50 protein-coding genes are annotated in these 48,415 nt (G+C 54.0%); 24 read left to right on the top strand and 26 right to left on the bottom strand.

Features of this window, described 5'->3' with window-relative positions; all coding sequences use genetic code 11:
* Window positions 1-997: 997 nt before the first annotated feature.
* The 16 genes from Q4551_RS06230 to Q4551_RS06155 form a co-directional block, all read right to left on the bottom strand.
* Window positions 998-1,924 (bottom strand): p-hydroxyphenylacetate 3-hydroxylase reductase component, encoded by a 927-nt coding sequence (locus Q4551_RS06230; RefSeq protein WP_303432554.1) that lies wholly within the window; start codon window positions 1,922-1,924, stop codon window positions 998-1,000.
* Window positions 1,925-2,040: 116 nt separating this feature from the next.
* Window positions 2,041-3,207 (bottom strand): p-hydroxyphenylacetate 3-hydroxylase oxygenase component, encoded by a 1,167-nt coding sequence (locus Q4551_RS06225; RefSeq protein WP_303432553.1) that lies wholly within the window; start codon window positions 3,205-3,207, stop codon window positions 2,041-2,043.
* Window positions 3,208-3,589: 382 nt separating this feature from the next.
* Window positions 3,590-4,516, bottom strand: coding sequence for a 3,4-dihydroxyphenylacetate 2,3-dioxygenase (gene hpaD / locus Q4551_RS06220; protein WP_303432552.1), 927 nt, complete (start codon window positions 4,514-4,516; stop codon window positions 3,590-3,592).
* Window positions 4,517-4,580: 64 nt separating this feature from the next.
* Window positions 4,581-5,792 carry a multidrug effflux MFS transporter gene (locus Q4551_RS06215; RefSeq protein WP_303432551.1) on the bottom strand — a complete coding sequence of 404 codons (1,212 nt, stop codon included), beginning with the start codon at window positions 5,790-5,792 and terminating at the stop codon, window positions 4,581-4,583.
* 68 nt (window positions 5,793-5,860) lie between these two features.
* On the bottom strand, window positions 5,861-7,294 hold the full coding sequence (locus Q4551_RS06210) for an aldehyde dehydrogenase family protein (RefSeq protein ID WP_303432550.1): 1,434 nt from the start codon (window positions 7,292-7,294) through the stop codon (window positions 5,861-5,863).
* A 253-nt stretch (window positions 7,295-7,547) separates the two neighbouring features.
* A complete protein-coding gene (gene hpaR, locus Q4551_RS06205; protein WP_303432549.1) occupies window positions 7,548-7,970 on the bottom strand; it encodes a homoprotocatechuate degradation operon regulator HpaR in 423 nt (140 codons plus the stop codon).
* 174 nt (window positions 7,971-8,144) lie between these two features.
* On the bottom strand, window positions 8,145-9,077 hold the full coding sequence (gene hpaA, locus Q4551_RS06200; protein ID WP_303432548.1) for a 4-hydroxyphenylacetate catabolism regulatory protein HpaA: 933 nt from the start codon (window positions 9,075-9,077) through the stop codon (window positions 8,145-8,147).
* Between the two features lie 72 nt (window positions 9,078-9,149).
* Entirely contained in the window at window positions 9,150-9,959 is an 810-nt protein-coding gene (gene hpaI, locus Q4551_RS06195; RefSeq protein ID WP_303432547.1) for a 4-hydroxy-2-oxoheptanedioate aldolase, read from the bottom strand.
* Window positions 9,960-10,043: 84 nt separating this feature from the next.
* Window positions 10,044-10,847, bottom strand: coding sequence for a 2-oxo-hept-4-ene-1,7-dioate hydratase (hpaH, locus tag Q4551_RS06190; RefSeq protein WP_303432546.1), 804 nt, complete (start codon window positions 10,845-10,847; stop codon window positions 10,044-10,046).
* Window positions 10,848-10,850: 3 nt separating this feature from the next.
* Window positions 10,851-11,624 carry a fumarylacetoacetate hydrolase family protein gene (locus Q4551_RS06185; protein ID WP_303432545.1) on the bottom strand — a complete coding sequence of 258 codons (774 nt, stop codon included), beginning with the start codon at window positions 11,622-11,624 and terminating at the stop codon, window positions 10,851-10,853.
* An 11-nt stretch (window positions 11,625-11,635) separates the two neighbouring features.
* On the bottom strand, window positions 11,636-12,400 hold the full coding sequence (locus Q4551_RS06180) for a fumarylacetoacetate hydrolase family protein (RefSeq protein WP_303432543.1): 765 nt from the start codon (window positions 12,398-12,400) through the stop codon (window positions 11,636-11,638).
* A 269-nt stretch (window positions 12,401-12,669) separates the two neighbouring features.
* Window positions 12,670-15,405 carry a HEAT repeat domain-containing protein gene (locus Q4551_RS06175; protein ID WP_303432541.1) on the bottom strand — a complete coding sequence of 912 codons (2,736 nt, stop codon included), beginning with the start codon at window positions 15,403-15,405 and terminating at the stop codon, window positions 12,670-12,672.
* 16 nt (window positions 15,406-15,421) lie between these two features.
* Complete coding sequence (locus Q4551_RS06170; RefSeq protein WP_303432540.1) at window positions 15,422-16,858, bottom strand: HEAT repeat domain-containing protein; 1,437 nt, start codon at window positions 16,856-16,858, stop codon at window positions 15,422-15,424.
* A 207-nt stretch (window positions 16,859-17,065) separates the two neighbouring features.
* Window positions 17,066-18,013, bottom strand: coding sequence for a hypothetical protein (locus Q4551_RS06165; RefSeq protein ID WP_303432539.1), 948 nt, complete (start codon window positions 18,011-18,013; stop codon window positions 17,066-17,068).
* A 4-nt stretch (window positions 18,014-18,017) separates the two neighbouring features.
* Complete coding sequence (locus Q4551_RS06160; RefSeq protein WP_303432538.1) at window positions 18,018-19,337, bottom strand: VWA-like domain-containing protein; 1,320 nt, start codon at window positions 19,335-19,337, stop codon at window positions 18,018-18,020.
* Window positions 19,338-19,365: 28 nt separating this feature from the next.
* Entirely contained in the window at window positions 19,366-20,370 is a 1,005-nt protein-coding gene (locus Q4551_RS06155) for an AAA family ATPase (protein WP_303432536.1), read from the bottom strand.
* Between the two features lie 286 nt (window positions 20,371-20,656).
* On the opposite strand from Q4551_RS06155, the gene hpaE reads away from it, so the two are divergent.
* From hpaE to Q4551_RS06120, 7 genes are all read left to right on the top strand, one after another.
* Complete coding sequence (gene hpaE, locus Q4551_RS06150) at window positions 20,657-22,120, top strand: 5-carboxymethyl-2-hydroxymuconate semialdehyde dehydrogenase (RefSeq protein ID WP_303432535.1); 1,464 nt, start codon at window positions 20,657-20,659, stop codon at window positions 22,118-22,120.
* A 2-nt stretch (window positions 22,121-22,122) separates the two neighbouring features.
* Complete coding sequence (locus tag Q4551_RS06145; RefSeq protein ID WP_303432534.1) at window positions 22,123-22,503, top strand: 5-carboxymethyl-2-hydroxymuconate Delta-isomerase; 381 nt, start codon at window positions 22,123-22,125, stop codon at window positions 22,501-22,503.
* Window positions 22,504-22,739: 236 nt separating this feature from the next.
* The gene (locus Q4551_RS06140) at window positions 22,740-23,807 is read left to right on the top strand and encodes a TRAP transporter substrate-binding protein (RefSeq protein WP_303432533.1); all 1,068 of its coding nucleotides are present in this window, start codon (window positions 22,740-22,742) and stop codon (window positions 23,805-23,807) included.
* Between the two features lie 7 nt (window positions 23,808-23,814).
* On the top strand, window positions 23,815-24,333 hold the full coding sequence (locus tag Q4551_RS06135) for a TRAP transporter small permease (RefSeq protein ID WP_303432532.1): 519 nt from the start codon (window positions 23,815-23,817) through the stop codon (window positions 24,331-24,333).
* 68 nt (window positions 24,334-24,401) lie between these two features.
* A complete protein-coding gene (locus tag Q4551_RS06130) occupies window positions 24,402-25,730 on the top strand; it encodes a TRAP transporter large permease (RefSeq protein ID WP_303432531.1) in 1,329 nt (442 codons plus the stop codon).
* A 26-nt stretch (window positions 25,731-25,756) separates the two neighbouring features.
* Window positions 25,757-26,242 carry a universal stress protein gene (locus Q4551_RS06125; RefSeq protein WP_303432530.1) on the top strand — a complete coding sequence of 162 codons (486 nt, stop codon included), beginning with the start codon at window positions 25,757-25,759 and terminating at the stop codon, window positions 26,240-26,242.
* A gap of 3 nt (window positions 26,243-26,245) precedes the next feature.
* Entirely contained in the window at window positions 26,246-27,175 is a 930-nt protein-coding gene (locus tag Q4551_RS06120; RefSeq protein ID WP_303432528.1) for a helix-turn-helix domain-containing protein, read from the top strand.
* A 109-nt stretch (window positions 27,176-27,284) separates the two neighbouring features.
* Here Q4551_RS06120 and Q4551_RS06115 read toward each other — a convergent pair whose 3' ends face one another.
* Window positions 27,285-27,854, bottom strand: a complete 570-nt coding sequence (locus Q4551_RS06115) for a hypothetical protein (protein ID WP_303432527.1) — start codon at window positions 27,852-27,854, stop codon at window positions 27,285-27,287.
* A gap of 142 nt (window positions 27,855-27,996) precedes the next feature.
* Between Q4551_RS06115 and dtd the strand changes: the two genes are divergently transcribed.
* From dtd to Q4551_RS06065, 10 genes are all read left to right on the top strand, one after another.
* Window positions 27,997-28,431, top strand: coding sequence for a D-aminoacyl-tRNA deacylase (dtd, locus tag Q4551_RS06110; RefSeq protein WP_303432525.1), 435 nt, complete (start codon window positions 27,997-27,999; stop codon window positions 28,429-28,431).
* Window positions 28,432-28,454: 23 nt separating this feature from the next.
* Window positions 28,455-28,823: a SirB2 family protein gene (locus tag Q4551_RS06105; RefSeq protein ID WP_303432523.1), complete on the top strand. Its 369-nt coding sequence runs from the start codon at window positions 28,455-28,457 to the stop codon at window positions 28,821-28,823.
* A 156-nt stretch (window positions 28,824-28,979) separates the two neighbouring features.
* On the top strand, window positions 28,980-31,196 hold the full coding sequence (locus tag Q4551_RS06100; RefSeq protein ID WP_303432521.1) for an FdhF/YdeP family oxidoreductase: 2,217 nt from the start codon (window positions 28,980-28,982) through the stop codon (window positions 31,194-31,196).
* 375 nt (window positions 31,197-31,571) lie between these two features.
* A complete protein-coding gene (locus Q4551_RS06095) occupies window positions 31,572-32,279 on the top strand; it encodes a hypothetical protein (RefSeq protein WP_303432520.1) in 708 nt (235 codons plus the stop codon).
* Window positions 32,280-32,409: 130 nt separating this feature from the next.
* Window positions 32,410-33,102: a MotA/TolQ/ExbB proton channel family protein gene (locus Q4551_RS06090; RefSeq protein ID WP_303432519.1), complete on the top strand. Its 693-nt coding sequence runs from the start codon at window positions 32,410-32,412 to the stop codon at window positions 33,100-33,102.
* Window positions 33,102-33,737 carry a hypothetical protein gene (locus Q4551_RS06085; protein WP_303432518.1) on the top strand — a complete coding sequence of 212 codons (636 nt, stop codon included), beginning with the start codon at window positions 33,102-33,104 and terminating at the stop codon, window positions 33,735-33,737. The genes Q4551_RS06090 and Q4551_RS06085 overlap by 1 nt, the downstream gene beginning before the upstream one ends.
* The gene (locus Q4551_RS06080) at window positions 33,734-34,249 is read left to right on the top strand and encodes a hypothetical protein (RefSeq protein WP_303432517.1); all 516 of its coding nucleotides are present in this window, start codon (window positions 33,734-33,736) and stop codon (window positions 34,247-34,249) included. The genes Q4551_RS06085 and Q4551_RS06080 overlap by 4 nt, the downstream gene beginning before the upstream one ends.
* 8 nt (window positions 34,250-34,257) lie before the next feature.
* The gene (locus Q4551_RS06075) at window positions 34,258-35,052 is read left to right on the top strand and encodes a hypothetical protein (RefSeq protein WP_303432516.1); all 795 of its coding nucleotides are present in this window, start codon (window positions 34,258-34,260) and stop codon (window positions 35,050-35,052) included.
* A gap of 115 nt (window positions 35,053-35,167) precedes the next feature.
* Window positions 35,168-35,839, top strand: coding sequence for a TetR/AcrR family transcriptional regulator (locus Q4551_RS06070; RefSeq protein WP_303432514.1), 672 nt, complete (start codon window positions 35,168-35,170; stop codon window positions 35,837-35,839).
* Window positions 35,840-36,003: 164 nt separating this feature from the next.
* Window positions 36,004-36,984 carry an MDR family oxidoreductase gene (locus Q4551_RS06065; RefSeq protein WP_303432513.1) on the top strand — a complete coding sequence of 327 codons (981 nt, stop codon included), beginning with the start codon at window positions 36,004-36,006 and terminating at the stop codon, window positions 36,982-36,984.
* 108 nt (window positions 36,985-37,092) lie between these two features.
* Here the strand turns inward: Q4551_RS06065 and Q4551_RS06060 are convergent, their stop codons facing one another.
* Window positions 37,093-37,734, bottom strand: coding sequence for a 2OG-Fe(II) oxygenase (locus tag Q4551_RS06060; protein WP_303432511.1), 642 nt, complete (start codon window positions 37,732-37,734; stop codon window positions 37,093-37,095).
* Window positions 37,735-37,941: 207 nt separating this feature from the next.
* Between Q4551_RS06060 and Q4551_RS06055 the strand changes: the two genes are divergently transcribed.
* A complete protein-coding gene (locus Q4551_RS06055; RefSeq protein WP_303432510.1) occupies window positions 37,942-38,118 on the top strand; it encodes a hypothetical protein in 177 nt (58 codons plus the stop codon).
* 94 nt (window positions 38,119-38,212) lie between these two features.
* Entirely contained in the window at window positions 38,213-39,331 is a 1,119-nt protein-coding gene (locus Q4551_RS06050) for a peptidase M42 (RefSeq protein WP_303432509.1), read from the top strand.
* Between the two features lie 105 nt (window positions 39,332-39,436).
* On the opposite strand, the gene minE is transcribed toward Q4551_RS06050, so the two are convergent.
* The 4 genes from minE to Q4551_RS06030 are packed head-to-tail and all read right to left on the bottom strand — an operon-like array spanning window position 39,437 to window position 41,611.
* Window positions 39,437-39,688, bottom strand: a complete 252-nt coding sequence (gene minE / locus Q4551_RS06045; protein ID WP_303432508.1) for a cell division topological specificity factor MinE — start codon at window positions 39,686-39,688, stop codon at window positions 39,437-39,439.
* A 1-nt stretch (window position 39,689) separates the two neighbouring features.
* Window positions 39,690-40,496, bottom strand: coding sequence for a septum site-determining protein MinD (minD, locus tag Q4551_RS06040; protein ID WP_303432507.1), 807 nt, complete (start codon window positions 40,494-40,496; stop codon window positions 39,690-39,692).
* A gap of 22 nt (window positions 40,497-40,518) precedes the next feature.
* Complete coding sequence (minC, locus tag Q4551_RS06035) at window positions 40,519-41,259, bottom strand: septum site-determining protein MinC (protein WP_303432506.1); 741 nt, start codon at window positions 41,257-41,259, stop codon at window positions 40,519-40,521.
* Window position 41,260: 1 nt separating this feature from the next.
* Window positions 41,261-41,611, bottom strand: coding sequence for a HopJ type III effector protein (locus Q4551_RS06030; protein ID WP_303432505.1), 351 nt, complete (start codon window positions 41,609-41,611; stop codon window positions 41,261-41,263).
* Between the two features lie 168 nt (window positions 41,612-41,779).
* Between Q4551_RS06030 and dinB the strand changes: the two genes are divergently transcribed.
* On the top strand, window positions 41,780-42,823 hold the full coding sequence (gene dinB / locus Q4551_RS06025; RefSeq protein WP_303432503.1) for a DNA polymerase IV: 1,044 nt from the start codon (window positions 41,780-41,782) through the stop codon (window positions 42,821-42,823).
* A 41-nt stretch (window positions 42,824-42,864) separates the two neighbouring features.
* Here dinB and Q4551_RS06020 read toward each other — a convergent pair whose 3' ends face one another.
* The 4 genes from Q4551_RS06020 to Q4551_RS06005 all read right to left on the bottom strand — a co-directional run bounded on the left by Q4551_RS06020 (window position 42,865) and on the right by Q4551_RS06005 (window position 46,150).
* Entirely contained in the window at window positions 42,865-43,365 is a 501-nt protein-coding gene (locus Q4551_RS06020) for a phosphatase PAP2 family protein (RefSeq protein WP_303432502.1), read from the bottom strand.
* Between the two features lie 34 nt (window positions 43,366-43,399).
* Window positions 43,400-44,602 (bottom strand): glycosyltransferase family 1 protein, encoded by a 1,203-nt coding sequence (locus Q4551_RS06015; protein WP_303432501.1) that lies wholly within the window; start codon window positions 44,600-44,602, stop codon window positions 43,400-43,402.
* A gap of 166 nt (window positions 44,603-44,768) precedes the next feature.
* Window positions 44,769-44,969: a hypothetical protein gene (locus tag Q4551_RS06010; protein ID WP_303432500.1), complete on the bottom strand. Its 201-nt coding sequence runs from the start codon at window positions 44,967-44,969 to the stop codon at window positions 44,769-44,771.
* The gene (locus Q4551_RS06005) at window positions 44,966-46,150 is read right to left on the bottom strand and encodes an NAD(P)/FAD-dependent oxidoreductase (RefSeq protein ID WP_303432499.1); all 1,185 of its coding nucleotides are present in this window, start codon (window positions 46,148-46,150) and stop codon (window positions 44,966-44,968) included. Before Q4551_RS06005 ends, Q4551_RS06010 begins: the two co-directional genes overlap by 4 nt.
* Window positions 46,151-46,237: 87 nt before the next feature.
* Here Q4551_RS06005 and Q4551_RS06000 point away from each other — a divergent pair, with 87 nt between their 5' ends.
* The 4 genes from Q4551_RS06000 to Q4551_RS05985 all read left to right on the top strand — a co-directional run bounded on the left by Q4551_RS06000 (window position 46,238) and on the right by Q4551_RS05985 (window position 48,272).
* Window positions 46,238-46,438 (top strand): DUF2788 domain-containing protein, encoded by a 201-nt coding sequence (locus Q4551_RS06000; RefSeq protein ID WP_303432497.1) that lies wholly within the window; start codon window positions 46,238-46,240, stop codon window positions 46,436-46,438.
* A gap of 266 nt (window positions 46,439-46,704) precedes the next feature.
* Entirely contained in the window at window positions 46,705-47,073 is a 369-nt protein-coding gene (locus tag Q4551_RS05995) for a hypothetical protein (protein ID WP_303432496.1), read from the top strand.
* Window positions 47,074-47,507: 434 nt separating this feature from the next.
* Window positions 47,508-47,756, top strand: a complete 249-nt coding sequence (locus Q4551_RS05990; RefSeq protein WP_303432495.1) for a DUF4404 family protein — start codon at window positions 47,508-47,510, stop codon at window positions 47,754-47,756.
* 81 nt (window positions 47,757-47,837) lie between these two features.
* Window positions 47,838-48,272 (top strand): CBS domain-containing protein, encoded by a 435-nt coding sequence (locus Q4551_RS05985; RefSeq protein WP_303432494.1) that lies wholly within the window; start codon window positions 47,838-47,840, stop codon window positions 48,270-48,272.
* Window positions 48,273-48,415: the final 143 nt, after the last annotated feature.

The following is a 48,415-nucleotide window of genomic DNA, read 5'->3' as shown; positions in this document are numbered from 1 at the left end:
TCAGGCCTGCAAGTCGGCTTCGTGATTCGAAACCATCCGGTAGCCCAGAGTGAGCACCGGATTAAATAGATGCCCCCGGCAGTTCGTGCCGTCGATTCAGGATGGGTCTACGGTGTCGCGAAACCGTTGCATATTGGGCAAAAGACAGATATTTGTGAAAGGCGTATTCGAAATGCAAGTGAAAAGCTGGTCTGTGTTTCTCGCGTAACGATTGCCGTGCTTGAGACTCCGCCACAGTATAAGCCTCAGGATAACAATATGGCTTATTACATAGACATTCGGATTCTTTCTGCAGGAGGCCGCAACCTTGCTCTTGTTGCTGTCTGTTGTTGAGAAACGGTCTGAAATAGCCGCGACGGCTGTAGAGATTGATGTAGTAGTTGTCGCTGTCTTAGTGGCAAATCACGGCCCATTTGTTGAGAAAACCCGGCTGTTCAAAAAACGATTGCGATAGTGCGGCCTCATGTTGCCACTGAGAACACCATAATCATAATGATCGGTAATCAGTTGGTCTGGTTGGCAATGGCGTAGCTTGTCGAAGTTTGGGGCGGGCGATACTGGCGCTCGGAAATATAGGCTATGGCCAGCTGGAGGCTGAGGCGTCGTGGCTGAAATCTTTATATAGCAGCGTACTGACGTGTTCGCCATCGGGGTAGAAAAAGGTCATGCATTGGTCGCTGAGTAGCTGGTGTTGTAGTCAGTTGAGGAAGTAATCGAAGAACGCCAGGGTGCCCGGCGATTCCAGTAGCGTCAGTTGTTGCTCGGTGGGTGTGGCTGATCCATAGGGATGGATGCTCGTTGTTATTGTTGTGATGCAAATCTGATTGTTGTTCAGTGTAATCAATTTTGACTGGCTGGCTGTCGTTATTTTTGGGGAACAGGCAAGGGCATGGCAAGCAAGAGTAGGAGCCGTATTTATATCGGCGACAACCCTCCTGCGTGGATATATCCCGGTAGAAGGTGGCTTGCCGCCGATATGGGTGATGATTGGTGTTGGTTACTGTACCGCGTCCAGCACTTTGCGGAAGGTGGCAACGTCTTCGGCGCTGAACTGGCCAAAGACTTCAGTCTGACGGTCGTTAGCTACTTTCCATAAGGTTGCTGCCTGTTCGATACCGGCGCTGGTCAGGCTGAGAGTGTCGTCGCTGGCGACAATCCATTCCTTGCGCTTGAGGGTATCCAGTGCGGCTTGCAGGTCCTGATCCGGCATACCAAGACGTTGTTCCAGGTCGTTGGCGGCCAGGCTGCCGAAGTCGTTCAGGGTCATGATCATGCGCGCTTCGATCGTGCGCAGGCCGGTGGCCAGTTGCAGCGGTTGGTAGCTGGCCTGATAACGTTTTACCCCTTGAATCATCTGGTAGTAGAGGTTGTCGTGCAGGCGCTGGGCGTTTTTCTCTTCGCCTTGGCTGGAGGCGTCGGAATCTTTCGGTTTGACTCCGGCGTGGGGAATCACGGCGGAGTAGGCTCCGCCGTGGTACAGCAGGGGAGCGCGGCCAATATCGTCGAAGGCGACGACTTTACCTATTAGAATCCAGTGGTCGCCACCGTCGATACGCTGGTAGTTTTCACACTGAAAGCGGGCGGCGCAGTCGGGTAACAGGGGGGCGTTTCCCAAGCCTTGCTGATAATTCACCTCAGCGAACTTGTCGTCGGATGGACGGGCGAAGTGGTTCGACAGGTTGATCTGGTCGGCAGCCAGTACGTTGACGGCAAAGTGGCTGGCTTGCCCGAAAATCTCGACGCTGGAGGAGTTTTTCATGATGCTCCATAGCACCAGTGCGGGGTCGAGGGAGACGGAGTTGAAGCTGTTGGCGGTGACGCCGGTTTGCACGCCGTCCGGGGTGCAGGCGGTAATGACGGTAACACCTGTGGCGAAGTTACCGAGGGCGCGGCGGAAGGCTTTGGGATCGAAGGCTGTGGTCATGATGAGTATCCTGGCTGGTTGGCCTGGTGTCACAGGCTCTGGTTTTTATATGGGGGCGGATGTCGGACGCGAGTCTGGAGTCATACCTCAGATGCGCCCGACGTCAGACAAAACAATCACAGCAGCGCTGGGTCTGGCTCCATGCCTAGCAGTTCACGGCCGATAATCTGGGCGCATACGTCGTAATCGGTGTAGGCGTGGGCGGCGGTCATGTTGGACTCGCGCCACAAGCGCTGGCCTTCCCGTTCGTTGTACCAGTTGGAACCGCCCATTACTGCCCACAGGCGGTTAACGGCTTCGATACACATCTTGATGGCGTAGGCCTGGTTGGTACGCCAGTGTGCCAGGGTGTAGCGGTCTGGGTATTGGTGACGCTCGCTGTATTCCTTGTGTTCGTTCCAGGTTTTTTCCAGATAGGCGCGAGCGGCGCAGACTTGCTGGTAGGACTCGGCCATTCGCAGCACCGGGGCGATCGATCCGGCGACCTTGGCACCGGTATAGGCGCGGACGCGGTTTTTGGTGATGTCCTGATATACCTCGATCATGCGTTCGGCCACGCCCAGGCTCATGGCAGCAAAACCACAGGCAAAGTACGGTCGGTACGGGGTGTGGTAGATGTTGCTGTCAGGGTACAGCTCGCGGCCAACATGGCGGCCTTCCATCATGTCTTTGGCGGCCTGAATGCGGCGCTCGGGAACAAAGACACCTTCGATCCGGGCTGTTTTGGTACCGGAGCCACACATACCGGCGGCGTGCCAGTCGTCGATGATGGTGAATTCGGCTCTGGGAATAATGGCGAAGCTGTAGATTTTTTCGTCGTTGACCATGCGGTTGAGGCCAACCAATATCCAGTCGGCGTGGTCCACCCCGGAGCTCCATTTCATATCACCGGTAAAGATGATGCCGCCGTCGGTTTCTTCGTAACGGCCAAAAGGTGCAATCGAAGACGATGCTACGACATCGGGGTTGTCGCCCCAGATCTCGTTCTGGGTTTCTTTGCTGAACATCGCAATCTGGTGGTTGTGGGTACACAACAGGCTGTAGCCCCAGGCGGTGGAGCAGCAAGCCCCAGCCAGTGCGGCGATGCAGTCGGTGAATTCCGGCAGGCTCATTTCCAGACCACCGTAGGCTTTCGGCAGAAATGCCCGGTTCAGGCCGATGCCATGCAGCATGTCGATGTTTTCTTGGGGAATCATGCGCATTGCTTCTGCCTTGGCTGCATTGGCGCGGATGGCAGGGAGGATGGCTTGCAGCTTGTCCAACATGGGGTTGTTTGTCGTCATGATATTCAGCCTTGTGTCTGTTGTTTTTATATCAGCAAGGTGTTGTCTGATCGGATCAACACGGTGGCAGCGGTTGGTTGCTGCGCTTTGATGAATGAATTATTGCGACAAGTGCGGTGAGGGAACATGACGTTTTCTCGCTAAAAATGGTACTTTTCTGTTTTGACCGATCATGGCGATTTATTGAATGTCGGGAAGGGGTGGTTTCTGATGGCGATGATGTCCATGGCGAAGCAGTCACCGTTTTGCTGCTATAAATCAGAGTGATGGCCAGAGCTGGTCTGGTGAGAAGTTGGTGAGAAGTTGGTGAGAAGTTGGTGAGAAGTTGGTGAGAAGAGTCTGATCCGGAAGTGGCAGGCCACTTCCGGTGCCGTAGTCTTGCTTATAAACGGCTTTCACCATACGCCAGCTTGGCAGCTTCAGAGGCCTGCGGAGCCGGAACGGCGTCACCGGTTTGTGGTGTTACCGGGAAGATAGCATTGATTTGCCCTGTGGCAGAGCTACCAAAATAAGGCGTCACAACCTCAACCTTGCCGTCGTAATCCGACCAGCCCAGTGCTCCCAGCAGCATGGCGGTATCGTGCATAAAGCCTTCCCCATGACCCTTGGCAGCGTATTCCGGCAGCATGTCACAGAAGGTTTTCCAGTCGCCGTTTTCCCACATCTTGATCACTTCTTTATCCAACGTTTCCAGTAATGGGCTCCAGACTTTATCGGCAAAATCCGGGGCTTGTCCGTTCTGGGCAAAGCGGTGTGACAATGAGCCGGACGCCAATATGGCGACAGTGCCGTCGTAATATTTTTCGATCGCTTCCCGGAAGGCCCAGCCGAGGCGAGCGCTATCGTTCAGGTAGTGAACGGTGCACAAGGCAGAGACACAAATCACTTTGTAATGGTTGTCGGTGTTCATATAACGCATGGGAACCAGAGTGCCGTATTCCGGTGCCAGTGTGGTGGCATCGTGTGCCAGGGCGTCGATGCCATGTTCTTTGCAGACCTTGGCCAGCAAGTTACCCAACTCCGGGTTGCCGTTCAGGTTATAGGGCATGTTGCTGATAAAGTGCGGCAGTTCGTTGCTGGTGTAGGTGCCTTCCCAGTGCGGGGCACAGTTGATGTGATAACCGGAGTTGACCAGCCAGTGGGTGTCGAAGACGACGATGGTATCGACCCCCAGTTCCCGGCAACGACGGTCGATTTCGAGATGACCGTCAATGGCGGCCTGGCGGCACCCTTTGCGTGGGCCTTCCAGTTCCGACAGGTACATGGAAGGGACGTGGGTGATTTTTGCTGCGAGTGCGAGTGTGCCCATGGTTGTTATCCTTGTTGTGTGACAGCCACGCCATCAGTATGGCATTGGTAAAGTCGTGTTGTTATTAACGGGTTCTGGCGACAGTCCGTTGTCGCCGTAGAAACCAGGAATAGCCATGGCAAGCCATTGCCATAATGGGAGCCGTGACCATGCAGCCCATGAATACGACCAGCCCCTGATGCATAAGCCAAGGGGTGATCTGGGCCATCACGGCACCGGTGAGCAGTTGTATAAATCCCATTAGCCCCGACGCGGTACCCGCGGCGGTATTGGGAAAAGCCAGAGTGCAGCCAATGGCCCCGGATTGGGCATTGGGCTGACTGAGGCCCCGGCCAAGTGTGACCAGAGACATCGGTACAAACAGCGTCCAGAGGCTGAGTGACTGTTGCAGGGCGAACCACCACAACCATAATGCGCCCAGCAATGACAAACTGTTGCCCAGCATGACCATGTGATCGATGCTGAGTGTTTGTGCCAGCCGGGTGGATAGAAAACTGCCGGCCATAAAGGCCAGCGAAACGACCAGAAACCAGCTGCCAAACTGCGCCGAGTTGCCCCCCAGCTGGTCCACAACGATATAGGGCGAACTGCCCATAAACATATAAAACACCGTCGCGATAAAGGTCGTAGAGAGCACGTAACCAAGGTACTCCGACGAGCCGAGGACTTGTCGATACTGGGAGAATACTCGTCTTGGGGATAGACCGTTACGGGTTGTCTGGCCGGTTTCTGGCAGCCATTTCAGAGCCGCCAGGGCGACGCCGATGCCAATCACCAGCGGCAATATAAAGGTGCTGCTCCAGCCAAACCAGAGATTGAGAAAACCGCCCAGGGCCGGGGCGATGGATTGGGCAATAGCGATCGCCATGACCATATAGCCCATTTTCCCGGCTGCGCCCTGACGGCCGTGTATATCCACAATGATAGTGCGCGCCAGCGACATGGCCGCACTGCCACCCAGAGCCTGTAACACCCGTCCGGCAATCAGCAGGGTGATATCATTGGCGCTTGCGGCCAATACACTGCCAGCTACGTGCAAGGCCAGCCCCCATAACAGCACTGGTTTGCGGCCGTAATGATCCGCCAGCGGCCCGGAGAGCAGCTGGCCAATGGCCAGAGTGAGCAGGTAGGCGGTAAACGTCAGCTGAATGATGTGAATGTCGACGCCCAGATCCCGTGCAGCATCCGGCATGGCAGGCACAAACAGATTCAGTGCCAGCGGGCTTGCCAGCGCTACAGTAGAAAGCAGCGGTATGGGGACGTGGGGGTTGTTCACAGCGGTTCCTCGTATGGTTTGGTGGCCTGGCCATTAACACCGCAAGCGGGAGGCATGGGCCACTGACGCTACGTGTTCGGGTTGCGCAGGACCATCAAGCGGATTTCGGTCATGTCCTCGATGGCGTAACGCACGCCTTCGCGGCCAATGCCGGAATCCTTTACCCCGCCGTAAGGCATATGGTCGACGCGCCAGCTGGGGACATCACCAATGACTACGCCACCGACTTCCAGCTCGTCCCATGCTTTTTGGGCTTTGTAGATGTCTTTGGTGAATATGCCAGCCTGCAGGCCAAAATCAGAGTTGTTCACTTCTTTCAGTGCGTCGTCGAAGTCGGTGAATCGGCTCAGAATAGCGACCGGGCCAAAGGCTTCCTGGGTGTTGACGTTCATGTCGGCCGTGACATCGCACAGCAGCGTGGCTTGCAGCATGGCACCGTCGCGCTCGCCGCCGCACAAGACGGTGGCACCACCGGCCTGGGCTTCGGCTATCCAGGTGTGCAGCCGGATGGCTTCTTTTATGGAAATCATCGGGCCAATAAAGGTGTTTTCATCGGCCGGATCGCCATGTACCAGTGCGCCAACCGCTTCGGTCAGGCGTGCTTTGGCGTCGTCGTACAGACTGTCGTGCACCATGATGCGCTGCACTGAAATACAGCTCTGGCCAGACTGGTAATAGGCCCCGAAAACAATCCGGGTGACGGCGTCGTCGAGGTCGGTGCCTTCGTCAACGATACAGGCCGCATTGCCCCCCAGCTCCAGAACCACCGGTTTCTTGCCGGCCTTGGCTTTCAGTGCCCAGCCAACTTCCGGCGAACCGGTGAAACTTAGCAGTTTGAGGCGGTCGTCGGTGGTGAACAGATCGGCACCATCACGGTGACAGGGCAGAATCGAGAACGCCCCTTTGGGCAGGTCGGTCTCGGCCAGGATTTCACCAATAATCAGTGCGCCAACCGGGGTCAGTGAAGCGGGCTTAAGGACAAACGGACAACCCGCTGCCAGTGCCGGAGCTACTTTGTGGGCGGCCAGATTAAGCGGGAAATTGAACGGCGAAATAAACGAACAAGGGCCGATCGGTACCCGTTTCCATTGGCCACTGTAGCCTTTGGCGCGGGGGGTAATGTCCATCGGGATCACTTCGCCGTAAATACGAGTGGTTTCTTCGGCGGCGATTTTGAAGGTGTCGATCAGGCGGGTGACTTCACCGCGAGCATCCTTGATCGGCTTGCCTGCTTCCAGACACAGCGCCTGGGCGATTTCTTCAAACCGTTCTTCAAACCGGCGGACGCAGTGATAAATGATCGCCTGGCGTTGGTAAGCTGGCATCTTGCGCATGGCTTCGGTGGCGTCGACCGCTGCCGCAATGGCTTTATCAATGGTGTCAACGTCGGCCATGGCGACGCGGGTAGCGACTTCGCCGGTGTATTTGTTGGTTACGTCCAGATCCTGGTTTGGAGCCATTGGCTCGTTGGCCAGGTAATAGGGGTAGGATGCCTGCAACATGGTTGAGCCTTCTGTTCTGTATTGAGTGGATGAGCTTGCCGGGCATTCTGGCCCGGTGCTGGAACTTCTGGTCTTGTTTTTATTTTAATGAATATATTAAGTAAAATATAATTAACATATTATCTATTGTCAATGCGAGAACCAAACGCTCTTGCAGAAAAGGGAGAGGCAGAAGCGCCGGGAACAGGCCGTGAAAATGAGATGCAGGTGGCAGACTGCTGGCCAGCGTAGCAATGCCGCGAGCCAGGGGACGTTATCGTTCCAGTTTGATGATTTCGTCCAGCAATTCTTTTAGTTGTTGCATCTTTTCGGGTGATAGCTGGTTGGTCATGGTTTCGTAGCAGCCTTCCAGACGTGGGCTGACGTTGGCAAACATGATTTTGGCTTTTTCGCTCAGGCTTATCAGGACACGGCGCTGGTCTTCGGTCGACTTGCGGCGCTTGAGGTAGTCCTGGGCTTCCAGCCGGTTGATGATGCCGGTCAGGCTGGGGCTGAGAATGCAGCACAGTTCGGCCAGTTGTTTGGATTCCAACTCATGATGTTCATTAAGGGCACGAATCACGCGCCACTGTTGTTCGGTCAGGCCGATTTCCTGTAACACCGGGCGGAAAAAAGCCATGGTGGATTCTCGGGCCTTGAGGAGTTTCAGGGGAATGGAGTCATCAAACTTGCGCATTGGGGGCGGTTCCGTGCTGTGGTTTTGAGAGCTGCCGTGGCCGCTGCCTTCATCTTTGTCGATGTCGGTTGCCAGCAGGAGCAATACAGGGTGTTCAGAAAAAACCATCTCATTAATATATTAAGTAGATGGGTAAAATAATAGCGCATATGAATCAAAAAGACAGCGTAAGGCTCAGGTGAAGGCCGGGCGCTGGCTGGGCTGGTTGGCCGGTTGTCTAAAGTCTCGCGGGGTCAGTCCGGTTTGTTTACGGAAAAACCGCGAGAAATACGATGGATCAAGAAAGCCGAGATCAAAGCCGATGTCATTGATCGATTTGTTCGAGTACAGCAACAGGCGTTTGCATTCTTGCAGTATGCGGTCGTGAATCAATCGCTTGGGTGGGCAGTTGGCTACTCGATGGCAGATCTGGTGCAGGTAGCTTTCGCTGACTCCCAGCGCTGCGCAGTAATGACCCAATGGCCAGCGCTGGCGGTATTCGTGCTCAACCAGCAGGGAAAAGCGGCGGAACTGGCGCAGTTCTTCGCTGTTGACTGTGTGTGAGGCCGAGGCTTCCGGTGCCAGCCGCAACAGTTGCAGCAATAGCAGCCGCACCAGCGATTCCAGCGCAAAGGTGCGATCCGGGGAAGGGGTGTCCCATTCATCCTGCAGCATCTGGAAAATATGGGTAATGCGGTGCCAGGCGTGTGTGTCCTTGTCGCTGAGTAGCCGCTGTTCAATGCCGATGGGCTGAATCCGCTCGGCTTCTATCTGGCTGTTCTGGCTGTCGCGCAGCAGCTGCCAGATCAGCGACTGATTGACGGTGAGGACATACCCGTTGGCGTCTCGCTCGGTCATGAATGAGTGAGGCACCGCAGCAGGGGTCAGGAAGCAGCAGGCCCCCTGGCAGTGATACACCTGTTCATCAATGTGAAAATGGGTGTCACCGGCTTTGATCAGATGAATTTGCAGAAACTGGGCGTGCAGGTGCACCGGCATGTCGCGGCCAAAAAAGTCGGCCATGCGACCCAATACATCGAAGTGGATGTTGGCATCCCGATAGTGTTGGTCGTAATCCTGGCCAATCACGATGTTTGGGATCCATTCGTTAAGATGGTTAATAGGCATAAGTGATTCTTTTTATTGTTGTTTTATTGTTATTGAACCATGTCGGGCGATGCGTGCCGAGGTTGGCCCGTGTTAATACACGGAGCCTTTTTCTTGCGTCGGCGCTGCAATGGTCGCCTTGAACTCAGCCGCCAGCCCGGTGGTGGATTTCACCAACAGTCCGGTATCGGTACCCACACCGACAAACAGGGTACCCAGTTCAATATAGCGCTTGGCCAGTGTCTTGTCGGCAATCAGGATGCCGGGGGCTTTGCCAGCGGCGACGATTTTGGCAATGGATGCTTCAATCACGGCCTGTACGTCGGGATGCGCCGGGTTACCAATATGGCCCATGGCGGCACTCAGGTCGGACGGACCAATAAACACGCCGTCGACACCATCAACCGCCAGAATATCATCCAGTGCAGCAACCCCGGCGGGGGTTTCAATCTGGATTAAAACACACATCTGCTGGTTGGCGGTGTGGAGATAGTCGGCCGTGCGGTTAAATTCTGATGCCCGTGCCAGGGCACTGCCAACCCCGCGAATACCTGCCGGAGGGTAACGGGTTGCCGCGACAACGTCGGCGGCCTGTTGGCCGGATTCCACCATGGGGGCCAGAATGGTCTGGGCACCGAGGTCGAGAATCTGTTTGATCCGAACGCTATCCGGCCAGGCCGGGCGGACAATGGGGGTTACCGGATACGGTGCCATCGCCTGTAATTGGCCGAGTATGGTCTGCAGGTCGTTCGGGGCGTGTTCGGCATCGATCAGCAGCCAGTCGAAACCGGCCCCGGCAATCAGCTGGGCGGTGTAGCTGTTGGCCAGCCCGAGCCACAAACCGATCTGTGCCTGTTGGCCGGTCTGGATCGCTTGCTTGAATGTATTGATGGGGGCAGACATACCGTCTCCTTGATTGGGAATCGAAGCCTGCAACCAGCCTTCGATTCTTGTGTTCCTGGCTCCCGCGCTCCTGCGCAGTCGCTATTATTTGAAGTAGCAGCTGATTTGCCCAAGCTCGCCATAATCGACCTGAAAGGTGTCCCCCTTGCGGGCGGCGACCGGACGGGTAAAGGACCCTGCCAGAATAATCTGCCCCGGCTCCAGCGTAATGCCGTACGGGTACAGGCGGTTGGCCAGCCAGGCGACACCATTGGCCGGGTGGTTGAGTACTCCGGCTGCCACGCCGGTTTCTTCAATCACGCCGTTGCGGTACATGATGGCACTGATGCGGCGCAGATCGATATCCATCGGTTTGATCGGGCGGCCACCGAGAATGATCCCGGCATTGGCGGCGTTATCCGCAATGGTATCAAACACCTTGCGCGGGCGACCGGATTGAGGGTCGATGGACTGGCTACGGGCGTCGATCAGTTCCAGCGCCGGTATCACATAATCGGTGGCGTTGTAGACATCAAAAATGGTGCAGTTTGGCCCGTTCAACGGCGCTTTCAGGATAAACGCCAGCTCTACTTCGATGCGCGGCACAATAAAACGATCGGTAGGGATTTCCGCCGCATCCTGGAACAGCATGTCGTCCAGCAGGGTGCCGTAATCCGGCTCATCTATCTGGGAAGACATTTGCATGGCACGGGAGGTCAGGCCAATTTTATGGCCGATCACCTTGCGGCCTTCGGCCAGTTTCAGGCTCAGCCACTCACTCTGGATCCGGTAGGCATCCGGGATGGTAATGTCCGGGTGTTGCAGCGAGATCTGGCGGATTTGCTGGCGTTCTTTTTCCGCCTGATGCAGCTGTGCGGCACAGTCTTTGATGGTGTCTTCAGACAGCATGACTCAAGCCTCCGTGGTCAGGGATTTCAGGTACTGGCTTTCGTTGATGATGTAATTCACCAGACGACCCACTCCTTCGACTTCGGTCACGATTTCGTCACCCGGTTGTACGTCGGCCAAACCCTCCGGAGTGCCGGTGAAAATCATGTCTCCGGGTTCCAGTGTCATGATGGCGCTCAGGTACTCGACCAGAAACGGAATATTGAACACCATATCTTCGGTGGACCCTTCCTGCTTCAGCTCACCGTTAATGTAAGTGCGCAGGGCGAGGTTATGCGGGTCGGCAACGTCTGCTGCGTCGATGATGTAAGGGCCCAGGGGGGTGCAGGTATCGCGGCTTTTGACGCGCAGGTTGGGGCGGTAATAGTTTTCCAGATAGTCGCGGATGGCGTAGTCGTTACCCACAGTGTAGCCGCCGATGTAGTCCATGGCCTCGGCACGGGAAACGTTTTTGGCCGTTTTGCCAATCACCGCCACCAGTTCGCACTCATAGTGCATGTAGTCAACCTGGTCGGGGCGATAGGTGTTTTGGCGATGGCCCAGCAGGGTGTTGGGAGCTTTCAGGAAGACCAGGGGTTCTTCCGGTGCCTTGAATGCCAGTTCGGCAGCGTGGTCGGCGTAGTTCAGGCCCAGGACAAACATCTTGCCGGTGCAAGGTGGCTGCCAGTTGGCTTCGGTTTCTGCGATCACAGTGCCATCGGCCAATACGGCATTGTGGCTGTCATTGACGGTGACGTCGGTGAGCTGGTCGTCGACCAGAATACGTGCGCGTTTCATGTCTGTTCTCCTCAGCCTTGTGCCGCATCAATGGTTGCTTCGTTAACAACAGGGTTTTCCAGTACACCGACAGATTCGATGTTGATGGATACGGTATCGCCAGCCTTCAGATAGAGGGCATCGGTACGCTCTGGAGTACCGGCAATGATCAAGTCTCCGGCTTCCAGGGTCATAAAGCTGCTCAGATAACTCACCAGCTCGGCTACGCCAGCGCGCAGCTGGTCAGTGTTGGTGGCGTGAACCTTTTCACCATTAATAGAAGTGACGATGGACAGTGCTGCCACGTTGGCAACGTCAGCCGCATCCACAACCCAGGGGCCGATGGGACAGAAGCCATCGCGGCACTTGGCTTTCACCGCCGGGCGATAGAACGAAGTTTCGACCAGAGAGACTTCGTTGACCACGGTGTAGCCGCCGACGAATTCCAGCGCCTCGGCTTCGCTTACACGGGTGGTTTGTTTGCCAATCACGATGCCGATGGATGGGCCAGCGTAAACCGGCGTGCCATCCGCTGGGGCAGGAATCGCCGCGCCGTAACCAATGTGGGTGTTGTCGGTTTTGATGTGCAGAACCGGACGCGTTGGCGGATTCACATGCGGCTTTTCGCTGAAAGACGGTTCCAGTTTGGCGTACAGGCTTTTGTCGTTCAGGGCGATACCAAAAACAGTGCCGGTCGTGGCAGGTAAAACAGTTTCGTTGGTGAGGTCCTGAGTGTCAGCGGTGGCCAAAGTCACCTCGGTGGCGACGCCATCCTTCAGGATGCGGCAATGCCTCATGGCGAGATCTCCAGATCGGGTTTTTATTAGTTGTGCTGCAGGCACCGCTACTAAAACAGAGCGGTGAGAAACACCAGAACGCGTCCATAACCGGACGAATTCTTTTTTGTTTACATGTTAATTAGTTTTGCGTTTAGGGAGGAAAAAGTCAATAAGTTAATATATTAATTATTGTGGTGGGCTACAGATTGGCTGAAACGCTAACGACACAAGCGGTGGGTAAAAATCGGATCATAAAGGGACTGACTCCTTATGATCCGATCAGAAAATCAGCAGTTAACGACTAACTCTTCAGCTTGCGCCAGTATGCTGTGCATGACGTTTTTGCGACTGGGAATACTTACAACGAAGGCTTTGAAGGGTTCCAGATCCGGGTAGGCCGCAATGGCTTTGGCAAGTTTTTCCTTGCGATCTTTTGCCCATTCGGGAGCTTCTTGGGGATGAATATATGATTGGTAATTGGCTATCAGGAAGGCCAATACTTCTTCTGCTCGGTGCAATTCTTCCCTCAGGTAACCTTCATATTGCAATTTGTCATACATCTCGTTTGCGACTTTGGGGTAGCGGCTTAAAGTCATGTCGATTTGTTCAAAGGTCAGACTTTGCAGGCGATAGCAGGCCTTGAATTTTTCTCCGTCGAAGGGTTCTGCGTCCAGGTAATGCCGCATCAATGAAGAATGACTGTGCGGCGACAGGAATCTATCACCAGTATCGGTGAGAAATTCGGCCCGAATCGATTCGTGCTGCCAGTATTGGTCAACCAGTTGGCCGTCTTCGCAGTGTGCCAGTGCAAGGGCTCTGAGTTTTGCCGGGCATTGCTCATCTTGTAAAAGCCCCGTTAACTCGCTTTGAAACTGCTGGTGCAGTTCGCCACTGTCGTTCTTGATATCTTCATTTAGGGTATAGATCGCATATCTTTGGACATATTCATCGCTATCGGTTGCGAGTTGGAGCAGGTTCTGTAATGGCAGGATCTGTTCTCTTCTAGCTACCTCCCTGCGCACAGCTGGCAGTTTGTCGTTGCAGAGCATCTGCAGAATTTCCAGGTCATCGCTGTTCTCTGCCAAATCGATGCGGGCAGCCTTGTTACCAAGGGATTTCAGGCTGGTTTTGTCGGGGGTGAAGGATTTGATCAGTCCGCGGCGGGCAGCTTCAATGGAGGCGGACTGGCGAATGGAGCTGTCCTTGTCGTTGGTCAGCAACAGAATTAATTCGTCGGAGGCTGGTTGTTGGGGATGTTTGACCAGGGCTTTGCGCAGAGTAACAGAACCAACGGCGGCAATGATTTGATAAACAAATTCGCTGTGAAGATGCATTCCACTGTTCAGCAATGCCCTGTGCAGGTAACGATCCGCAGTTATCGCAATTTGGTTGACGTGGTTGGGGTTGAGGTACTGGTATCCGATCGCTTCTCTTATCAGTTTGGAGTACGTTTCTGATGCCATCATGTCGTCAAAAATGATTTCCAATCTTTCTTTGAAAGCATACGGGAGCTTGTGTCTGGATGGTGATACGGCTTGGCCGGATTCCAGCAGATGCAGCGCGTAAACCGGGTTCTGTTGCAGGTCATCGGGAACGTAATACACCAATTTGCGATAAAAGGTTTTTGGACACTTGGGATTGCGGGCCATCAAGCGGTCAATCAGGGAGTAGCCCAGTGTACGTTTACGAAACGTTTCCTGCAGCGATTTGACCGTAGTGGAATGGTCTCTCAGTACGGGGAGATCCTGTTTCCAGTCATCCAGTTCGGCAATGCGATCCAGTATGTCGTTGTTGTCGATGAATTGGTTGCCTATCTGGGCGTTGACCCAGTTGTTCGGACCAATCATGCCCAGTGCCTGTTCGGGCGTCAGGTTAGGGTTAGTGGCCAGCGCAATAAGGACGTGTTCGTCCCAGGTGGTCATCAGCTGATTGATTCGCTCGGCGTTGCGGGTGTGTCTGGCGATACCGAGCTGAGCCCATTCGGGTAACTGGCGGGTTTCTGCAATGGCGATGATTTCCGCATTGGTGTTGTTGTGCAGTGTGGCAGTACAAACACTGAGCGCATCACCATTGCGGACGACATTGATCAGGTCGTCGCTGCTCAGGGCATCTGATAACAGGCTGTTGATGAAGCTGGTTTCCTGAATGCCTGTGTCTTTCGTTGATGTGTTCTTCGACGATGTGTTCTTTTTGCCTGGGGATTTCCTGGCTGGCTTTTGTTTTGGGTGATATTCCAGTGGCAGCTGGCGCAACGCCGCTTCCCGAACCGGTTTGCTTTTGTCCTGGCTCAGCTGAATCAATAATTCCAATGGACACTGCTTGTCGGACGCTGCCCTCACGCGAGCCTGACGTGCTCCTGAATTGGCGAGAAGGGTTAACTGCTGTTCAGACAATTGCGGAATAAAGTCCGCCATTGCATCGATGTCTATTTTCTTGCCGGTTGCACAGGCCCGGTTCAAAGCAAACTCGGCAAACAGAGGGTGCACCGACGCAATCAGAAAACGGCGCTCTTCCACGGTTGAGCCCGGATACCAGGTGCGTAATGTCCAACGCAGACTTAATAGGCCTGAATACATGCTTTCCGAGAGCAGTGTGATGGCGGCTATTTGGCGGGTGTCTTCTTCAATTTGAAGGCGCAGGTCTTTCAGTTCGGCTCCGCACAGGGCCTTTACTTGCTCGGTCATTCGTCCTTTGCTTTCGAGCTGCTGGAACCATTGAGGGATCATAAACCCCAATTGTTGTATGAAGTGCTCATCGCTATTGGGATGTAACACAATCAGCTCTAACTGAGCATCGCTGCAGTGGCTGCGAAGCAGCAGACTCCATTTCAGAAACCAGCACTGGCAATCTGGCAAGTTCAGGCATTCGTCGATCAGTGAATCGCTGGCTTCACTAATGGCTCGTGCGACTTTCAGCATGAATGTGGGGGACGGGCTGCCTTTTCTCACTTCCATTGGACTGCTTGCCCAGAAGTACTGGCTGGAAATGTATTGTTGGGCTTCGTGTTTCAGGTCTATTTCCATGTCATTAACTCCTTGTTTATATCGTTTCGGTTTGTTCTGCCTGATTGATCAGTTGCTGCAATAACTGTTGGTCTTTTGCGTTTTGAAGTTGTGCCCGAAAATCCTTGAACGGCTGCAGAGATGGTTCCGACTTCAGAGCATCAGCAAAGTCCATGTGGCTGTTTCGGTTGGCATGATCGATGGCTTTCTGCAGTGGGCAGTGAGCAAGCATATTGGGGTGCTGCTTGATCAGGTAAATCAGGGAGCTGACGGAGGTACCATGACTTTCACCGATATGTTTTTTGAGCATGCTGGCCGGATCCTGTGTTTGAGTCGCTAGCCGCTCGATGATCTCAGCCGGTACTTCTTCTATCTGCAGTAGCCAAAACGATTTGTCCGCGCTCTGGATGTCCAGATAGGTGTTGAATAGCAGCAAATGGCTACCACTTTTGGGGCCGGCAAATCTTCGAATTTCTCTTTGCTCTAACATGTCTTCAAGCAATGGGGCTTTGTCGCAATACACTAACACCCTGGATTTCAAGCTTGGAGAAAAGTCGTTGTTTTCAAGAATTTGGGAAATAGCTGCTTGTAGCTGATCCCTGGATGGTGGCGTTGCCGATCCCATCATTCGATCCAGTATCCAAACAGCACTGCTGACGACTTGGTTGTCGCTATCGGTCAGTAGCTTTTCCAGACAAGTCAAAGGTAATACCTGCTGATGTTCGGCCAGCGCCCGACGAACATCCCGAACCTTGTCTTCACACAGCATGTGCAGAATGTCAGGGTCGCTGCTGCTTTTGGCCAGGTCGATGCGTGCGGCCTTATTGCCCAGGGTACGGAGGCTGGTTTTATCGGGTTTTTGGGCAGAGGCCAGTCCTCTCTTCGTTGCTTGGTTACCTGCGGCCTGCCGTACCGAGCTGTCCTTGTCGCTGGTTAATTGCCGCAATAGCTGTGGATACTCCCGCTTCAATTTCAGTGACGCTAGTTGTTTACGTTGTAGTGGCGTACCGGTTGTTGCTATCAGGCGATAGACAAATTCGCTGCAGTGGGGCGTGCCTTCCCTCAGGATGCGATTGTGAATATGGCGGTCGTCAGTGATGGCCAGTCGGTTAGCCTCATTGGGGTTTAGCGCTGTTGAACCGGCAACCCGGCGGAGCAGGGCGTCGTCATTTGCGTAACGATTCAAGGCATCAGTGATTGCCATTTCATAACTATCGGAGGCATTGTCCAAGTCGGCATAAATTGAGTCTGGCTGAAGCGGTTGGGGAGCTACCGCTTTGCCACTTTCAAGCATCGACAGGGCGTAGGCTGGATTTTGCTTTAGATCCTTGGGGCAGTACGCCGCCAGACGTTTGTAGTAAACCTTGGGGCAGTTCGGATGTCGCGCCATCAATCGGCCTACGACTTCGAAGCGAAAGCCTTTTTTATTAAAGAGTGTTTGTAGCTGTTTGGCTTTAGTGTCGGGATTACGCAAGGTTGCCAGAATATCTGGCCACTTTTCTGGTTCGGTAATTGAGTCCAGAACCTCTGGGTCGTCGATAAACCGGTTGGCGATGATGGCATTGCACCAGTCGTCACCGAGCAGCTGTAAAGCCTGTTGCCTGGTCAGTGCGGAGTTGGCTGCCAGCGCTATCTTGATGAACTTGCTGGCGCCCTTCAGTAGTGAAATGATGCGCTTCTCTTAGTCTGTGTATCTGGCGATGCCGAGTTGAGCCCATTCAGGTAAATCACGACTTTCGGCGGCACGAATAACATCGATGGTGCTGTTGCTATGCAAGGTGGCAGCACAGACGGACAGGGGGGAGCCAGCTTGGGCAATTTCCCGTAACTGCTCTACCGGTACGGCTTTCTGCATTAATCGAAGGTCAAAATCCGGTGTGATTGCTTGCTGGCTGTTTGTCTTTTGTGCTGCGGACTGTTTTGCTGCCAATTGAGCGCGAACCGATGCGGCTTCCCGAACCTTTTTGCTGCTGTCTTTGGCAAGTTTTTTGAATAGTTCATCGGAAGTGCTTGAGGATTGCGCCGCAGCCAGTCGTAATTGCCAGTGCTTCGAGCTGGCCATTCGCTCAAGGTGGTGTGGTTGAAACTCGGTCGCCAACCGCAGGAAAATCTTCAGGTCTTCGGCGCTACATTTTTCATCAAGGCTGGCCAGCATGTAGTTCAGCAGAATTTCCGGGGGGTAAGTCTTTATCGGGTTTGATGAGTCTTTGAAAAGCTTTCTCAATCCTAGTAATCCATTGCTATCAAGTAACGCGTATTCGATGTCTGTAAACTGTCTCGGACGGACTACGTTTAAGCGCTTGAAGGTCTCATCGAGTATGATCAGATAGCTTGGGGCATTGGTATGGCTTAGAAGCTGGGAGCATTGATCGGTGGTGAGGCCCTTGCGCAAAATGAATACCCAGGCAATGAACCATTCCTGGCATTGCGGCGATTGAAGGCACTGCTCAATTACACAAAAATCAACGCTGTTAATTGCTTCGATCGTTGCCAGCGCCTCTTTCAGTTGCTGTTGATTTTCTTCTTGCCGCCAGAATCCATAGGCTGGGTATTTATCTCCCCAACCTTCATCGTATCGAAGCTCTTCGTCTGGGGCTTGTAGTGATTGCTTGATCAAATCAATCGTCATTTTCTTAATCCTTCAAATCGACTTTGCCCCCAAATGGAAACAGGGGGCTTTTGGGATTTCTTTGGGCTAACCAGGACAGATACTCTTGCTGGTTGGCTGAGCGAGGTGGTACCACCCATAACACGTCAATACCGGGTGGCTCGGCGGGAAATTCTCCAAAGCCGTCGGTGAAGTAAATGGCCACTGAAGGGCGCTCCAGCAGGCTGTGCTCGGTTGCCAGAAAATTGAAGTAGGGCACAAAGCTGGTGCCACCGTCACCGACCGGTTGCGGCAGGGGCTGATTGCGTTGCAACAGATGTGGGCCGTTGAGTTCGATATCAATGTAGAACAGCCGGGCAATGATATCCGGGTGGCTATTCAGAATGGCTTCTACCTCGTTCAGAAAGCTCGATAGCTGATCGCGTTCAATGGAGGTGCTGGTGTCAATAATGATGTCGACGCGCAACTGCTCGGATTGCAGGTATTCCAGATACAAGCCTTGATGCAGCAATCTGGGGTCAAACTCGACGTAATCGTTTCGTGAGGGAATCATGTAGTGGCGCAGCATGGCGCGCCAGTCGAGGCTGTCCTCGCGCAGAATTTCAAGCTCAATGGCTAACGACGAAGTGGTATCTCCGGGTAGCAATCCGGCAGGTAAGTGGCTGGCATTTTGTTCCGCCTGGCCGATGGCAATGTGGCCATTTGCCAGCTGTTGTACAGTTGCCAGCGCGCCTCGCCAGTAGTTTTGGCTATTTGTGCTTTGCTGCTGCAAGTCGACGGAAGGCTGGCGCAACAGGTCGTGATGGGGTGTTCCATTCATGTTTTTCGAGCTTGGCTTGCCGGTATCAGAGTCTCCTTCAGTGCCCGCATTTGAGGAAGTGCATTGCTGGGAGGCTGAAGGCTGTTGGCTGGCTGCTGATTCGTCCATATTAACCGGCGGCAGTAATTGATAAACCTCTTCAACCGAATACCCGGCAAAGCCTGTCTTTGAGCATGTTCGGGGGGCTGCCGGAAAGCGGGTAGTCTCACGGATAATCTGGTTTACGACAATATCGGCGGCTTCATTCCAGCGGGATTGCTCTCGTTCTCCCATTCGTTGCTGGTGGTTCAACGCCAGATGAAGTAACTGGTGCAGAAGGTAGCTGGTTTGTTCTGGTTGGGGCAGAGAGCTTAAAAATCCGGGTTCCACTCGTAACGTCTGACCTGCCGTTTCGGCAATGTGAACCTGATTGTCTGGCTGGAAGCGGGCAAACATGGCCAGACTGGCCAGGAAAGGATGCTGCCTGCGTAACGTCAGTACAAAGCGGGTCCAGAGGTCATCCAGATTGTCTTGAAAAGGGAACATGTGGCTGGTCCTTGTTGTTCTGGCGAACTCAATCAAGTTCCATCATTAACCCTGCAAATTGCGTCAGATACTGTCGCGCTTTTTCGTTGCCAATAATTTTTGGGGTGAAAGCAGAGTATTGCTTACGCTGTTTCAGAACAGGCACCAATTCAGAGACAAACATCTGAATCCATTCTGAGCTTGCTTGCTCAATCAGCCACTCAAAACAATGCACGGCTTGTTGGTTTTTTTCCGCTCGGCTGATCAGGTGACAGATCAATGCATAGCGTAAAGAGGGTTCTTGAGGAAACTCTGCTGTGGATGTGCCTTTGAGGATGGCTTCCATGCCCGGCAAATCGTGTTGCAAACGGCAGAAGGCATGAAACTCCAGTGCACAGGCATCGCCGACAGCGGGCTCAATCGATAAACCGATCTGGTGGAGACGGGCAGCCATTTCCCAACTGCGTGGTGATGGCCAGGCCGGATTGGTCGGGTGCATCTTGTGCAGCAGGTCACTGCGGAAACTTACAAAGCCGATCACGTCTGGATGCAATCCGGTTGCCAGAGCATAGGCGCGGAAGTCATTGATCGATTCGTTCAGCGTCAGGTGGATAAATCGGTTGGCAAGCGGCGCAGGCATATCGTAAACCGCAGCGCGGTCGGTGCTGTGGTTCCCCGCTGCCCAGACCAGCCAGCCATCAGGCAGGCAATAGTCCCCAACTTGCCTGTCCAGCACTAGCTGTTGGGCCACACCCTGCAGTGCGGGGGGAGCCATATTGATTTCATCCATAAACAGGATGCCTTCGCCTTCCTGAGGCAGAAATGCAGGGGGATACCAGTGGGTCATGTTCTGATCCGGTACTGGAATCCCACGTAGATCACTGGGCATCAACTGGCTTAAGCGCACGTCGATAAACTGCAGTTTGTTTTGTTCACAGAGGCTGCGCACGATGGAGGATTTACCAATTCCCGGTTTACCCCACACCATTACGGCCTGGTGCAGGCGGTTCTGGATAAGGAGTTGCAGGTAGTTTTGCAGTTCAGTGACATTCATACGACGAAACATTTCCTTGTTGAATATTCTGGATAGTGCCAAAAACAGACACTTGTTGACAGGCTTTGATGCCTTGTCAGTGAGCCTTCCGTTGCCATTTATCTCCCCAAAACTCCGCCAAAGTCGGTGGCTCTAACGTGCTGTTTGACATTTGTCAGTTGACATTATTTAACATGTTAAATAGATTGATTAATATATTAACTGGTTTGCGGCTCATCTGAGAGCGCCAACTGTGAGAACACAGAGTCGCCAGCGGCTCGTTGAAAACAAGAAAAGGCAGACACTGATGATCAAGAATCTGATTGACGGCAAATGGGTTGAGAGCAAGGAAACCTTTGAAACGGTGAATCCTGCTACGGGTGAAGTTCTGGCTGAGGTGGCTCATGCCTCGCCAGAACAAGTGGCAGCGGCGTGTCAGGCGGCGAAAAATGCCTTTCCGGCCTGGGCCAACATGCCGGTCGCCAAGCGTTCCAAAATCATCGAGAAGCTGGGGGATCTGATTGCCGATAACGTCGATGAGCTGTCGGCGATGGAAACTGCAGATACCGGTTTGCCGCTGTATCAGACGCGTAACGCCTTGATTCCACGGGCGTCCAGCAATTTCTATTTTTTTGCTGAAAAAGCCAAACAAATGAACGGTCATACCTACCCGATGGATGACCAGATGCTGAATTACACCCTGTATCAGCCAACCGGTGTCTGTGCGCTGATTTCGCCCTGGAACGTGCCGTTTATGACCGGTACCTGGAAGACTGCTCCAGCCCTGGCACTGGGTAACACGGCAGTAATGAAACAGTCCGAGTTGTCGCCACTGACTACGGATTTTCTGGCTCGGCTGTCGCTGGAAGCCGGTATTCCAGCGGGTGTGTTTAACGTGGTGCACGGTTTTGGCGGCACCACAGGCAATGCGTTGATTACGAACCCTGATGTCAATGCCATTTCGTTTACTGGCGGTACTTCGACCGGTAAACACATTATTGCCAATGCGGGCCTGAAGAAGTTTTCGATGGAACTGGGCGGTAAATCGCCGGTGATGATTTTTGATGATTGTGATTACGAGCGGGCGTTAGACGCGGCGGTGTTTGGCATTTTCTCGATCAACGGTGAACGCTGCACCGCTGGTTCTCGCATTTTTGTGCAAGAGGGTATTTACGATCGCTTCTGCGAAGAGTTCGCTGCCCGTGCCAACAAGATTACTGTCGGTGATCCGATGAATATGGATACCAAGGTAGGCTCTCTGATCAGTCAGGGCCATTGGGACAAGGTCACCGGCTATATCAAGATTGGTATTGAAGAAGGCGCCACGCTGATTGCCGGTGGCCCGGAGAAACCGGTCAATGAGTTGCCGGATCATCTGAAAGGCGGCCACTTTGTGCGCCCAACCGTATTCCGTGACGTCACCAATAATATGCGTATTGCCCGTGAAGAAATTTTCGGCCCGGTCGCGGTGTTGATTCCGTTCAAGGATGAAGCCGATGTGGTAGCGATGGCGAACGATAATGACTACGGTCTGGCGTCCTACTTGTGGACTCAGGACGTGGGCAAGGTGCATCGCATTGCCCGTTCGGTAGAAGCCGGGATGATGTTTGTGAACAGTCAGAACGTCCGTGACCTGCGTACTCCGTTTGGTGGTGTGAAGGGTTCCGGTACTGGCCGCGAAGGGGGGGATTACAGCTTTGAGGTGTTCTGCGAACCGAAGAATGTCTGTGTCAGCATGGGGTCGCACCATATTCCGAAGTGGGGTGTGTAGCCATGCCGCATTTTGTTGTCGACTACTCCGATAACTTGCATGAGTTGCTGGATTTTCAGCCGCTGTTCAAGGCCTTGCATGACTATGTGGTATCGACCGGTGCATTCCCGATCGGGGGCGTGCGCAGCCGTGCGATTCGTTGTTATGACTACCGGGTAGCCGATGGCCGTGAGGGTTTTGGCTACCTGAACCTGAGCCTGAAGATTGGTCATGGCCGGGATATGGCGCTTAAACAGGCTGTTGCGGAACGGGTGTTCGAGACTCTGTGTGACTGGATGCAACCGGTCACGGCTGAGCGCTATGTGCAGATTTCATTTGAAATGACCGAGCTGGATCCGGTGCTCAAGTTTAATAAAAATAATATCCATCCACTGTTTGCCTGAAGGGTTTTACTGAGCAAATTGCCGGTGCTCTGGGCCTGCTCACTTGGTCAGGCTCTGCAAGGGATGGTTTTGCGGTGTTATTGGCTGCGGTGTGCGGCAGCTGATGCTTTATCTATCATCTGAAGCGGGCGATAGATAACAATTGATGACAATAAAAAATACCCCGGCAGCAAGACAGAAAAGCCTGCACTCACGGCTTTGCCTGTTCGGGAAATAAAAATATTACGAGGCCGAAAATGATAACAATTACACATCGTCTGAAATCTGCCATGTCGGTACTGGTTCTGGCTGCGGGTACTGCCATGGCAGCGCCGGCATTTTCCGAAACCATTTTGCGGGTCGGTACCTGGTTGCCACCAACCAATGCCCAGAATGCGGTGGTGTGGCCAACCTGGGCAAAGTGGGTGGAAGAAGCGACGGAAGGTCGCGTCAAGGTCAAGGTGGAGAACAGTTCGGGCCATCCCAAAACCTTGTTCCAACTGGTTGAAGATGGTGTTTACGATGCCAGCTTCAGCTACCACGGTTATGTTCCTGGTCGTTTCAAGCTGCCTCAGATTGTTGAGCAACCCGGTCTGGGTGTCGGTGCCGAGGCGGCATCGGTGGCTTTGTGGCAGGTGTACGAAAAATATCTGAAAGATGAGGGTGAATTTGAAGGTCTGGAGGTGATCGGTATGTTCACCCACGGCCCTGGCCATATTCATACCAAGAAGCCGATTAATTCCTTTTCTGATCTGGAAGGCATGAAGATCCGGGTGGGGGGTGGCGTCCAGAGCGTGCTGGCAGAACGTATGCACGTGACGGCGGTGGGTGCTCCTGCTCCGAAGGTCTACGAAATGCTGCAGCAGGGTGTGATCGACGGGGCATTTCTGCCGATGATGGAGCAGAAAGTGCTGCGCCTGAACGAAGTAACCACCAGTGTGACTGTCTTGCCTGAAGGTCTGTACATGGGCAGTTTCTCGATTTTTGTTAATCCTGAGTTTATGGAAAGCTTGGAGCCTCGTGACCGCAAAGCGATTTTGGCGGTGTCAGGTGAAAAACTGTCGGCCATGGCCGGTCGTGCCTGGGACGCGGGTGATGCAGAAGGTTACCAGGCAGCCAAGGCGGCCGGAGTGAAGATCGTCCATGTCTCGGCCAAGGATTTGATGTCGCGCCAGTTTGAAACCCTGACCCAGGGTATGGATGAAGAATGGCTTGAGTCGGTGTCAGATCGTAGTGGTGATGCCCGTCAGGCGCTGAAGGAGTTGCGTCGTATTGCTCGCGGCTATGTGCCGGTCGACGCCACCGCTGTTCCTGCGGCAGAGTGAGGTGATTATGAGTGCTTTTAGCCATTGGCTTGCCGAGCACTACGAAGAAAAAGGGCCTGTCGTCTGGCTGGCCTTTTTTCTCGAAGCCTGTGCGGCTGCGGTGCTGATGTTGTTGATGCTGCTGACCTGCTCCGACGTGATTGGCCGCTACTTTTTTAATAACGCCGTCGATGGTGCGGTGGAATTGACGGAGTTGGGCCTGGCGATTCTGGTGTTTGCCGAAATGCCGGTGATCACCTGGCGTGGTGGTCACGTGGTGGTGGATATTCTGGATAACGTGTTGGGTTCGGCGTTGGTGAAGGTGCTGGGTATGGTGTCGGCACTGGCGATGTCGGGCGCAATGTACTTTTTGGCAGAACGGATGTTCTATCTGGCCAACCGGTCATTACGGCGCGAAGTCGTCACCGAGTATCTGGAAATCCCCACGGGTTATATCGTTCACTACATTGCCGCCATGAGTTACGTCACGGCAGCTTTGCTGGTCAGCTATGGCATTTACCGAATCCTTACTGAACCCCGACACTAGGCCTTGTACCGAACGACGGTATGACGTTGTCAAGCGGGGTCGATCCATCTTCATCGCGGATATTCATTATGATCGAAGCATTAATCGGATTTGCCATTTTATTGGCATTGATTGTTTTGGTTCGCATCCCTATTGCGTTTGCAATGGGCATTGTGGGCTTCTTCGGCTTTGCTGTTTTGCAGGGCCTGACGATAGATAACTTTATGGATTTTCGTTGGACCGGTGCTTTGTCACTGGCATCCAACCGGGTCATCGATACTGCCCAGGAGTATGGCCTGTCGGTGATTCCTCTGTTTATTCTGATGGGCAACCTGGTGACCAAATCCGGGTTGTCACAAGAGTTGTATCAGGCATCCAATGCCTTTCTGGGGCACCGTAAAGGTGGCTTGTCGATGGCTACGGTGGTGGCGTGTGGTGGTTTTTCGGCCATTTGCGGGTCATCGCTGGCGACCTCGGCCACCATGGCCAAAGTGGCGATGCCGCCGATGCGTAAATTTGGGTATGCCGATTCGCTGGCGACCGCCTCGATTGCTGCCGGTGGCACTCTGGGCATTCTGATTCCTCCCAGTGTGATTCTGGTGATCTACGGGTTATTGACCGAATCCAGTATTCGCGAGTTGTTCGCTGCGGGTTTTATTCCCGGCATTCTGGGTATTTTCATGTATCTGGGGGCGGTACGGTACGTTGTCTGGCGCAATCCGGAAGCTGGCCCTCGGGGTGAAAAAATGAGCTGGTCAGAGCGACTGGATGCCATGAAGGGCGTTTGGGGTGTATTGGTTCTGTTCACCGTGGTGATGGGGGGGATTTATCTGGGGGTTTTTACACCCACAGAAGCCGCCGGTATTGGTGCCGGTGGTGCCTTTATTATCGCGCTGATGCGGCGTTCGTTAAGTATGGGAGGCCTGTTTGATGCCCTGACAGATACTGGTCGTACCAGTGCCATGTTGTTTGCTGTATTGATCGGGGCGTTGATTTTTTCTGACTTTATCAACCGGGCAGGATTACCGGATGACTTGCTGAATTTTGTGACCTCGTTGGAGATTGGTCCGATGGGAGTCATCCTGGTGATTCTGGGGATTTATATCGTGCTCGGCATGGTGTTTGAGAGCTTGTCGATGATGTTGCTGACGGTGCCGATTTTTTACCCGCTGGTGCAAAGCCTGGGGTTCGATCTGGTGTGGTTTGGCATCGTGGTCGTGGTGGTGACTGAAATCAGCCTGATTACACCGCCGGTGGGGATGAACGTATTTGTGCTCAGTGCGGTATTACGGGATGTCAAACCGGCCACGATATTTAAAGGCGTCACGCCCTTCTGGTGTGCCGATATTGTGCGTTTGGCGTTGATTGTCTTTATACCGGTGATCTCCATGATCCTGCCTGAATTGCTGTATCGATAACAACAGACAACCATGAGGGACTTGATATGTTGCCTGAAGTAACCCGTATTTTGTATGCCTCGGATATCCAGGCAGGGGCCCGGCCGGCATTTCGTACCGCGGTGAGCCTGTGTGGCCAGTACGCGTCGGAAATCACCTTCCTGCATGTCGTGGAGCCGGTGCGTAGCAATGCCGAAAAACTGGTGCGCTCAATGATGGCCGCCGACCATTCACTGCAAGATTTGCACGACAACAGTTTGCAACACATCCAGCAACAGGTGCAGGAGCGGGTTGATCGTTTCTGCCGCGAAGAACTGGATGCGGCGGCGATGCTGGATGGCGGCAAACTGACGACCTGTGTCAAGGAAGGCACTCCCTGGAAGCAGATTCTTGAGGTTGCGGAGGCCATTAATGCCAGTGTGATTGTGATGGGAGTACGCCATCAGCACAGCCTGGTAGGCAGTACTTCCAGCAAAGTGGTGCATCACAGCAAACGGCCGGTGTTGGTGGTGCCCATCGGGTTGGCCGGATAAACCGTGAATACCTCGGTAACGGGTGTTCAGGCCCATGAAGGGTCAGGAGGCTTGGCGCAATCGTCTCTTTGGGGATGTAGCGGGTCGACTGAAGCGATCGTCATGGCACCAGAAAACCATTGGGGTGCTTGTTACTCCAGCTGGAAAATCCAGCGACTGGAGGCGGTGAATGGCGTCAGACAGCAACAGACACTGGCGGCCGCAACGCTGGAACTGTTGCTGTGTGAGCGGGGCTTTCCAGAGGTCTCTGTGGGCACCAGGGTGTATCGGATGGTGCCGGGGCAGTCGCTGTTGCTGATGCCGGGTCAGTCACGCTTGATCAGCAGTGACACCAGAACACGGCTGGTGATTGCCAGTGTCCAGCAAGGCAATATCTGTCACCGGGCGTTGGAGTTGGGGTTGGTCTTGCCTGCCGGAAACTGGCAGCAGCAAGCACCGTTGAATCCCAGCACCAACAGTCAGCTGCTGTTAGGGCTGGCGACCAAAATGCTCGATAGCGTGGAGCCACTGGAAGGTATTTGCCGCCATTGTTTTGAGTTGATGGAGCACTGCATTCTGGATCTGTGGGAGTTCCCCGGGCGACCCATGTTCCAGCGCCAGCCATTGCTGGATATCCGTTTGCAGCATTGCCGTGATTACATGCTGGCGCGGCTGGATCAGGAGTTTTTGCTGGAGCCTCTGGCCAGCCAGTTGGCACTGACGGTACGCAGCCTGTACCGCTTGTTCCGGATACAGCTGAATCAGACCCCGACGGAATACTTCCGGCATCTACGGCTGGAAGCGGTTTATATGCGACTGAGCCAGCCCGGGTTGTCGAAAAACATCACCCAGGTGGCGATGGAGTACGGCTTCGTTAACATGGGGCGTTTTGCCCGGCAGTACCGTGATTACCTTGGGGAATTACCCTCTGAAACCGTGCGTCAGAGCCGATAAATCATCCCGTTCTGAATGTATTCCGCTGCTGCTGGATCCGTCGCCCGGTGTGACGATATTTGGGGGCTGTAGGTAATGGACCGGTGCTTGGCTGGCCGGTGCTCGGGCGTTAATGCCGTTGCTGTAACTGCGGATTCTGGATCGAGTGGCGCTGGATATACACCGTCACGGCCTGACTGCGCAAAATTTCCTGACCACTGGCGTTATTGATAACGGCTTCCAGTGTGTGCTGGCCGCGCACCAGCTGGTTGATCGGCAAGCTGTTGTCGCGTCCGGATGTCACCGGTTTGCCATCGACCAGCACCACAAAGGTATCTGAGGCCCGTAATGCTGGCAGGGCGTCGATCACGATGTTCAGGCTGGCGGCCAGTCCGGTGGGGATATTGTCCTGATTGCCGGGGCTGAGAATTTTCAGGTGAGTGTAAAACTGTCCGGCTTGGGCAGTGGTTTGGGTCTGGCTGGTGGAGGTGGCCGACGGCGCAACAAAGGCGGGGACGGTGGGCAACTCTTCCACTTCGTGGGGTTCTGAGCCTTCACTGACGCGGTCACTGAACACCAGGTTGCCTTCCGCATCCCGGGATACATGCACCTGGGTGGCGGCAAAGGCATGGCTGGTGGTCAGACAGAACAGGCATAACAGCCGGGTCATCACAGAACGTCGAAGGAATATCGGGCGCATGAGGGAGTCTGTACTCTGTCATTGTGTAGGTTTGGTGACAGCTTACCCGAGTTTTTGCGGCAAGGGTGAATGATGTGCAGCGCTGGAATTCATCGTTATGCTGCAGGCGTTGAAATTGTGAACTGGTTAAACAGGAAGACAGATGATCGGATTGATTCAGCGGGTTGCTCACGCCAGTGTGGCGGTGGATGGTGAAGTGGTTGGCGAGATCGGTGCAGGGTTGTTATTGCTGCTGGGAGTGCAGCCAGACGATACCACGGCGACAGCAGACAAGTTGTTGCACAAGGTGCTGAATTATCGGGTGTTCAGTGATGATCAGGGGCGCATGAATCGCAGCCTGTTGGCAGCAGGGGGGCAATTGCTGGTGGTGTCGCAGTTTACTCTGGCAGCGGATACCGGACGCGGCTTGCGCCCGGGCTTTTCAACCGCCGCGCCTCCGGCATTGGCGGAATCCCTGTACGATTATTTTGTCGCAGAGGCGGGGCAGTGTGTTCATACTGCCAGCGGCCGGTTTGGTGCTGATATGCAAGTGGCGTTGACCAACGATGGCCCGGTCACTTTTTGGCTGAATGTTTAACCCTGTCATTTTTTGAGGACCTTATGGATTACTCTGCAATAAAACACGCTCACGCCGGTCTGGCTTATTTGTCGGCCTTGTTGTTTCTGGTTCGTTTCGGTCTGGCGTATGCCCAGTCCGGGGTGATGAAAAACAAACTGGTTAAAATCCTGCCGCATGTGATCGATACCATCTTGCTGGTGTTTGCTATCTGGCTGTGTGTGCTGATTGGCCAATACCCGATTGTGGATGGCTGGTTGACGGGCAAGGTGATCGGGCTGGTGGTGCTGATTGGTGCCGGTGTGGTGGCGATTCGCCAGCGCAATATTCCGGCGGCTGTGCTGACCCTGGCGATGTATGGCTATCTGATCGGGGTGGCAAAGAGTCATAACCTGTTGTCGTGGCTGGCCTGATATTGCTGGCTTGATATTGTGCCTGATTGCAAAAGACTTTTACGGCTGGGGTTATGGCTTGGATTCTGACGGCGCAGGCGCTTTACTGACTCATTGATCTCACATTGTACCGTCACTGTCATCTGATCGGACACGGGCGGTTGCACGGAGCTGTCCATGAGTAAATCCGATTCTGTCTTATCTACCGCCCGTACGGCGAGCGCCCCTTCCATTGTGGGTGGCGGCCCCAAAAAAGTTTTGTATACCTTGCAGACCGTTGGTCGTATTGGCTTGATCAATTCTGCCAAGGCACTCAAAAGCCACAATGCCTGCAAAGCTTGTGGTCTGGGGATGGGAGGGCAGCATGGCGGCATGACCAACGAAATGGATGAATTTCCGTCGGTCTGCAACAAGAGTATTCAGGCCCAGTCAACGGATATCCAGCCGCCAATACCAGAGGCTGTTTTTCAGCATACGCTGGAGGATTTCCAGCAACTGAGCCGTTATGAGCTGGAACATCTTGGCCGTTTGAATACGCCGTTGTTCAAACCCGCTGACAGTGACCAGTATCAGGTGCTGAGCTGGGAGTCGGCATTTGAGCGTATTGCCGAGCGTATGCAGGCAACCCCTGCGGAGCGCAGTTTTTTCTATTCCTCCGGGCGTTCGTCCAACGAGGCCGGTTTTGTGTTGCAGTTGCTGGCACGATTATCGGGTACCAATAATGTTTCCAACTGTTCGTATTACTGCCATCAGGCGACCGGTGTTGGTCTGCAATCCACGGTGGGTTCGTACACTGCCACCGTGGAGCTGGAGGATCTGGTGGAGTGTGATCTGGTGGTGCTGGTGGGAGCCAATCCGGCATCCAATCACCCGCGGTTGATGCATAAGCTGATGGCCCTGCGTGAACGTGGCGGTCATGTGGTGGTGATGAATCCGGCCAAGGAATCCGGGCTGGTGAAGTTTGCTGTACCCAAGAGCCCCCGTTCCATGCTGAAAGGCGGCAGTGAAATTGCCTCCGAGTATTTGCAGCCCACAGTGGGGTCGGATATCTGGTTGTTGTACGGCATTGCCAAATCCCTGCTGCAACAGGGGCTGATGGACGATGCCTTTATTCAGGCGCATACCGAAGGCAGTGACGCCTTTCTGACGCTGGTCGCGGCTTTGGGCTGGGCTGAAATTGAAGAGACAACCGGTGTTCCTCAGGCTGATATCGACCGGATTGCGGCTTTGTACGGGCGTTCGGAAAAAGCGATTTTTGCCTGGGGCATGGGGGTAACGCACCACACCCATGGTGCCGATACGGTGGAAGCCATCGCCAATCTGGCCTTGTGCCGGGGTATGGTTGGCAAGCCGGGGGCCGGACTGTTGCCGCTCAGGGGCCACAGCAATGTCCAGGGGATCGGCACCATCGGGGTGAAGCCGGTGTTGCCCGAACAGGTGTTTCAGGCACTGGAGGAAGAGTTGAACGTGCAGCTGCCAACCGAGCCGGGTCTGGATACGCTGGCCAGCCTGGAGCAAGCCCATGCCGGAGAGATGGATCTGGCGGTTATGCTGGGTGGTAATCTGCTGGATGCGACGCCAGATACACGCTGGGCCAGAGAGGCACTCGACCGGGTCAAGACCAAGGTATTCCTGACCACTACGCTAAACCGGGGGCATGTCTCCGGGATGGAAAACAGCGAAGCCTTTGTATTGCCTGTCGCGGCCCGGGATGAAGAATTTGAACCCACCACACAAGAGTCGATGTTTAACTTTGTGCGCTTGAGTGATGGCGGCATTATCCGGTTGGATAACGTTAAGTCCGAAAGCAGCATTTTGCTGGAAATGCTCAAGCGCGGTGTGCGTCAACCGGGCCTGAATCTGACCTCGATCGAGTCTCATCAAGGGGTGCGGGAATGTATTGCGCGGGTGATTCCGGGTATGGCTGGTCTGGCGGATATCAGTGACAGTCAGCGGGAGTTCCATATTCCCAACCGGCTGATCAAAACGCCGGAGTTTGCGACCAGCAGCGGCAAGGCTCACTTCCAGACCCATTCATTGCCGGATCTGGCAAGGGCGGCTGAGTTTCCGTTTGCTCTGATGAGTGTGCGCAGCGAGGGGCAATTTAACTCCATTATCTATGAAGAAGCGGACAGCTATCGTGGTACGCCTAACCGCTGGTCGGTATTGATGTCGCCACAGGATATGCTGGAAAAGGGCATCAAACCGCAGCAGAAGGTGACGTTACGTTCCCCTAATGGCTGTATGGAAGCGGTTGAGGTTTACCCGTATGGACTGAGCCGGGGGGCGGTAATGGCCTATTACCCGGAAGCCAATGTGCTGACAGGGATTGAGCGTGACCCCAGAAGTCATACCCCGGCCTTCAAGTCGGTGGCGGTGGCGATAGAGGTGTGACCCGACGACGGTTGATGCAGCAGGGCTGACATCTGCTGCTGATCCAAACCGGGTGCCGATCGGTTGACAGGGTTAAATGGATAACTGTATTCCATTAATGGAATAATCATATCCAGTCGATTGGGCGCAACCCACCTTTGGGTTGTTGCTGCTGATTATGGGTTGTCAATCGTGTAATTGAGGCGTTTTTCTCACAAAAAAGGCACTTTGGTTGCTTCTGGTTCCTTGTCTTTTTCTTTTAAGTTAAAAACCATTATTGTCATAAATAATTAACAAACTGTTGTTATAAGCAGGACTAATTCCATGGCTTTCCGGGTTGGTTTAATAACGTTTATACGTTACTGGCTGCCGGAACCGGCCGATGGAATTAAGCTTATGATGATCACTTATGTAAAACTGCCCTGGCTGGATGTCTCTCAGGCATTTGTCTGTTTCCGGTCATCACGTCGATTGCCCGAAAATGGCATAAGAACCGCAGATCAAGTGATTATCGATCATACCCCGTCCACCGTGGCCATGACGGATAATGGCTTGTCGGTGCTCAAGCTGATCAAGGCCCGTAGCTGGCATGAGTACGTCAAGACCCTTTGGGCGCACAGCCGCCTGTTCAAAGAGGTGCAGGGGAATCGTTTATTGACCCGGCTTGGGGTGCACGTCGCCGCCATTCATGAAGTCGGGATCGGGCTGTTACCTGGCAGCCGCTACCGCTATCTCGGTTATTACATTATGGAAGATCTGGCGTCTGTCGGGGCGCAGGAAGTCTTTGAGATGTTCTTGTCCGGCGGACTGACCCCGGAAGAGCGTATCCATTGGCTGGATCTGATTCTGGATGATCTGCGCACCATGCGGGATGCTGGCGTGGTGTTCTCGGATTGTCATCTGAACAACGTTTTTGCTCATCCGCTGAAACAGCATGTGATCTGGATCGATACCGGCGTCACGCGTTATTTTTGCCCCCGAAGCCGAAAATTTGCCCGCAAGTTCAACTATTCCATCCGCCGTTTGGCCGATTACCATGACCAGCACTTGATGCTGACGCTGGAAGAGAAACGCCGCATCCTCGCTCTGCTGTTGCCAGAATAGTACGACCATCGACTACTGCCATTCGGGCCATCCGGCCCTTCACCCGGTTCTATAGTAGCGCTGACCTGCGGCGCTGCTTCACGCAAGATAAGAAGTCACCGAATACAACACATCCATCGCAGGTGGCGGTATGTCTTCTTCCAACCCTGATCCGGCCTCTTACCAAATGCTGTTGCACTGGCTCCTGTTGCTGGGGCTGATGATATTTGTCACCTGGCTGTTACTGGATCTCGGGGTGCTGAATACCTTGCTGGCCGCAGATGTTACCCGTATCAGCAGCGTGATTTTACTGGTGTTTGTGGTTGGCTGTGGTCATTGCGGCTATCGCAGCTGGATTCTGACTGCAGAAGCCCTGGCATTGACGCGCTTGCAGCGCGCCTGGCAAGCAGCTCCTTCGCTGGCGTTGGCATCCGAGCCATCCCTGGGCGGTCAGTATTTACAAGGGCTTGGCCCGCTTCAGCAAGACAATGCCCTCGCCGCAGAAATCCTGGCGGAGCGTGTCCGTGGCAGTCATCAGGTCGGCTGGTTTATGACCGGTGTCCTGGTCAAGCTGGGGCTGCTGGGAACCGTGGTCGGCTTTATGCTGATGTTGGGGTCGGTGTCGGGGTTGGAGAATCTGGATACGTCTGACCTGAAAGTCCTGATGCAGCAAATGACCACCGGTATGGGCGTGGCGATGAATACCACACTGGTCGGGCTGGTTTGCAGCATTTTATTGGGGCTGCAATACCTGCTGCTGGATCGCTCTGCCGACCGCCTGGTGGCCGATGCCGTGACGCTGGGCCAGACCGTGTTATCCAACGACCGTATGAGTGCGGGCTGATGGCGTTGTTTCGTCATAACAGACATACGGACATCGACCCCTTTACCGACTTACTGTTTAACGCGCTGCTGACCTTTACCTTTCTGTTTCTGGTTGCATTGATCTTGCTGAACCCACCGGCCAGGACCGGCATTGTTGATCCCAAGGCGGAGTTCCTGATTACGGTCAGCTGGCCGGATGGCAATCCCAACGATGTCGATATCTGGGTCTCTGGCCCGGATGGGAAGCAGGTGAGCTACAAACAACCCCAGGCTGGATTGATGCACCTGGACCGGGATGATCGCGGCATGATTAACGATGTTCAGGTGGTGAATGGCGTAGAGGTTCGTAATCCGCTCAATCAGGAAGTGCTGACCATCCGGGGGCGTCCGGCGGGAGAGTACATCGTCAACCTGCATTATTTCAAAACCCAGCAGGGAGTGGACCCGCTGCACTCGTCAGACAGTATCGAAGTGCCTGCGACCGTGTATCTGGCCGAAGTGAATCCAAAAATGAACGTGCTGTTTTACCACACCGAAGTGCTGAGCAAGGAAGGTGATGAAGTGACCGCCTTTCGTTTCACGATTACGCCGGAAGGCAAAGTCACCAATATCAACCAGCTGCAAAAAAGCCTGGTTCGGGGAGAGGATAAATGACGGAAACCCTGTTGCTTTTGGTTTTGGCCTATACCGCGATGGTGGCCTTGCTGGTGCTGGCGTTGATCAGCAGTCACTGGTCGGTGATAGCCAAACTGATGTTGCTGGTGCTGGCCTCTGGCTTGTACTGGGGCAGTTATCTGGGCTGGAAAGACAGCCAGGGCTGGCCCGCGAGTGTTGAGGTGCCAGACAAGTTTTTACTGCATTTTGCCGTTATTGAAGAACCGGACGACAGCGATGGTACTGAGGGAGCGATTTACCTCTGGTTGACTGATTTGTACAAGGATCAGCTGGCGCCCGAACCACGGGCTTATCAGCTGCCGTATGACCAGGAGCTGCACGCCCGGGTTGAAAGTGCCATGCGTCGGGCCAAGGCGGGGAATCTGCAGTTGGGGATAAAAGCGGGTGGTGACGACTTGCCCGAGGTCAAACGCTTCCGCCAGCAGCTGGGAGAGCATCCTCTGGATCTTGAGTTTGTGGCTGTACCTGACCCGTCACTACCGGAAAAATAGGAGTCACAATGCGTAGCCTGCGGTTGTTTCGGTATCTGTGTTTTTATGGATCGGCTCCTGATGTTGGGCCCGGGCGATTGCCGGTCTTGTTGCCCGGGCTGATAACTGCGCTGCTGGCGGGGTGCGGCCAGGCTCCGGCCAGTGATGACTATTACCCGTTGCAGCCCGGCTGGCACTGGCACTATCAAGTGACCGAAGCGCGCCAGCAGCAACGCAGTGTCCATCGCTTTGAGGTGACAACCCGGCGTATCGATACCCCGGTTGAGCTGGCAGAGGTGATGGCTACTCCACAGATGGTGGTTCGTCATACCAGTGACGGTACGGATTATTATCTGTTGCGGGATCTCAGCGGAACCTATCGTGTGGGCAAGCGTACCCTGATTGAAAAAAAACCTCGTCTTGATGCCGAGCCGGTGCTGGTGATGCCACCTCCGGATGAACTGGAGCAGGGCATCAGCTGGAATCAGACCACCCGACCGTATGTGCTGCACAGCACCCAAAGCCATGTGGCCTGGAGTCAAGGCAATAATGAATTTGTTATGACTTACGAAGTGGCCGAAACCGGCCTGGTACTGAGTACTCCGGCAGGGGAGTTCCAGCATTGTATCCGGATTGAGGGGCGCGGCCGGATTGGGTTGTACGCTGACCCGCGGCTGGGTTATCAGGAGGTTGAGGTGGTGCAGTCTGAATGGTATGCCCCCGGTGTTGGCCTGATACGTCTGCAGCGTGAAGAACCAATGGACCTTGAGATGTTTCAGGGTGGCAGTCTGACGTTTGAGCTGATTGAGTTACAGAGGCCCTGACATTCCGGGGTCTTGGGTCCGGGAAGCTGGAGTTTGGGAAGCTGGAGTTTGAGGTCTGGATGTTTATTTCAGCTGGGGTCTTGCCATTAATAAGACGATCGGTCTAATATTGGGCATGAACATTATCAAGACACCCGATTCCTCACCCTCTCCAGCTTCTCGCCGTCGTGGTCGACCACCCAAAGATGGCCGCAGCGTCAGCGAGACCCGCGCCTTATTGGTGCGCAGCGGCGTAGACGTACTGACCGAGCAGGGCTTTACGGCCACCGGTATCGATCAGGTATTAAAACGGGTCGGAGTGCCAAAAGGTTCTTTCTACCATTTTTTTGCCAGTAAAGAAGCCTATGTGGCGGCGGTGGTTGAGAGTTACGGGCAGTATTTTGACCGGGTGCTGGCACGCAGTTTTAACAACGATGCCCTGACGCCATTACAGCAACTGGAAGACTTTACCGATGGTGCCATGAGCTGGATGGAGCGGCATCAGTATCGTAATGGCTGTCTGGTTGGCAACTTGGGGCAGGAAGTAGGTCAGCTGCCCGACAGTCTGCGCCAACCGCTGCAGAATATTCTGGCGGGTTGGGAGCAGCAGTTACAGCAATGTCTGCAACGGGCGCAGCAAGCCCAGCTGATTGCGGCCGACGCGGATTGTGTGATGCTGGCCCATGTTTTCTGGGTTGGTTGGGAAGGTGCGGTAATGCGTGCCCGGCTGGAAGGCAGCACCCGGCCGCTGCGTTTTTTTCGAGACTGGTTTCTGTGGTCGATTCGCAGGCCAGCGGTGGATGCTTGAGGCAAACCACCACGATAACGATCGTCGCTTGCCGGTTGGCGAGGGCGATATCAACCATCCTTGCTCAGGGAGTTGCTGGGCAAGCGCTGGTATTTTTTATCACTATTAAAAGACGATCGGTCTAAATTAACCAAACACACCGGCAGCGCCGGACGGAGACTCTGATGTTCAAGGCAATCCAGATCAATAAGGACGACCAAGGCTATCGTGCCGAGCTGACACAACTGGACGACAGTGCATTACCCGAAGGGGATGTAACGGTCAAAGTGCATTATTCCACGCTTAACTACAAAGATGGCCTGGCGCTTACGGGCAAGGCTCCGGTCGTGCGCCGTTTTCCTTTGACTCCCGGTATCGACCTGGTCGGCACGGTGGAATCCTGCAGCAGCGAGGCTTTTGCTGTCGGTGATACGGTGCTGTTAAACGGCTTTGGGGTCGGGGAAGTGCACAGTGGTGGTCTGGCGCAGCGAGCACGACTGAACAGCGACTGGCTGATTCCTCTGCCAGAGGGCTTGTCGGGTCAGCAGGCAATGTCGATTGGTACTGCGGGTTATACCGCCATGTTGTGTGTGCAGGCTTTGCAACGTAACGGCGTGACACCGGATCAAGGGGATATTCTGGTTACCGGTGCCAATGGCGGTGTAGGCAGTTTTGCCATTGGTTTGTTGTCGCGTCTGGGGTATCGGGTGATTGTTTCGACCGGCCGTCCAGAGGAAGCGGATTATCTGAAACAATTGGGCGCTGCCGATATTATTGAGCGTCGGTTGCTCTCAGAGCCGGGCAAACCGTTGCAGAAAGAACAATGGGCCGGGGCGGTGGATTCGGTAGGCAGTCATACCCTGGCGAATGTACTGGCTGGCACTCGTTATGGCGGTACCGTGGCGGCGTGTGGCCTGGCTCAGGGTGCAGACCTGCCTGCGACGGTGATGCCCTTTATTTTGCGGGGGATCACTCTGGCTGGTGTCGACAGTGTGATGCGGCCAAAAGCCGATCGTTTGGCGGCCTGGAAGCAACTGGCGGAGCTGGTGGATGCTGAGATGCTGGCGGGTATTACACGGGAAATTGGCCTGGAACAGGTGATCGAGACAGCCTCCGATTTGCTGGCGGGTAAAGTGCGAGGCCGGATTGTGGTTGCACTGGACTGATGGTGACTGGCCCGGGTATCTCCCCGGTGCCATTTTCTGTGCTGTCTTGAGTGTTGTATCGAGTGTTGTATCGAGTGTTGCCCCGGCGTTGGCTGGCCATTGCGCTGCTTAGCGAGGCGGGTCGACCCGGTGACTGACACTGCTGTTTAAACGAAACCAACCGGCAATACTGTAACGGTGCCGGTTGGCTGCCAGTACTTCGTGCGGAAATTCTTCGCTTAAAAAGGTCACCAGAGTGCCAAACTGCGGCAACAGCCGAGAGCGCACGGTGTCATTTTCCTCATCGCCATAAATCAGTAATTCCCCGCCTTCGTCTGCCTGCCAGTCCGGATTGAGATACAACACGGTACTGAGCACCCGGTTGGACTGGCCAATAAAGGCGTCCTTGTGCTTCTGATAAAAATCCCCGGGGCGGTAATGGGAAAAATGGCATTCATAACTGAACAGCCCTAACAGCAAGGTACGGTTGAGGTGTTGCTGCAGCTGCGCCATAAAGTCGAGCCAGGCTTTTTCTGCCGGGTTTTCCTGGGTCAGCCAACGAATCCGGTCACGGCGAATCTGGCGATTCAGCTGGTGCGCCTGTTCGCGCCCGGTGCCGGCCAATTGCAGCTTTTGTTCGCCCAGGTTCATTACCCGGGTGCGCAGTTGCTGTGACAGTTCGGCCAGCGGTGTGAGTGGCAGTTGCAAGTCAAAGGGTTGGCAGACCGCCAGGCCATTGCTCAACAGTTGCTCTTCAATATATTGGAACAAAGGGGTATTCAAAATGGAGGAGGGGACTCAGTGGTTGCTGCGGAGGAGGAATAGGTCGGGGCACCGATAGTGGCCTTGTGCCCAGGCAAACACCAGCAAATTATTCTTCTCGATAAGATGGCAAAAATTCGCTTTTCATTGTTCGCATCTCTGGATAAACCACACAATTGATACGGTGTCTCGCGTTATTAACCCAAGGAGGTCCCCATGCGCCCGTCTACCCATGAATCTGATATTGATCGCGATAACGATGAGGATATGCCTCCGCGGCGCTTGCGTCATCGTAGTGAAGATTACGAACGTAAAAAGCGTCGGGCTGAGGCGATTCTAGAGCACAAGATGCTGGAAGAACTGCTCGGTTTTGATATCGATTTTGCGGATTAGTCCGGGATGCCGTTCGATTCTGAACGGCATTGTTGATGATGCTTTCTGATTGATTGATTGATTGATTGATTGATTGTTTTTGCCAGGATATCCCATGATCTCACCTGCTTCCCTGACTGGCCTGTCGTCTGTCGCAGCGTCCTCAGCGTCAGTATCTCTGCCAGCGCCCCTGCTGGATATTATCAAAAGCCTGATTCGCAGCCCGTCGGTCGTGGGGGCTGAGCACTCGTTTTTCCGGGTGTTACAACGGGAGCTGGAAGACCGCGGCGCTCGTGTGACCTGGTATGAGGGCTTGTTGGTCGCCCAGGGCAATAAACCGGACTCGCTGATGTTCTCGGCTCATATTGATCGTCACGGCCTGATATGCACTGGCCCGAATGAGTTCCAGTACGCGGCTTTTGTCTGTGGCGGGCGTTCGGATCTGTTGGGCAATTCGGTATCGGAAGAACTGATGTTGCAGATAGTTGACCGCTTTGTGAACGAAGGCGTGTTCGCTTATGACCCATGGTCGGGAGCGTATCGGGGGCAGGGCACTATTCGTAATGCCTATATTTGCCCTTATCGTAATAACCTGATTTTTGAGCTGGATGGTATGTCGCATCTGGTGGCCGGGACGCCGGTTGCGTTCCAGGATAGATTACGGATAGCACAGGGCCGTTTGTATGGTCAGCTGGATAATGTGCTGACGGCGGCGATGCTGGTGTATTTGTTTGAGCTGGGATTCTGTGGCACGGCATTTTTTACTGCCCAGGAAGAAGCTGGCCGCAGCTGGCGGTATTTGCTCGAATGGTTTCGGCGCTTTGGTGGTACAACCAATCAGCTGGTGGTGGTGGATACCAGCCCTTACCCGGATATTGCTGCCGCCAGCCAGCAGCAACTGGTGTTGCGCCACAAGGATGCCAACGCCGGGTTTAATCATGAACTGACCCAGGCGCTGGTCTCGGGTTGTGAGCAGCTGGGGCTGAGCTACCGCTTCAAGGATGACTATATTGAACAGCAAAATCGCCAGCTGGCTGCGGCCGGGTTAGCACCCAAATCGTTGGGCAGTACGGAGATGGGACGTATTGTGGCGGCGTCTGGAGGCTTGGTGGATGGAACCACTCTGCAGATTCCAACGACGGGGTATCACACCATGAATGAAAGCGCTGAGCTGGGTAGTGGCCTGGCGTTTGTGCGGTTGTTGTGCAAGCTGGCGGGTTTGTCGTTGCCTTGAGTGGCAAGGTGAATGGTGGAACGAGTGGCGTAATGAGTGGTGGCAGACCGGCTTTCCATGACAACAAAGGAAAACCGGGCAGGCCCGTTTCAGCGTAAGCCCAGGCTAGCGGTCCGGCAGAGTGACATTAAGTTCAAGAATGGATGTCTGGCCATGGTTTTCCAGGTGCACGTTGACGTCTTTGTCGCCGATCTCGACGTATTTCCGAATCACCGCCAGTATTTCCCGTTCCAGCTGGGGCAGGTAGTCGGGGCCATTGTTACGTAAGCGGTCGTGGGCAACCAGCACCCGCAACCGTTCTTTGGCAACGGATGCGGAGCTGGTGTCGTCTTTTCGGAATCGTTTTAACAAACTCATATCAACCTCCAAAAACCCGTTTCAGGAAGCCTTTTTTCTGCTTTTCAAGAAAACGGTGTGGGCGATCTTCGCCGAGGTAGCGGGCAACGGAGTCGGCATAGGCCTGACCGGCATCGCTGTCGCTGTCGTGCACAACCGGCACGCCCTGGTTGGAAGCTTTGAGCACGGCTTCAGACTCTGGGATCACTCCCAGTAACGGGATGGCGAGGATGTCTTCGACATCGGTGACGGAGAGCATTTCTCCACGCTCAACCCGCTCCGGGTTGTAACGGGTCAGCAGCAAGTGTTCCTTGACTGAGCCGCCTTGTGCGGCGACACGGGACTTGCTTTGCAGAATACCAATAATGCGATCCGAATCCCGTACTGAAGAGACTTCCGGGTTGGTGACAATAATGGCTTCCTCCGCAAAATAGAGCGCCATCTGGGCTCCGTGCTCGATTCCGGCAGGTGAGTCACAGATAATAAATTCAAAGGTTTCTGCCAGCTCATTGAGCACTCGTTCGACGCCTTCCAGACTCAGTGCATCCTTGTCTCTGGTTTGTGAGGCGGGCAGCACGTAAAGATTGTCGAGTCGCTTGTCTTTGATCAGGGTTTGGGACAAGGTGGATTCACCCTGGATCAGGTTAACAAAGTCGTACACAACCCGGCGCTCACAGCCCATGACCAGATCGAGATTACGCAGGCCCACATCAAAATCGATCACAACGGTTTTGTGGTTCTGCATGGCCAATGCTGCTGCAAACGCAGCGCTGGTGGTTGTCTTTCCTACTCCGCCTTTTCCGGAGGTCACCACGATTATTTTTGCCACGGTATTCATCCTGCCAATTTGGTTATTTATCCGAGCCGGTGAGGGTTAAGTGGTCATCAACCAGCCGGACCAGCACGCTGCTGTTTTTTAAGGGGTGATCGTCTTCAAATAATTGGTACTGACCAGCAATAGCGACCAGCTGGGCATCAAATTGTAAACAGCTGATCATTGCGTCCGGATTACCCTTGACGCCTGCCAGTGCCTTGCCGCGCAACCTGCCCATAATCTGTATATCACCGGTTGCCAGTACTTCTGCACCGGGGCTGATGGTACCCATTACGATCAGGTCGCCATCAAAATAAAGCTGCTGACCGGAGCGGACATTGCTGTTGTGCACTTTAATCGCTCGGGCGGGGATTGACTGTGCTTCCAGTCCCAGGCCGCGGGTTTTCTGCTCACTGACGGCTTGTTCCGCCTCTGCTGGCACTGCCGCTGGTTTTTGCCGCACGGTTTTGACCGATGAGTGGCCAAAATCTGCCAGGCACAAGGCTTTGCAGGCCGCTTGCCAGGCTTCCGAGCTGTAGCGTACACCTACAGGAACAAGTCCATGTTGGCGCAGTAATGTGGTAAGACTGGCCAGACTGGTGTGTTCCGGGTCCAGCTCCTGTAAGGAGATCAGACAAGGAAGCCCCTGGAACAAGGCCGGAGCTTCTGATCGCCGGCGTTGCAAGTCGGCACTGATGACGTCTGGCTCGGTGCTGTGAAATGTCAGCGTGGTCAGTGGCGTCATCCCGGTTTTCATATCCAGAACAGGCGCAGTCATACTATTTTGTTCTCAACGGGAAGTGTTCAAAGCGAACGGCTTCCATACCATGATGTTGTAACTGGCGGATGTTCTGGTGGCTGTTGCCGTCCGGGCTGGCCAGAACATCACGATAATGCTCACCAAAACAGCGTAATGTCTGTTCGGTGGTCAGCTTCAGCAGGCTGGCCAATGCCAGTACCCGGCATGATCCCTGGTTTTGGTCGCTGCTGTTGTCCAGCGCTCCGTTGGTAAAGGCGGAGGCGGAAAAAACATAGTGCTTGTCAATATAGTCCAGAGTTTCAGAGAACGGATGGTCATTATTCTCTATCCGGGTTAAAAATATTTCTGTTGCCTGGTTATCGTTGTTCACTTTAGGTTCCTTTTTTTAACCCTGTCAGGCTAACACCGGTTGACGCTGTTCGCCACGCTGCTGACTGGCTCGTCCCCTGATTTATGGCCTGGTTAGCGCTACGATTGAAGTATTCCCCTGATGACCTGTATTTGATACTGTATGTATGTACAGTTTAGGGGTTGTGCTATGGAAATGTCTCCACGTCAGATACTGCATATCGATTGTGATTGTTTTTTTGCCGCTATCGAAATGCGCGATCAGCCCCATCTGCGCGACCGGCCGTTGGCGGTAGGGGGTGACCCTGCCAGACGCGGTGTGATTTCAACCTGTAATTATAATGCAAGGCGCTATGGGGTTCGATCGGCCATGGCGTCTGCCCATGCGTTTCGTTTGTGTCCGGAACTGGTGTTGTTACCGACGGATATGCCGCGTTATCGGCAGGCATCGCAGCAGATTATGGCCATTATGCGACCGTATGCGCGAGTGTTTGAGCAGGTCTCTATCGATGAGGCTTATCTTGAATTGACGGCGGCTGACGATGCGCGTGGAGTTGCTGAGGCGATTCGTTACGAAGTGGCGTGTCAGGTGGGTGTGACGGTGTCGGCAGGTATTGCGCCTAACAAGTATCTGGCCAAAATTGCCAGTGATTATAATAAGCCAGACGGTATCTGGCAGATTGCCAACACTGAGGTGGCGGCGTTTGTCGAGTCATTACCGGTGCGGAAAATTCCTGGTGTGGGGCCGAAACTGAGCGAGCGACTGGCGGCGGATGGTTTGTCTGTCTGTGTCGATTTGCAGGGGCTGTCGATGGCGCATCTGATTCATCGTTATGGTCGTATGGGGGCGGTGCTGTACGAACGTTGTCGCGGTATTGATCACCGGCCTTTGCGGGAAGTGCGAGAACGCAAGACGGTCAGTGTGGAGCAGACGTTCCATTACGATTTGACCAGTGAGGCAGAATGTTTACAGCAGTTGCCGGATTTGTGGCAGCGCTGGCAGCAACGAGTGGCAAATGCCGGTTGGCAGGCCGACGAGCTGGCACCGTTTGTGAAGGTCAAGTTTGCTGATTTTACCCAGACCACCATGGCTGATAACGATATGGCAGCCGATCTGAAAGGGTTTGCTGCGCTGATTGCCAGCGCCATGCGTCGACAGGACAAGCGGGTACGCCTGTTGGGTATTGGTGCCCGGTATTGTGGGGGTGATCCGGCCCAGGGGCGTTTGTTCTAGGGCTGGCTGTTGCCGGTTCAGGCAGCCTGTCTGATCGGTTTTCAGTAAATAATAAAAGCAAACATTCCAGCAGGCCAAATGGCGAGCGAGCCATAACTGATCGACATGCCGAGAGAAGCACCCACCAATACGTCGGTCGGGTAGTGCATCCCCAGAATCACCCGGGACAGTGCCACCAACAAGGCAAACGGCGCGACCATCCAGAACAGTACCGGGAAGAAAAAGCAGAGTAATACCGCGAAGTTTACGGCATTCATGGTGTGACCTGAGGGAAAGCTGTACAGGTCCAGCGGGGCGGTATGGGCCTGAATGGCATCAAACGAAATAAACGGCCGCTGGCGTACCAGGCGGTTTTTCAGCTGACTGTAGACGCCAACACACAACAAGCCGGTGATGGCTATATGGCCCAGGACGGCCAGTCCTTCGATACCGAACAGCAGAGGCAATAACAGTCCGAGTGAGTACCAGAATACACCGTCACCGGCGCGACTGATGCCTTTGAAAAACAGCCGTACGCTGCGGTTGTATCCCATTCTGTTCATAAGCTGACACAGGCTCAGCTCTAGATGATCGGCTTTACTGAACAGTAGCGCTGTCTTTGGCTGTAACTGTTTTGCGATTGCCATTAGGGGTTACCTTGGTATTGGCGCTGTTAAGGCGCTGGATAAACTCGTCCACAATGCTATTCCATGAAATTGTTTCTGCACGTGAGCGAGCTTGCTGACGAATTTTTTGCAGTAAATTCGGACTGTCGGAAAGAATCTCGACTTGCTGGATATAGGTTTCATCTTCACCAAATGGCGCGAGCATGCCGGTCAGGCTGGAGGTGATATGTTCATGTCCGGCGGCATAATCAAAGCTGACCACGGCCAGACCGCTGGCCATGGCTTCGGTAACAACGTTGCCGAACGTATCGGTTTTGCTCGGGAACAGAAAGATATCGCCACTGGCATAGTGTGTTGCCAGGTCATCGCCGCGACGCATGCCACAGCAGATAATTTCCGGGTACTGGGCGCGGATGCTCTGTAATTCAGGGCCATCGCCAACCAGTACCATACGTACCTGCTCATCGCTGTTGAGCAGGCGACGATAGGCCGCCAGTGCCAGGTCCATGTTTTTTTCACCGGCGATGCGGCCGACGTAAAGTAGCACCAGATCCTGTTCACCCACTCCCCAGGAGCGTCGCAGGGCAGCGCTGCGATGGCAAGGATTAAACTTCTGGCTGTCGACGCCACGAGATAATACCCGCACGTTGTGGAAGCCATGGGCGTCCAGTTCATCCCGTTGGCTGCGGGTAGGAACCAGCGTGGTCGCGGTCAGATTATGAAAGTAACGCAGATAACGATAGGCCAGTTTTTCCAGTCCAGCCAGGCGGTAGTGCTCGATGTACTGATGAAAATTGGTGTGGAAGCCGCTAATGACAGCCACTCCGGTTTTATGGGCTGCTCGCACGGCGGCCCAGCCCATCGGGCCTTCGGTGGCCACATAAATCACATTGGGGGCAAAATCCTTCAGGGCGGAAGAAATACGGCCAATCAGGGGAACGCCAAACTTGAGCTCTTTATAGCCGGGTAATGGCATACCGGGCAGCAAGGTTGTGTGCAGGTCATGAGTGTTGACCGGTTGTTCATGACGGTATTGCCGAGGACGGATGATCTGCACCTGGATACCACGTGCACGCATGCCTTCAACCAGTTGCGACAGAGTATGTGCAACGCCATTGATCTCCGGAGCAAATGTTTCAGTCACAATGGTGACGCGTTGAATAGGTGCAGTCATGGTGCCATTAGTTCGCTACATATGACTCTTTACTTTGGGGGGACTGTGTGACAGTTCTTTTTCAGCTCCGTGACATTCGGGTGAAGGCGGTGCTTGCAGAAGGGGGTGGCGGGAAGAATCGGGTCTGGGCTGAACCATCAAGCCTTGTTTGTCGCAAAAAAATCTATCACAAAAAACGGTAACCGGCCTGGACCAGTACCAGGCGCATGACGTCCAGTTCTGCCTGGGTGAATTGGCGTTGGTTGCCACAGTGTTGGCAGGTGATCAGCGCCAGTGATCTGAGTTCGACCAGTGCGATGGGAGTGTCGGTATTACATTCATCACAGGTGACAGGAATTTCCGTCTCTGCGGGCAATATGGTACTCATCTTGTTTCCAGTAATTGTTCGACATGCTCGGCGATGGCTAATGCCGAGGTCAGCCCCGGACTCTCTATCCCCAACAGATGCCAGGCGGGTGATGTGGCGGGGCCACTTCGCTGAAAAACAAAGTCGGCCGCGGTGTTGCCTGGGGCACTCAGCTTGGGGCGAATACCCGCGTATGCGGCCTGTAGCTGGTTTTCATCCAGTGCGGGCCAGTAGCGGCGTATGGCGGCGGCAAAGGGGCGACGTAAATGCTCACTGACATGGTAGCGCTCAGGACTGGAGGCTGCTTGCGGATCAAGATATTCGACATCCGGGCCAAAGCGCAGTTGTCCGGCCAGATCCAGGGTGGCATGAACACCGAGGCCGGCGAGGCCAGGCTCAGGCAAAGGATAAACCAGATGCCGGAATGGGCTTTTGCCCTGGTAGCTGAAGTAATGTCCACGGGCCGGAAACAGTACCGGCGGCGTGTTATTGCGTTCGGCAGTCTGGCTTCCGTTATGGAGACGGGCATCACTATTTGTATCTGCGGTATTGGTACCAGCATCTATCGTGGCCATCAGCGCAATCGCCTCTAATCCGGCGGCGTTAATCAGTGTCTGGCAATGAATGGTGGTCGGGCCATCGGAGGTGTTGATAGTAACGGCCCAGTCATCACCGTGGTTGTGTGCGGATGTCATTTGGCTGCGGCAGACCAACAGCGCACCGGCTTGCTCAGCCTGGTGCTGCAAGGCTTGCATAAACCGGTGACTGTCGATGATCCCGGTTTCCGGTGACCAGAGCGCAGCCGCAGCGGCAACGTCCGGTTCCATTTGATGTAGCTGGTGGCGGTCCAAACGTTGTAATGGAATGGCAAGGCGCTGGGCTGTGTGTTCCAGTCGCTGCAGTTCCGGGTGGTCATTGGTTGGACTGACAATCAGCTTGCCGATTTTCTGATGGGGAATGTCGAACTGCTGACAGAATTGATAGGTCAGGGCGCGTCCGCGCAGACACAGGGTTTCTTTCAGGGAGCCTGGCGGGTAATACAGGCCGGCATGAATCACTTCGCTGTTGCGGCTACTGGTTTCACTGCCAATCAGGTCGGCTTGCTCCAGTATCAAGACGGAGTAACGCCGGGACAATTGTCTGGCCAGTGCCAGACCGATCACACCTGCGCCAATAATGCATATATCGAAGTCTGGAGTCATTGGATCGGCAGTACCTGTACTGAGAGTCTGGCGGTTGCTAAAATGTGCCCCCCGATTTTTACCATAGCTGCGGAGAAGGTAACACTGATGAATATCAGTCACGTTGAGAATGCAGGGATGGCAATCGGCATTGCCATTTTGATTGGCTTCATGATGTTTATCATCTATGACCTGGCAAAACGCTCAAATGCGGGCAAATTTGGGATGGGTGTGCTGTTCTTTGCACTGGGGCTGGGCATGCTTGGATTTATTATCAAGACGGTGCTGGTCGAAGTGCTTAACTTCTAGGCCTGATTGCCTCTGAATATCATTTTTCCATTGTTGGCATTGCATATGCAGTAGTTCTGACTGAACTTATTGTAGCGAATCGCTGACCCGGTCAGCTGGCTGTGTTAAACGGAGGAGAAATGGAAGCTGCACAAAGGCTGGGCAAGCCAGAGGACATTATGTTTGCCCGGATTCCAGAGGAATTCATCACATCTCGAGGATGGAGTGTGAAGCTGGTTCAGGTACCTGCCCGACATAATAGCGGGGACGTATCTGACGAGGAAACGATGGCCAAAATACATCTGCTGGCAGAAAACCTGCTGCCAACGGCCGTACATATGGCAAATTTTTATCATCTGCCCAAAGGTCAGTGGCTGAACCTGGTGTATACCGATACACGTTCCAGCATGGATGAAAATTCCAATTTGTTACTTGGATTTTTATCCCGTATTGCCGGGCAACAGGAAGTGTGGGTGCCGCTTGCGGGTAGTCACAGCATGTTGCTGAATGTGCTGGGACGGATTTTGCCGCAATTGCAACGGCTGGATTTGTCACGTAACCCACTGTTGTATATTGGTGATTATGCCAATTTCCCTGCTTTCAAGCGTCTCGCCCAGTCCTGTGGAATGCCCATTTTCTGCCAGGCTACTTATTGATCGGATGATCACCTTGTTGCTATACACGCCGCCTGCAGCCTGATGGTTGCTGGCGCTGTATCCTCACAAACCTTCTCGCTATCCCGTGCTATCGCTATATAGTCAGCCATTCGGATGTTCTTCCAGCTCTCTAACAGACCTCTAATCCGGCCGGGTTTGTACAATCGTGCGCAAGATCAGCTGTTGATCAGGTATCCTGATGCACAATGCCTGTAAGGGGCATCTATTTAATCCGGCAGCCCCCGAAGGGCGCGGGTTGCCGCCGTCCAGTGCGGTGTTGACGAATTTGAAAAGGACTCGTCATTTCGCTGCATTCGTCGTCTTGCCCTGAACAACGGCAACACTCGCGCAGAGCCGTGCAGGATTAAATGGATGTCCTCTGTAGTATCAGGCAATGTGTTTTGTCTCGCAGACTGTAGAAAAGAGAGGTGTGTATGGAAAATCAACTAAAGGAACAGCTTCAGCAATTGCATGAAGAGTTGCAGGCCAACCCGAAGCTGGATGAAGAAACCGCAGGATTGATGAGAAAAGTTGCGGAAGATATTGAAGTGATGGAGCTGACTGACAGCGGTGATGTCGTGGAAGGCTTGCAAGAGTACGCCATTCGCTTCGATCAGGATCATCCGGCACTGTCTGAGATTTTGCGACAAATCGTGGATACCCTGGGTCGCATCGGCGTTTGATTGAAGGGTGGGTGACTGTTGTCAGCGCCCAGTCTTGTTGTTCAGATCGTTACCGCAATAATAATATCGGAGACTCGTTGTATGAGACACATGCCAACGCTCGCTGAAGTAATGACAGCATTCCCTCTGCATATTGGTGAAAATACACGGTTAACAGAAGCCGCAGACTTGATGGCACAACATCAGTGTCATCATCTGCCGGTGATGGATGGTGATGAGGTGATCGGGTTGTTAGGGGCTGACGATATCAAGTTGGCGCAGCAGCCTGGACACAATCTGGATGATAGCCAGGAGCTGGTGGTCGGTGATATGTGTCAACGACGCGTGGCCCGGGTTGATCTGCACACGCGTCTGGATGTCGTGCTGGCTTATATGGCAGACAATGGCAGCAGCGCTGTGATTGTCATGCGTAATGAGAGACTGGCTGGTCTGCTAACGACTCATGATGTGTGCCGCTTTACCGCCAACTGGCTGCATAAGGAATATATGCCAAGTGACGATCCTGACATTGCTTGAATAATCATCAAGGTATATCAAGGTAAAAGCTGACAGGGCATGGAACAGGATGCCCGGCTGCTGGTCTTCGATCCGTTTGACCGGCGGCCAGTCTTTATCATCAACGTTTCTCTGAATTCTGCCTTTGCACTCTTTTGCACCGA

The organism is Oceanobacter sp. 5_MG-2023, from assembly GCF_030548165.1.
Lineage (GTDB): Bacteria > Pseudomonadota > Gammaproteobacteria > Pseudomonadales > Oceanobacteraceae > Oceanobacter.
This window is presented reverse-complemented; position numbering and strand designations above follow the sequence as displayed.

What these genes read in the sequence shown, in the direction of transcription:
- Q4551_RS06185 (WP_303432545.1), bottom strand. Translation starts at nt 11,624, where the DNA reads ATGAAACGCGCACGTATTCTGGTCGACGACCAGCTCACCGACGTCACC.
- Q4551_RS05995 (WP_303432496.1), top strand. Translation starts at nt 46,705, where the DNA reads ATGGCCAAAATACATCTGCTGGCAGAAAACCTGCTGCCAACGGCCGTA.
- Q4551_RS06130 (WP_303432531.1), top strand. Translation starts at nt 24,402, where the DNA reads ATGATCGAAGCATTAATCGGATTTGCCATTTTATTGGCATTGATTGTT.
- Q4551_RS06015 (WP_303432501.1), bottom strand. Translation starts at nt 44,602, where the DNA reads ATGACTGCACCTATTCAACGCGTCACCATTGTGACTGAAACATTTGCT.
- Q4551_RS06090 (WP_303432519.1), top strand. Translation starts at nt 32,410, where the DNA reads ATGTCTTCTTCCAACCCTGATCCGGCCTCTTACCAAATGCTGTTGCAC.
- Q4551_RS06000 (WP_303432497.1), top strand. Translation starts at nt 46,238, where the DNA reads ATGAATATCAGTCACGTTGAGAATGCAGGGATGGCAATCGGCATTGCC.
- minC (WP_303432506.1), bottom strand. Translation starts at nt 41,259, where the DNA reads ATGACTGCGCCTGTTCTGGATATGAAAACCGGGATGACGCCACTGACC.
- Q4551_RS06125 (WP_303432530.1), top strand. Translation starts at nt 25,757, where the DNA reads ATGTTGCCTGAAGTAACCCGTATTTTGTATGCCTCGGATATCCAGGCA.
- Q4551_RS06095 (WP_303432520.1), top strand. Translation starts at nt 31,572, where the DNA reads ATGATGATCACTTATGTAAAACTGCCCTGGCTGGATGTCTCTCAGGCA.
- Q4551_RS06175 (WP_303432541.1), bottom strand. Translation starts at nt 15,405, where the DNA reads ATGGAAATAGACCTGAAACACGAAGCCCAACAATACATTTCCAGCCAG.
- Q4551_RS06135 (WP_303432532.1), top strand. Translation starts at nt 23,815, where the DNA reads ATGAGTGCTTTTAGCCATTGGCTTGCCGAGCACTACGAAGAAAAAGGG.
- Q4551_RS06140 (WP_303432533.1), top strand. Translation starts at nt 22,740, where the DNA reads ATGATAACAATTACACATCGTCTGAAATCTGCCATGTCGGTACTGGTT.
- Q4551_RS06070 (WP_303432514.1), top strand. Translation starts at nt 35,168, where the DNA reads ATGAACATTATCAAGACACCCGATTCCTCACCCTCTCCAGCTTCTCGC.
- hpaR (WP_303432549.1), bottom strand. Translation starts at nt 7,970, where the DNA reads ATGCGCAAGTTTGATGACTCCATTCCCCTGAAACTCCTCAAGGCCCGA.
- Q4551_RS06105 (WP_303432523.1), top strand. Translation starts at nt 28,455, where the DNA reads ATGGATTACTCTGCAATAAAACACGCTCACGCCGGTCTGGCTTATTTG.
- Q4551_RS06005 (WP_303432499.1), bottom strand. Translation starts at nt 46,150, where the DNA reads ATGACTCCAGACTTCGATATATGCATTATTGGCGCAGGTGTGATCGGT.
- hpaI (WP_303432547.1), bottom strand. Translation starts at nt 9,959, where the DNA reads ATGTCTGCCCCCATCAATACATTCAAGCAAGCGATCCAGACCGGCCAA.
- Q4551_RS06010 (WP_303432500.1), bottom strand. Translation starts at nt 44,969, where the DNA reads ATGAGTACCATATTGCCCGCAGAGACGGAAATTCCTGTCACCTGTGAT.
- Q4551_RS06065 (WP_303432513.1), top strand. Translation starts at nt 36,004, where the DNA reads ATGTTCAAGGCAATCCAGATCAATAAGGACGACCAAGGCTATCGTGCC.
- hpaD (WP_303432552.1), bottom strand. Translation starts at nt 4,516, where the DNA reads ATGGGCACACTCGCACTCGCAGCAAAAATCACCCACGTCCCTTCCATG.
- Q4551_RS05990 (WP_303432495.1), top strand. Translation starts at nt 47,508, where the DNA reads ATGGAAAATCAACTAAAGGAACAGCTTCAGCAATTGCATGAAGAGTTG.
- Q4551_RS06055 (WP_303432510.1), top strand. Translation starts at nt 37,942, where the DNA reads ATGCGCCCGTCTACCCATGAATCTGATATTGATCGCGATAACGATGAG.
- Q4551_RS06155 (WP_303432536.1), bottom strand. Translation starts at nt 20,370, where the DNA reads ATGAATGTCACTGAACTGCAAAACTACCTGCAACTCCTTATCCAGAAC.
- dtd (WP_303432525.1), top strand. Translation starts at nt 27,997, where the DNA reads ATGATCGGATTGATTCAGCGGGTTGCTCACGCCAGTGTGGCGGTGGAT.
- Q4551_RS06180 (WP_303432543.1), bottom strand. Translation starts at nt 12,400, where the DNA reads ATGAGGCATTGCCGCATCCTGAAGGATGGCGTCGCCACCGAGGTGACT.
- Q4551_RS06145 (WP_303432534.1), top strand. Translation starts at nt 22,123, where the DNA reads ATGCCGCATTTTGTTGTCGACTACTCCGATAACTTGCATGAGTTGCTG.
- Q4551_RS06075 (WP_303432516.1), top strand. Translation starts at nt 34,258, where the DNA reads ATGCGTAGCCTGCGGTTGTTTCGGTATCTGTGTTTTTATGGATCGGCT.
- Q4551_RS06100 (WP_303432521.1), top strand. Translation starts at nt 28,980, where the DNA reads ATGAGTAAATCCGATTCTGTCTTATCTACCGCCCGTACGGCGAGCGCC.
- Q4551_RS06080 (WP_303432517.1), top strand. Translation starts at nt 33,734, where the DNA reads ATGACGGAAACCCTGTTGCTTTTGGTTTTGGCCTATACCGCGATGGTG.
- hpaA (WP_303432548.1), bottom strand. Translation starts at nt 9,077, where the DNA reads ATGCCTATTAACCATCTTAACGAATGGATCCCAAACATCGTGATTGGC.
- minE (WP_303432508.1), bottom strand. Translation starts at nt 39,688, where the DNA reads ATGAGTTTGTTAAAACGATTCCGAAAAGACGACACCAGCTCCGCATCC.
- Q4551_RS06210 (WP_303432550.1), bottom strand. Translation starts at nt 7,294, where the DNA reads ATGTTGCAGGCATCCTACCCCTATTACCTGGCCAACGAGCCAATGGCT.
- Q4551_RS06020 (WP_303432502.1), bottom strand. Translation starts at nt 43,365, where the DNA reads ATGAACAGAATGGGATACAACCGCAGCGTACGGCTGTTTTTCAAAGGC.
- Q4551_RS06050 (WP_303432509.1), top strand. Translation starts at nt 38,213, where the DNA reads ATGATCTCACCTGCTTCCCTGACTGGCCTGTCGTCTGTCGCAGCGTCC.
- Q4551_RS06230 (WP_303432554.1), bottom strand. Translation starts at nt 1,924, where the DNA reads ATGACCACAGCCTTCGATCCCAAAGCCTTCCGCCGCGCCCTCGGTAAC.
- Q4551_RS06085 (WP_303432518.1), top strand. Translation starts at nt 33,102, where the DNA reads ATGGCGTTGTTTCGTCATAACAGACATACGGACATCGACCCCTTTACC.
- Q4551_RS06165 (WP_303432539.1), bottom strand. Translation starts at nt 18,013, where the DNA reads ATGACGATTGATTTGATCAAGCAATCACTACAAGCCCCAGACGAAGAG.
- Q4551_RS05985 (WP_303432494.1), top strand. Translation starts at nt 47,838, where the DNA reads ATGAGACACATGCCAACGCTCGCTGAAGTAATGACAGCATTCCCTCTG.
- dinB (WP_303432503.1), top strand. Translation starts at nt 41,780, where the DNA reads ATGGAAATGTCTCCACGTCAGATACTGCATATCGATTGTGATTGTTTT.
- hpaH (WP_303432546.1), bottom strand. Translation starts at nt 10,847, where the DNA reads ATGCTGTCTGAAGACACCATCAAAGACTGTGCCGCACAGCTGCATCAG.
- Q4551_RS06160 (WP_303432538.1), bottom strand. Translation starts at nt 19,337, where the DNA reads ATGTTCCCTTTTCAAGACAATCTGGATGACCTCTGGACCCGCTTTGTA.
- hpaE (WP_303432535.1), top strand. Translation starts at nt 20,657, where the DNA reads ATGATCAAGAATCTGATTGACGGCAAATGGGTTGAGAGCAAGGAAACC.
- Q4551_RS06225 (WP_303432553.1), bottom strand. Translation starts at nt 3,207, where the DNA reads ATGACGACAAACAACCCCATGTTGGACAAGCTGCAAGCCATCCTCCCT.
- Q4551_RS06115 (WP_303432527.1), bottom strand. Translation starts at nt 27,854, where the DNA reads ATGCGCCCGATATTCCTTCGACGTTCTGTGATGACCCGGCTGTTATGC.